We start from the raw sequence: 57,671 nt of genomic DNA, 5'->3' as shown, positions 1-57,671 counted from the left end.
TGCCGTAGGTGCCGGCGGTCAGCACGACCAGGCCCTCGGCGTGGCAGGCCTTGGCGATCGCGGCGGTGGCCTCGGTGTTCGGCTCCTTGCCGCCCGGCTTCACCAGCTCGACGGCGATCATCGCGCCGCGGCCGCGGACCTCGCCGATGATGTCGAACTTCTCCTGCATGGCGCGCAGGCGGCCCAGCATGATCTCGCCGATCCGCTGCGCCTTGCCGACGAGGTCCTGCTCCTTCATGGTCTCGATGGCGCCCAGCGCGGCGGCGCAGGCCACCGGGTTGCCGCCGTAGGTGCCGCCCAGGCCGCCAGTCTGCGCGGCGTCCATGATCTCGGCGCGGCCGGTCAGCGCGGACAGCGGCAGACCGCCGGCGATGCCCTTGGCGGTGGTGATGAGGTCCGGGACGATGCCCTCGTCCTCACAGGCGAACCACTGGCCGGTGCGGCAGAAGCCGGTCTGGATCTCGTCCGCGACGAAGACGATGCCGTTGGCCTTCGCGAACTCCACGATCGCCGGCAGGAAGCCCTTGGCCGGCTCGATGAAGCCGCCCTCGCCCTGCAGCGGCTCGATGATGATCGCGGCGACGTTCTCGGCGCCGATCTGCTTGTTGATGGTGTCGATCGCCTGGGCGGCGGCCTCGGCGGCGCAGTTCTCCGCACCGGTCAGCCAGCGGTAGGGGTAGGCGACCGGAACCCGGTAGACCTCGGGGGCGAACGGACCGAAGCCCTGCTTGTACGGCATGTTCTTCGCCGTCAGCGCCAGGGTGAGGTTGGTGCGGCCGTGGTAGCCGTGGTCGAACACCACGACGGCCTGGCGCTTGGTGTAGGCGCGGGCGATCTTCACCGCGTTCTCGACGGCCTCGGAGCCGGAGTTGAACAGCGCGGTGCGCTTCTCGTGGTCGCCCGGGGTCAGCTCGTTCAGCTGCTCGGCCACGGCCACGTAACCCTCGTACGGGGTCACCATGAAGCAGGTGTGGGTGAAGGCGGCCAGCTGCTCGGTCGTCTTCGCCACCACGGCCTCGGCGCTGTTGCCGACGTTGGTCACGGCGATGCCGGAGCCGAAGTCGATCAGCGAGTTGCCGTCCACGTCCTCCAGCACGCCGCCGTTGGCGCGGGACACGTACACCGGGAGGGTGGTGCCGACGCCGGCCGCCACCGCACCCAGCTTGCGGGCGTGCAGCTCCTGCGACTTCGGACCGGGGATCGCGGTGACCAGGCGGCGCTCCTGCGGGAGCGGCGTTGCGGCGCTCATGGGTTTTCTCCAGACTTCTCGGCTCGGTAGTTCGCAGGCTACGGCGGCGCTCTCCGGGCGGGCATGCGCCACTCGGTAGCAGTGGGCCGTCCGACTTGTCCGGGGCGGCCAGCGCGGTCGGCGCCACGACCGCCGGGCCGCGCTCCACTACATTGAGCGCGGGCGTGTCGCCGGGGCGGCGGCATGGGTATGGGCGGCACCGACGGCGGTCGGGCCGGCGGGCGAGGGAGCGGGGCCGTACATGGGACTGGACGGGGCACGGAGCCACAGCGAGCGGACCACCGCCAGCCCTCATCCCTCCTACACTCCGCCCACCCCGATGCCACACCCGCGCCCCCCGGCCCGCGCGTCCTTCGACCTCGCCGCCTGGGTCGCCGCCCCGCGGCCGGAGGCCGCCCCGGGCGTCTTCCGCCAGGGCTACCGGCAGATCGACCCCGACCGCGCCGAGGCGGCGAAGGTTCCCACCTGGCCCCTGCTTGTGCGCGCAGGACTGAACGCGGTGGTGGGGTGGTTCGCCTTTGTCTACGGCACACAGCTGGCTCTGCATCTGATCGTCCTGACGGTGTGGGTGGATCATCCCTCCACCACCGCCGTCACCGTTGTCGGGTTGTCGGTCAACGCCGTCGTGCTCGCCGTGGTCATCAAGGTCTTCGGCCGGATGGGGCGGTGGGTGGAGGTGTGGCGGCGGTATGCGGTGCCGCTGTTGTCGCGGACGGTGACGGAGGAGGAGCCGGCGGCCGCGGAGGAGCAGGCGGAGGTGGCGCGGCAGCGGGATCCGTGGGCGGTGCTGCGGCAGGGCGGGGCGGCGGTCGCGGCCGGGCGGCTGGACGCCGAGGCGGTCGGGGACGTCGACTACGTGCGGATCCAGCGGGCGTGGGAGTCGGCCCAGGCGGACCGGGCCTTCCTGCCGGCCTTCGTCGAGCAGGTGTCGCTGCGCGGCGCGGCCGCGTTCGCGCACCCCTCGGAGGTACGCGAGCTGCCGGGGCGTGCGGAGCGGCACGACCTGCTGCTGGCCCAGGTGCGGCTCGGTACCGCGCAGGACGTCCCGAAGAACCCGCTGACCCACCGGTCGGCGGGCTTCGCGCTGGACCCGGCGGTGCTGGGCACCTCGCTGCTGGCGGTGGGCCCGGCCGGGACGGGGAAGACGGCGCGGCTGGCCCGACCGGTGGCGGAGGCGCTGTGCCTCCAGGCGCTGGCGGGGACGGCGTGCGCGGTGGTGATCGGGTCGTCGGAGGCGGACCTGGGGCCGGACGACTGGTACGACGTGGTGATCGCCCCGGGCCACGCCGGGTCCCGCTACGGGCTGGACCTGTACGGCGCGGCGCAGGACCCGGACGAGGCGGCGGCCCGGCTGGCGGAGGCGCTGCTGCCGGACGAGCTGACGGCGCGCGCCGAGACGGCGCGGACGACGTTGCAGCAGATGGTGGGCCCGTTCCACGCCGCGTTCGGCCGCTACCCGGGCGTGCGCGAGCTGCGGGCGCTGCTGGCCGGGGAACCGGAGGCGCTGGAGTCGCTGGTGAAGGGGCTGCGGGCGGCGGGGCGGCTGGGTTCGTACGAGCGGGACCTGGAGCACCGGGAGCGCCAGGGCGGCCGGGCGGACGATCCGGGGGCGCTGCTGGCGGACCGGCTGGCGCTGCTGGACCGGCCGGCGTTCGAGGGCGTGTTCGCAACCGACGGCACGGGCCGTCCGCCGTTCGCGATGCGGGTGCTGGACCATCCGCTGCGGGTGCGGGTGAAGCTTCCGGAGCGCAGCCACCCGGAGGCGGCACGGATGCTGTCGCGGCTGCTGGTGGGCCAGTTCGTGCAGGCCGCGGGGGCCCGGGGGGACCGGTCGCTGTTCGCGGGGCTGGTGGTGGACGACGCCTCGGCGGCCCTGGACGCCGGGATCGTGCGCGGGTTGCAGCGGCTGCGCGGGGCGAACGCCGGGGTGGTGCTGCTGCTGCGGACGCTGGTCGACCTGCCGGAGGCGCTGCGGGCGCCGTTGTTCGGGGCGGTGGGATGCCGGGCGGCGTTCCCGGGCATCGCGCCGTGGGACGGCCGGCTGTTCTCCGAGGCCTGGGGCACCCACCTGGTGCGGGAGACCGCGGTGACGCTGGCCCCGGACACCTCGGGCGGGATCGTGCGGCGGGCCGGGCGGCTGGGGCGCAAGGCGCTGTCGGGGACGACCGCGCAGACCGAGTCGGTGACCACGCGGGAGGTGGAACGGCTGCGCTGGTCCCCGTCGGACCTGGCGCACGCGCTGCCGGCCGGGCACGCGGTGCTGTCGTTGACGGCGGTGTCGGGGGAGCAGGTGCCGCCGCTGCTGGTCGACCTCAGGGATTAGGGAGAGGGAGCCCGCCTTCGAGGTGGATTCGGCAGTGCTGGTTGTCCGAGGCGTCCATAATGAGAAGTGGGATTCCCCTCAGGACCCCCAGCCCTCTCTCGCCCGGCCGCAACGGCGCGGTCGGGTCGTTCCCTCGAAGGTGCCATGCCCCCCACACTTGCCTCCGTCGTCCGCAACACCTCGCTCCATCTGACGGTCCTCGCCGGTGCGGACCACTTGGAGCGGCCGGTTCGCTGGGTGCACACCAGTGAGCTGGACGACCCGACGCCGTTCCTGGAGGGTGGCGAGCTGCTGCTCACCACCGGGATCAAGCTGGGCCGGACCGCCGCCCGGTTGCAGGCGTACGTGCACCGGCTGGCCGATGCGGGGGTGGTCGGGCTCGGGCTGGGGGTGGGCCTGTCGCACACCGAGGTGCCGCAGCCGCTGGTGGACGCGGCGGCGCAGCGGGGGCTGCCCCTGCTGCGGGTGCCGGAGCCGACGCCGTTCATCGCGATCAGCAAGGTGGTGTCGGCGGCGCTGGCCGCCGAGCAGTACGAGGCGGTGACGACCAGCTTCGAGGCGCAGGAGGAGCTGACCCGGGCCGCGCTGGGCAAGGACGGCACGACGGCGGTGGTGCGGCGGCTGGCGGCCCGGCTGGGCGGCTGGGCGGCGCTGTACGACGGGTCGGGCGCGCTGTCGGTGGTGGCGCCGGACTGGGCGGCGCGCCGGGCCGGGCGGCTGGCGGCGGAGGTGGACCGGCTGCGGCGGAGGCCGGCGCCGTCGAGTGCCGCGCTGCAGGGCCGTGCGCCGGGGATAGACACGGCGGACGAGGACTACGTGGTGGTCCAGTCGCTGGGGGCGGACCGGCGGGCCCGGGGCTTCCTGGCGGTGGGCACCGAGGACCGGATCACGCCGACCGAGCGGTATGTGCTGAACGCGGCGGTGGCGCTGCTGACGCTGACCCTGGAGCGGTCGCGGGAGCTGCGGCAGGCCGAGGAGAAGATGGGCGCGGCCCTGCTGCGGATGGTGCTGGCCGGTGAGGTGGCGACCGCGCGGCAGGTGGCGGCGGGTCTGTTCGGGGGCCTGCCGGAGGGGACCGTGCGGGTGTTGGTGGCCGGGGCGGCCCAGGGCGCGGACGCCGGGGAGGCGCTGGGCGAGCTGGGCGACCGGGCCGAGCAGGCCGGCTCCCGGGTGGGCGAGAAGCTGCTGGTGGCGCGGGAGGACGGCGCGCACGGGGCGCGGCTGATGGTGCTGGCGCTGGACAACGGCGCGGTGCACCGGGCCTGCCTGGGCGCGGTGGAGGAGCACGAGGGCCTGTCGCTGGGCGTGTCGGCGCCGGCCGCGCTGGAGGACGCCGGGACGGCGCACGCGCAGGCCGAGCGGGCGCTGGCGGTGGCGCTGCGGGGCGGACGGCGGTCGGTGGACCACGAGGAGGTCGGCGCGGGCTCGCTGCTGCCGCTGCTCGGCGAGGACGCCGTGACGGCGTTCGCGGAGGGCCTGCTGCGGCCGCTGCGGGAGCACGACCGGACGGCGCGCGGTGATCTGGTGGCCTCGCTGCGGGCGTGGCTGTCGCGGCACGGGCAGTGGGACGCGGCGGCGGCCGACCTCGGGGTGCACCGGCACACCCTGCGGTACCGGATGCGGCGGGTGGAGGAGTTGCTGGGGCGGTCGCTGGACGACACGGACGTCCGGATGGAGCTCTGGCTGGCGCTGCGGTCCGGCGAGGAGTAGCGAGGAGTAGGAGGAGCGGGCAGGACGAGTGGCAGCGCTGGACGCGGTGGAGTGACCGCGGGGGCGAACGCTACTCGGTGTCCAATCCGGTCGGCGCGCCGCCCGCCCTACCCTCGGTTCTGGCTCCACGTCCGTGGGGCGTGAGGACGACGAGGAGAGGGCCGGTACCACGGTGACCACCACGTACGATTTCTGGCTGGCCGGCCGCCGGGCGAGCGGCGACGCCGACTTCGAGGTGCACAACAGCTGGGACGGCCGCCTGGTCGGCAAGGTGAGCATCCCCACCGAGGCGCAGGTCGAGGAGGCCCTGGAGGCCGCCGTCGCCGCGCTGCCGGTGTTCGCCGCGACCCCCGCGCACGTGCGCACCGCCGCCCTGGACCACGTGGCCCGGCGGCTGACCGAGCGCACCGAGGAGATCGCCCAGCTGATCACCGCCGAGAACGGCAAGCCGATCAAGTGGGCCCGCGGTGAGGTCGGCCGCGCCGTCTCGGTGTTCCGCTGGGCGGCCGAGGAGGCCCGCCGGACCAACGGCGAGACCATGCGGCTGGACACCGACCCGGGCGGCACGGGCCGCTTCGCGGTGGTGCGGCGCTTCCCGCGCGGCGTGGTGCTGGGCATCGCCCCCTTCAACTTCCCGCTGAACCTGGTCGCCCACAAGATCGCCCCGGCGATCGCGGTCGGCGCGCCGATCATCCTCAAGCCGGCCCCGGCCACCCCGCTGTCGGCGATGGTGCTGGGCGAGATCCTGGCCGAGACCGACCTGCCGGCCGGCTCGTGGAGCGTCCTGCCGGTGCCGAACGACCGGATGCCGGCCCTGGTGCAGGACCCGCGTCTGCCGGTGATCTCCTTCACCGGTTCGGACAAGGTCGGCTACCAGATCATGGACTCGGTGCCGCGCAAGCACACCACCCTGGAGCTGGGCGGCAACGCGGCGGCCGTGGTGCTCGCCGACTGGTCCTCCGAGGCGGACCTGGACTGGGCGGCCTCCCGGATCGCGATGTTCGCCAACTACCAGGGCGGCCAGTCCTGCATCTCGGTGCAGCGGGTGATCGCCGACGCGTCGGTGTACGACGCGCTGGTGGAGAAGGTCGTCGCCAAGGTGCGGGCCCAGGTCACCGGTGACCCGAACGACGACGCGACGGACGTCGGCCCGCTGGTCGACGAGAACGCCGCCAAGCGGGTCGAGTCCTGGGTGGACGACGCGGTCGCCAAGGGCGCCAAGCTGCTCACCGGCGGCACCCGCGAGGGCGCGACCTACGCCCCGACCGTGCTGGCCGAGCTTCCGGCCGACGCGATCCTGGCCACCTCCGAGGTGTTCGGCCCGGTCCTGTCGCTGCACAAGGTGGACGGCGTGGACGAGGCCTTCGCGGCGGTCAACGACTCGCTGTTCGGCCTTCAGGCCGGCGTGTTCACCCACGATCTGCAGACCGCCTTCCGCGCCCACCGGGAGTTGGAGGTCGGCGGTGTGATCATCGGCGACGCGCCGTCCTACCGCGCCGACCAGATGCCGTACGGCGGCGTCAAGGACTCCGGCGTCGGCCGTGAGGGCGTCCGCTACGCGATGGACGACTACACCGTGGAGAAGGTCCTGGTCCTCACCGGTCTCGACCTCTGAGGGTGACCTGAACGAGGGCCCGGCCGCCGTGCGCGGCCGGGCCCTCGCGCGTGCGCGGCGTCAGGTGCGGCCGGCGGCGGCCGCGACGGCCTCGGCCACGGTGGCGTCGCCGGCCACCAGTTCCAGGGTCTGTCCGGCGGTGCCGGGCTCGTGCAGCAGGGCGGCGAGCACGGCGGCGACGTCCTGCCGGTCGACGGACCCGCGCGGCACGTCCGGGGCGAGCCGGACCAGGCCGGTGCCCGGGCCGTCGGTGAGGTGGCCGGGGCGCAGCACCGTCCAGTCCAGCGCGGTGCGGGCCCGGACGGCGTCGTCGGCGGCGCCCTTGGCCCGCAGATAGGTCTCGAAGGCCTCGTCGGCGGGGTGGCGGGCCCGGGCGTCGGCGCCCATGGAGGAGACGATCAGGTAGCGGCGGACGCCGGCCAGTTCGGCGGCGTCGGCGAGCAGCACGGCGGCGTCCCGGTCGACGGTGAGCTTGCGGGCGGCGCCGCTGCCCGGTCCGGCGCCCGCCGCGAACACCACGGCGTCGGCGCCGTCGAGCAGCCGGGCGAGTTCGGGCGGGGCGGTGGCCTCCAGGTCGAGCAGCAGCGGTTCGGCCCCGGCGGCGACGAGGTCGTCGGCCTGTTCGGGGCGGCGGACGATCCCGGCGGGGCGGTCGCCGCGGTCGGCGAGCAGCCGTTCCAGGCGGAGGGCGATCCGCCCGTGGCCGCCGGCGATGACGGTGCGCATGGCTCCGACGGTAGCCCGGGAGCCCGCCCGGCGCTCCGGGAGTGGTCCCGTGGTGCCGGGCGGGGAGCCGGGCAGGACACAATGGGCAGCATGACTTCGCTCGCCCACCCGCAGCTGCGGTTCACCCCCGAGGTGAACAACCCCTCCGGCCCCCGGGAGCTGGTGATCCTCGGTTCCACCGGTTCGATCGGCACCCAGGCCATCGACGTGGTCCTGCGCAACCCGGACCGGTTCCGGGTGGTGGCCCTGTCGGCGGCCGGCGGCCGGGTGGAGCTGCTCGCCGAGCAGGCGCTGCGGCTGGGTGTGCACACCGTCGCGGTGGCCGACCCGGCGGCCGAGCCGGCGCTGCGCGAGGCGCTGGCGGCGAAGGCGGACGGCCGTGCGCTGCCGGCCGTGCTGGACGGTCCGGACGCGGCGACCGAGCTGGCGGCGATGGAGTGCCACTCGGTGCTGAACGGCATCACCGGCTCGATCGGCCTACGTCCGACGCTGGCGGCGCTGCGGGCCGGGCGGGTGCTGGTGCTGGCCAACAAGGAGTCGCTGATCGTCGGCGGTCCGCTGGTGAAGGCGGTCGCGAGGCCGGGGCAGATCGTGCCGGTGGACTCCGAGCACGCCGCGCTGTTCCAGGCGCTGGCGGGCGGCACCCGGGCCGAGGTCCGCAAGCTGGTGGTGACCGCGAGCGGCGGCCCGTTCCGCAACCGCGGCCGCACCGAGCTGGCGGGCGTCACCCCGTCGGACGCGCTGGCGCACCCGACCTGGGCGATGGGCCCGGTCGTCACGATCAACTCGGCCACCCTGGTGAACAAGGGCCTTGAGGTGATCGAGGCGCACCTGCTGTACGACGTGCCGTTCGACCGGATCGAGGTCGTGGTCCATCCGCAGTCGGTCGTCCACTCGATGGTGGAGTTCACGGACGGTTCCACGCTGGCGCAGGCGAGCCCGCCGGACATGCGGATGCCGATCGCGCTGGGCCTGGGCTGGCCGGACCGGGTACCGGACGCGGCCCCGGGCTGCGACTGGACCAAGGCCGCGACCTGGGAGTTCTTCCCGCTGGACAACGACGCCTTCCCGGCGGTCGAGCTGGCCCGTGAGGTCGGCACGCTGGGCGGCACCGCCCCGGCGGTGTTCAACGCGGCCAATGAGGAGTGTGTGGAGGCCTTCCTGAACGGCCGCCTCGCCTTCACCGGGATCGTGGACACTGTGGCGAAGGTCGTGGCCGAGCACGGCAGCCCCGTGGCGGGAACTTCGCTCACGGTGGAGGACGTCCTGCACGCGGAGGACTGGGCGCGCGCCCGGGCCCGCGAGCTGGCCGCGGGCTGATCCGGGTCCGCCCGGACGGCACCGCCGGACGACCGGTACGACGACAGGATGAGCGGAGCGGCATGACGGAGGAGCAGCGGTGGCAACGGTGATGACGGTGGTCGGCATCCTGGTCTTCGTACTGGGACTGCTCTTCTCGATCGCCTGGCACGAACTCGGCCACCTCTCCACGGCCAAGCTGTTCGGCATCCGGGTGCCGCAGTACATGGTCGGCTTCGGCCCGACGATCTGGTCGCGGAGGAAGGGCGAGACCGAGTACGGCCTCAAGGCCGTCCCGCTGGGCGGGTACATCCGGATGATCGGGATGTTCCCGCCCGGCGCCGACGGGCGGATCACCCAGCGCTCCACCTCGCCCTGGCGGACCATGATCGAGGACGCCCGGGAGGCCTCCTACGAGGAGGTCAAGGAGGGCGACGAGACCCGGCTCTTCTACACGCGCAAGCCGTGGAAGCGCGTGATCGTCATGTTCGCCGGGCCGTTCATGAACCTGATCCTCTCCTTCGGGCTCTTCCTGACCGTGATGATGGGCTTCGGCGTCCCGATGTCGGTGCCGACCATCGGCACCGTCTCGGAGTGCGTGGTCAAGGCCGGCCAGCCGACCGACAAGTGCCCGGCGGACGCGCCGGTGGCACCCGCCTTCCAGGCCGGGCTGAAGCCGGGCGACAAGGTGGTCTCCTTCGACGGCGACCGGATCACCAGCTACGAGCAGCTCCAGGGCGACATCCGCAAGTCGGCCGGCAAGCGGGTCGAGGTGGTGGTCGAGCGCGGCGGGCAGCAGCTCACCCTCACCCCGGAGATCGCCGTCAACGACGTGCAGAAGTACGACGCCGACGGCGTGCCGGTCAAGGGCGAGACGGTGCGGGCCGGCTTCCTCGGCTTCACCCCGGCCAGCGGTGTGGTCCGGCTCGGCTTCGGAGAGTCCCTCGACCGGATGTACGACATGGCGGAGAGCGGCGTGAAGTCGCTCGCCGCGCTGCCCGGCAAGATCCCCGGCCTCTGGCACTCGGTGGTCGACGGCACCCCGCGTGAGGCCGACTCGCCGATCGGCATGGTCGGCGCCGCCCGGGTCAGCGGCGAGGTGTTCGCGCTGGACATCCCGGGCAGCCAGCGGGTCGCCTACTTCGTCAACCTGCTCGCCGGGATCAACCTGTCGCTGTTCCTGTTCAACATGCTGCCGCTGCTGCCGCTGGACGGCGGCCACATCGCGGGCGCGACCTGGGAAGCGGTGCGCCGCCGCTTCGCCCTGCTGTTCCGCCGGCCCGACCCCGGCCCGTTCGACGTGGCCCGGCTGATGCCGCTCGCCTACGTGGTGGCCAGCGTGTTCATCGGCTTCACCCTGCTGGTGCTCGTGGCCGACCTGGTGAACCCCGTCAAGATCAGTTAGTCCGGTGGGCCGGTGCGTGCGCGGGCGCCCGTTCCCGTGCCGTACCGTTGGAGCCCGGGCGCGCGATCGTCGGCGCGCCCGGGCCCGGCCGTCCCAGCGGCCGGACCGACCACACCTCAACCCCGGGGAACCCTGCGCACATGACCGCGATCTCGCTCGGTATTCCGTCTCTGCCGCTCAAGCCGCTCGCCAAGCGCCGGGTCTCCCGTCAGATCATGGTCGGCAACGTGCCGGTCGGCGGTGACGCCCCCGTCTCGGTGCAGTCCATGACCACCACGGTGACCTCGGACATCAACGCCACGCTGCAGCAGATCGCGGAGCTCACCGCGTCCGGCTGCCAGATCGTGCGGGTCGCGGTTCCCTCCCAGGACGACGCGGACGCGCTGCCGATCATCGCGAAGAAGTCGCAGATCCCGGTGATCGCCGACATCCACTTCCAGCCGAAGTACGTCTTCGCGGCCATCGACGCCGGCTGCGCCGCGGTCCGCGTCAACCCGGGCAACATCAAGGCCTTCGACGACAAGGTCGGCGAGATCGCCAAGGCCGCCAAGGACGCCGGCGTGCCGATCCGGATCGGCGTCAACGCCGGCTCGCTCGACAAGCGCCTGCTGGAGAAGTACGGCCGGGCCACCCCCGAGGCGCTGGTCGAGTCCGCGCTCTGGGAGTGCTCGCTCTTCGAGGAGCACGACTTCCGCGACATCAAGATCTCGGTCAAGCACAACGACCCGGTCGTGATGATCAACGCCTACCGCCAGCTCGCCGCCGCCTGCGACTACCCGCTGCACCTCGGCGTCACCGAGGCCGGCCCCGCCTTCCAGGGCACCATCAAGTCCGCGGTCGCCTTCGGCGCACTGCTCGCCGAGGGCATCGGCGACACCATCCGGGTCTCCCTCTCCGCCCCGCCGGCAGAGGAGATCAAGGTCGGCAACCAGATCCTGGAGTCGCTCGGCCTGCGCCAGCGCGGCCTGGAGATCGTCTCCTGCCCGTCCTGCGGCCGCGCCCAGGTCGACGTCTACAAGCTCGCCGAGGAGGTCACGGCCGGCCTGGAGGGCATGAACGTGCCGCTGCGCGTCGCCGTCATGGGCTGCGTCGTCAACGGCCCGGGCGAGGCCCGCGAGGCCGACCTCGGTGTCGCCTCCGGCAACGGCAAGGGCCAGATCTTCGTCAAGGGCGAGGTCATCAAGACCGTCCCCGAGTCCAAGATCGTGGAGACCCTGATCGAGGAGGCCTTCAAGATCGCCGAGCAGATGGAGGCCGAGGGCGCCGAGTCCGGCGCGCCGACCGTCACCGCCGGCGAGTGACCCGTCCCGGTGTCGGGTAGGTCCACGCAGTTCTTCCGGAAGCGGGGCCGTCCGTGCGCGGACGGCCCCGCGGCCGTATCCGGGTGGGGCCAGGGAGTAGGGTGCGGCCAGAGTCGTCTCAGTAAGGTGCTGTCTCGATGCTCGATCGAGGTGTGATGCTCCCCAGCTCGTTCCAGGCCGCCCGCGCCCTGGCGACCACCCGCGTGCTGGAACCCCCGGACCTCGCCGACGCCCTCGCCGTCCTCCACCGCGACCCGGTCGCCAACGCCTTCGTCGCCACCCGGGTGGAGGCCGTCGGCCTCGATCCCTGGCGGCTCGGCGGCGAGATGTGGGGCTGGTACGACGAGAACGGCGAACTCGACGCGCTCTGCTACGCGGGGGCCAACCTGGTGCTGGTCGACGCCGGACCGCAGGCCGTCCAGGCCTTCGCCGAGCGTGCCCGGCGGCAGGGGCGCCGTTGCTCCTCCATCGTCGGGCCGGCCGGGCCGACGGCGGCGCTGTGGGCGCTGCTGGAGCGCAGTTGGGGGCCGGCCCGGGAGGTCCGGGCGCACCAGCCGCTGCTGTCGACGAGCGTGCCGTCCGCCGAGATCGCGCCGGATCCGCTGGTGCGGAGGGTGCGGCGCAATGAGATCGACACCCTGATGCCGGCCTGTGTGGCGATGTTCACCGAGGAGGTCGGGGTCTCGCCGCTGGCCGGCGACGGGGGGCTGCTCTACCAGGCCCGGGTCGCCGAACTCGTCTCCACGGGGCGTTCGTTCGCCCGGTTCGGGGAGGACGGGGAGGTCGTCTTCAAGGCGGAGATCGGGGCCGTCACGGCGGGGGCCTGCCAGATCCAGGGGGTCTGGGTGGCGCCCGGGCACCGGGGGCAGGGGCTCTCCGAGACCGGGATGGCGGCGGTGCTGGACGTCGCGCTGCGGGAGGTGGCGCCGGTGGTCTCGCTCTACGTCAACGACTACAACCTGCGGGCCCGGGCCGCGTACCGGCGGGTGGGGTTCCGGGAGGTCGGGGCGTTCATGAGCGTGCTGTTCTGAGGGGCGGGGGCGGGGACATGGAGCGGCAGGGCGTGCAGGGCGGGGTGAGTGGGGTGGTGATCGAGGCCATTGACCTGGCGGCGTGGGCTCCGCAGGCGCTCGATGTGCAGGCGGTGGCGTTCGGGCTGACGCCGGAGGAGGTCATGGTCCGGCTGCACATCGTCGGGCGGCACGCGCAGCAGCCCGGGGTGATCGCGTTCGGGGCGTTCGGCGGGGGGCGGCTGGTCGGGTTCGGGTACGGGATGCCCAACCGTCGTGAGCACTGGTGGAGCACGGTGATCGAGCCGTATCTGGTCGCCCGGGGGCACGGGGACTGGCTGGACGACGTCTTCGCCGTCACCGAGCTGCACGTGCTGCCGGAGTTCCAGGGGCGGGGGGTCGGCTCGGCGCTGATCCGCACGCTGACCGGGCGGTCCGGGATGGACCGCAGCATCCTCTCGGCGATCGACGCCGAGACGCCGGCCCGGCGGCTCTACCGGGCGCTGGGGTACCGGGACCTCGCGCGGGCCGTGCACTTTCCGAACACGGAGCGGCGCTACGCGGTGATGGGGGCGCCGTTGCCGTTGCGGGGGGCGGGCGGGGGCGGTCCGGCTCAGAGCGCGCCGGCGAACTCGAGGTAGAGCTCGGCCTCGGGGCGGCGGCCTGCGGCGAGGGCGGTCAGGGCGAGGTCGACGGCGCGGACCAGGGTCCAGCCGCGGAGGCGGTCGCGGTCGACGTCCAGGGCCTCGGCGAGCTGGTGCAGGCGCCGGCGGACGGCGGCGGGGAGGCCGGGGGAGCCGACCAGGGTGTCGGCGCGGTCCAGGGCGAGGCGGGCCAGGTCGTAGGCGCGTTCGCCGGCCAGCGGGCGGGGGGCGATGGCCAGCCAGGGGGACCGGTCGGCGGCGAGGACGTTGCCGTGGTGGAAGTCGCCGTGCAGGAGGAACCGCTCGGTGGCGGTGGTGGTGAGGGTGGTGGCGGTCTCCCTCGCCTCGGTGAGGAGGGGGACGGCTTCGTCGGGGAAGGCGGGGGTGGGCGTCTCGGCGGGGAGTGGCGGGGTGGTGGGGAGTGGTGGGGTGGGGGCGGTCTGGGGGAGGGGGAGCCAGAGGCGGTGCAGGAGGCTGGTGGCTTCCAGCGTGGCCTTGGGGTCGGCGAGGGAGCGCAGCGGGATCTCGCCGTGGAGGCGCTCCAGGAGGAGGACGTCGGTGGTGGGGGTCCGGTGGGCGTCGAGGAGGAGGACGGCGCCGCGGCCGGCCCAGGTGGTGAGGGCGTCGGGCTCGTGGGCGGTCTCAGGGGTGCGGAGGGAGACCTTGAGGGTGGCGGGGGTGAGGTCGTCGTCGCGGTGGACGTAGGCGACGAGGCTCCGGGAGCCGCCGGGGTCCAGGACGCGGTCCAGGACGAGGCCGAGGCGGGTCAGCTGGGCGGCGACGAGGGCGGGCAGCTCGGCCAGCCAGGTGGGTGCTTCGGCGGGGTGGGTGGCGGTGATGCTCCGGGTGAGCCAGTCGGGGACGGGGATCTGTCCTGGTGTTGCTGCCGACATGGTGGCCTTTCGGTGGCGGGGCCCCTGGGGTGGTACGGGTTCATTGTCGGTTATGGGAGGGATGGGGTGGGGTGGCGACGCGGGGTGTCGGTGTGCAGCGCGGCTCCCGGGAGGGTGGGTGCGGGGTCGGCTCCGGGGGTGGCCGCTCCGGGGGCTGGATGATTTTCCGACTGCCGACACGGTGGGGCGGGGTGCCCGCCGTTGGCAGTCCGAAAATCACCCGCAACGCCCCCTTCCGCGGCCACCCCCTACGCCGCCCCCTCCCGCAGCGCATCCCTCTCGCCTGGTGGGGGGTGGGGGAGGGGAGTGGTGGGGGTGGGTGGGTTGGTGCGGGTTGCGGGTGAGTTTTGCGGGCGCGCGGGTTTGGCCCGGTGCGCCTGCTACGGGGTGGGGGTGGGTGTGGGGGTGTTGGGGAAGCCGGGGAAGGGGGTGGGGGTGGCGCCCCAGTGGTGGGCGCGGAGGGCGGATTCGCGGAGGGCGTCGGCGGCGAGGGGGCGTTGGGGGGCGGGGACGGCGGCCACCAGGTCGGCGTAGACGGTGGTGAGGCGGGTTTCCAGGTGGGCGGCGAGGCGGGTGGCGGTGGGGGCGTCGGTGACCGGGAAGGGGAGCTGGTAGCCGGGGGCCGCGGCGGTGGGGGTGGCGCCGGCGGCGGTGATGAGGCGTTGCCAGGCGTCGCGGCGGGACTGGTGGGCGGCCAGGGCGGTGCGGGCGTCGGTGCGCTGCTGGTCGTCGGGGAGCCGGGCGCCGACCACGCCGTAGCCGTAGATGGCGGCGTGTTCGGCGCTGAGGGCGTCCTGGAAGGGGGTGGCGGGCTCGCCGGTGGCGGGGGTGGAGGTGGTGCTGGGCGCGGCGGCCGGGGCGGGGTCGCCGAGGGCGACGGCGTGCAGGACGCCGGCCGCGGAGACGGAGGCCAGCAGGCGGGCCAGCTGGGGGGAGGCGGCGCCGAGGTCGGCGAGGCGGGACTGGGCGGTCTGGCGTTCGAGGGTGGCCAGGGCGGCGAGGGTGGTGGGCGCCGTGCCGGCGGGTGGGGTGGGGGTGGTGGGGGGCGTCGTGGTGGTGGGCTGGAGGGCGGCGCGGTGCTGGGCGACCTCGGTGCGCAGGGCCTGGAGCTGGGGGGCCTGGGGGAGGAGGGCGTCATAGCCGGCGAGGAGGAGGTCGGTGGCGGCGACGGCGCGCAGGCGGACCGGCTCGTCGGGTTCGGGGCGGCGGGGGTCGCGGGCCGGGGTGCCGGGGGCGTCGCCGGGCCCGCTGGTGCAGGCGGTGAGGGTTGTGCCGGTGGTGAGGAGCAGCCCGAGGGTCAGGATGGTCCGTCGGCTGGGCGGCTGCATGGGTGTCACTCCGGGGCGTGTACGGGAGGACGGCCTGCCCGCCTGCCCTCGTTGGCGTGAATGATTACAGAATCCTTACGTCCGTGGGCACGGATCGGGTTCGCGGTGACGGCGCGCGGAGGGTGTGAGCTTGCTCGCACCGGGTGAGGCGGGCTCGGGGCCGGAATCGGTGGTTGGGGGTTTCACCGGCTAGGCTTTGGGCCGAGCTGCCGCGACCCGGCCGCGCGCCGCAACGGCGCCGGGGGTGCGGTGCGACCTTCCGACAACAGCAGACGCGGCCGAGGAGTCCACCCGGATGAGCACCACCAACACCGACCGGCTGCGCGCGTTGCTGGAGCCGCTGGCCGCGCAGGCGGGCCTGGACCTGGAGGACGTCAAGGTCACCCAGGCGGGCAGCCGCCGCCAGGTGCAGATCGACGTGGACGCCGACGGCGGTGTGGACCTGGACACCATCGCCGAGTTCAGCCGGGTGGTCGGCGAGGCCCTGGACGAGTCGGACGTGATGGGTTCCGGGGCGTACGTCCTGGAGGTCGGCTCGCCGGGCGCTGAGCGTCCGCTGAGCGTGCCGCGGCACTGGGCGCGGGCCGAGGGCCGGCTGGCCAGGATCCACCTGGTCGACGGCGGGGAGATCGTCGCGCGGGTGCTGGAGGCGGACGAGGACGGCGCGCTGGTCGAGGTGCAGCCGGTGAAGGGCCGCGGCCGGCCCAAGGAGCGCCGGCTGGAGTACGGCGAGGTCGCCCGTGCGCGGGTCCAGGTGGAGTTCAACCGCAAGGACGACGAGCTGCTGCTCGACGAGAACGTGACGAAAGACGAGGAGGCGTAGCCGTGGACATCGACATGAGTGCCCTGCGCACGCTGGTCAGCGAGAAGAACATCCCCTTCGGCCTCGTGGTCGAGTCGATCGAGTCGGCCCTCCTCACCGCGTACCACCGCACCGAGGGCTCGCGCCGTCGCGCCCGGGTCGAGCTGGACCGCAAGAGCGGCCATGTGACGGTCTGGGCGACCGAGGACGCGTCGGAGCTGGAGGAGGGCGTCGAGCCGAAGGAGTTCGACGACACCCCGAGCGGCTTCGGCCGGATCGCCTCCAGCATCGGCATGCAGGTGATGATGCAGCGTCTGCGTGACGCCGCGGACGACCAGACCTTCGGCGAGTACGCGGGCAAGGAGGGCGACATCGTCACCGGTGTCGTCCAGCAGGGCAACGACCCGAAGAACGTGCTGGTCGACATCGGCAAGCTGGAGGCCATCCTCCCGCCGCAGGAGCAGGTCCCGGGTGAGGACTACCGGCACGGCACCCGGCTGAAGTGCTACGTCGTGGCCGTTCGCCGGGGTGTGCGCGGGGCGTCGGTGACGCTGTCGCGCACCCACCCGAACCTGGTGAAGAAGCTGTTCGCGCTGGAGGTCCCGGAGATCGCGGACGGCAGCGTGGAGATCGCGGCGATCGCCCGTGAGGCCGGCCACCGGACCAAGATCGCGGTCTGGTCGCGCCGCCAGGGGCTGAACGCCAAGGGCGCCTGCATCGGTCCGATGGGCTCCCGGGTGCGCGCGGTGATGGGCGAGCTGCACGGCGAGAAGATCGACATCGTCGACTGGTCGGAGGACCCGCGCGAGATGGTCGCCGCCGCGCTGTCCCCCGCACGGGTGACCAGTGTGGAGATCGTCGACGCCGCCCAGCGCTCCGCGCGGGTGATCGTGCCGGACTACCAGCTGTCGCTGGCGATCGGCAAGGAGGGGCAGAACGCCCGCCTGGCCGCGCGTCTCACCGGCTGGCGGATCGACATCCGGCCGGACACCGAGGGTGCCGAGCAGGAATCCGCGGACCAGTAGTCGTTGTTGTCCGAGTGTCCCCGCCGTGCCCTCCGGGGCCGGCGGGGCGGCGCCATGTCCCTTCGGAGGGGTAGACTTGCCTTCGTCTGGCCGGACGCATGTCCGAGCACGCCCGGAACGCACCTGCGTGGGCTGCCGCAAGCGCGCGGCCAAGCACCAGCTGTTGCGTGTCACGGCGGTCGAGGGCGTCTGCGTCCCTGATCCCCGTGGCGCACTGCCTGGCCGGGGCGCTCACCTGCACCCCGATCCGGCCTGCCTCGACCTCGCGGTCCGCCGAAGGGCGTTCCCCCGGGCCTTCCGGCTCCAGGGCGCGCTCGACACCGGGCGGCTCCGCGAGTACATCGAGGAGCGGGTGAGCGTCAGCTCCCCGTGACGGCCCGCCGCTCGCGCGGCGGAGCACCACCGCAACAAGCACGGCGCACGGGCAGCCGTACGCCGTGCCACCAGTCAGGTACCTCGCGATGTGGAAGTAGGTCGAGATTGCGATGAGCACTCGATGAGTACGCGATGAGTACGCGATGGGTACGCCCATGAAGTAGCGACAGTCCGGCGGACGAGACCCCCGGACTCATAGACAGGAGTGAAGTGGCTAAGGTCCGGGTTTACGAACTCGCCAAGGAGCTCGGTTTGGAGAGCAAGGCCGTCATGGCCAAGCTCACCGAGCTGGGTGAGTTCGTCCGTTCGGCGTCCTCGACGATCGAGGCGCCGGTCGTACGCAAGTTGACTGACGCGCTTGGTGTGGCCCCCACCGGTGGTGGTTCCGCTGCCAAGCCGGGCCCGCGGAAGCCCGCGGCGCCCCAGCCCGCGGCCGGTTCGGCCGCGGGTGCACCCAAGCCGGGTGCCCCGACCCCGGGTCCGCGTCCCGCGGCCCCCGGTCCCCGTCCGACCCCGGCCGCCGCCGCCCCGGCGCCGGCCCCCGCCGCCGCCGCGCCCAAGGCGTCCGGCCCGACGCCGGGCCCGCGCCCGGCTCCGCGCCCCGCGGCGCCGGCCGCCCCTGCGGCCGAGTTCTCCTCGCCGGCCCCCGTGACCGGTGAGACCCAGGCCCCGCGCCCGGCCGCCCAGGCTTCGCGTCCGGCCGGCCCCGCCGCCGGCGGCGCCCGTCCGGGCCCGCGTCCGGCCGGTCCGCGTCCGGGCAACAACCCGTTCACCTCGGGCAGTGCCACCGGCATGGCCCGCCCCGGCGACCGCCGTCCCGGCGCGCCGGGTGCGCGTCCGGGTGCTCCGGCCGGCCAGGGCGGCGACCGTCCCCGTCCGGGTGGCGACCGTCCGCGTCCGGGTGGCCAGGGTGCCCCCGGTGCCGGTGCTCCCCGTCCGGGTGGCGACCGTCCGCGTCCGGGTGGCCAGGGTGCCCCCGGTGCCGGTGCCCCCCGTCCGGGTGGCGCCCCGCGTCCCGGTGGCGCGCCGCGTCCGGCCGCTCCGGGTGCCCCGGGTGCCGGTGCTCCGCGCCCCGACGGCATGCCGCGTCCGGCCGGCCCGCGTCCGACCCCGTCGGGCATGCCGCGTCCGAACCCGGGCATGATGCCGCAGCGTCCGGCCGGTCCGGGCCCGCGTCCCGGCCCGGGTGGCCGTGGTCCGGGTGGCCCCGGCGGCCGTCCGGGTGCTCCCGGCGGTGCCCGTCCCGGCTTCCAGGGCCGTCCGGCCGGTCCGGGCTCGCGTCCGGCCGGTGGCGGCGGCTTCGGCGGTCCGCGTCCGGGTGGCGGTGCCCCCGGTGGTGGCGGCGGCTTCGGCCCCCGTCCCGGTGGCTTCGGCGGCCGTCCCGGTGGCCCGGGTGCCCGTGGTGGCACGCAGGGTGCCTTCGGCCGTGGCCCCGGTGGCCGTCCGGCCCGTGGTCGCAAGTCGAAGCGGGCGAAGCGCCAGGAGTACGAGGCCATGCAGGCCCCGTCCGTCGGCGGTGTGATGCTGCCTCGCGGCAACGGCCAGACCGTTCGCCTGTCGAGCGGCGCCTCGCTGATGGACTTCGCGGAGAAGATCAACGCCAACCCGGCCGCGCTCGTCTCCGTCATGTTCAACCTCGGTGAGATGGTCACCGCGACGCAGTCGGTCTCCGACGCGACGCTGCAGCTGCTGGCCGACGAGATGGGCTTCCAGCTCGAGATCGTCAGCCGGGACGACGAGGACCGCGAGCTGCTGGAGTCGTTCGACATCGACTTCGGCGCCGACGAGGGCGACGAGGACCAGCTGGCCCCGCGCCCGCCGGTCGTCACCGTCATGGGTCACGTCGACCACGGTAAGACCCGACTGCTGGACGCGATCCGCAAGTCCAACGTGGTGGCCGGCGAGGCCGGTGGCATCACCCAGCACATCGGCGCCTACCAGGTGGCCACCACGGTGAACGGCGAAGAGCGCCCGATCACCTTCCTCGACACCCCGGGTCACGAGGCGTTCTCCGCCATGCGTGCCCGTGGTGCCAAGTCCACCGACATCGCGATCCTGGTGGTCGCGGCCAACGACGGTGTCATGCCGCAGACGGTCGAGGCGCTCAACCACGCCAAGGCCGCGGGTGTGCCGATCGTGGTCGCCGTCAACAAGATCGACGTCGAGGGCGCCGACCCGACCAAGGTCCGCGGCCAGCTGACCGAGTTCGGCCTGGTGGCCGAGGAGTACGGCGGCGACACCATGTTCGTCGACATCTCCGCGCGCCAGGGCCTGAACATCGACCAGCTGCTGGAGGCCGTGGTCCTGACCGCGGACGCCTCGCTCGACCTGCGGGCCAACCCCGAGCAGGACGCGCAGGGTATCGCCATCGAGGCCCACCTCGACAAGGGCCGCGGTGCCATGGCGACCGTCCTCGTGCAGCGCGGTACCCTCCGCGTCGGCGACTCGATCGTGGTCGGCGACGCCTACGGCCGCGTCCGCGCGATGCTGGACGAGAACGGCAACAGCCTCGCCGAGGCCGGCCCGTCCCGCCCGGTGCTGCTGCTCGGTCTGACCTCGGTGCCCCGCGCCGGCGACAGCTTCATCGTCGTCGACGAGGACCGCACCGCCCGCCAGATCGCCGAGAAGCGCTCGGCCCGCGACCGCAACGCCGCCTTCGCGCAGCGCCGGGTCCGGGTGTCCCTGGAGGACCTGGACAAGGCCATCGCCGCCGGCTCCATCGAGCAGCTCAACCTCATCATCAAGGGTGACGTCTCCGGTTCGGTGGAAGCCCTCGAGGACGCCCTCGTCAAGCTGGACGTGGGCGAGGAGGTCGAGCTCCGGGTCCTGCACCGCGGTGTGGGTGCCATCACCGAGTCCGACGTGGACCTGGCGATGGGCTCGGACGCCATCATCATCGGCTTCAACGTGCGCGCCGAAGGCCGTGCGCGCGCCGCGGCCGACAAGGAAGGCGTGGACGTCCGGTACTACTCGGTCATCTACCAGGCGATCGAGGAGATCGAGAACGCCCTCAAGGGCATGCTCAAGCCGGAGTACGAGGAGGTGCGCCTCGGCGCCGCGGAGATCCGCGAGGTCTTCCGCTCCTCCAAGTTCGGCAACATCGCCGGTGTCCTGGTCCGCGACGGCATCATCCGCCGCAACGCCAAGGCCCGCCTGCTGCGCGACGGCAAGGTCGTGGCGGAGAGCCTCAACATCGAGGGTCTGCGCCGCTTCAAGGACGACGCGACCGAGGTCCGCGAGGGCTTCGAGGCCGGTGTGACCCTGGGCTCGTTCAACGACATCAAGGTCGAGGACATCATCGAGACCTACGAGATGCGCGAGAAGCCGCGCGCGTAAGCGGGTGGCTGCCGGGGCCGGTCGACGGATGGAATTTCCGTCGACCGGCCCCGGTCCTGCTGTGTAGGGTCCGGGGAGCGGTCCGGTTCAGGGCCGCTCCCCGAGGCCTTCAGGTCGGCTAGACCTGTCACACATGTTCGTGGGAACACTCACCTTCGACCTGCTGCTGGGCGACGTCCGGTCGCTCAAGGAGAAACGGTCGATCGTGCGGCCCATCGTGGCCGAACTGCAGCGCAAGTACAGCGTGTGCGCTGCCGAAACCGGGAACCAGGACCTGCACCGCAGGGCCGAGATCGGCCTGGCGGTGGTGTCCGGCGAGGCCGGGTACATCACCGAGGTCCTGGACAGCTGTGAGCGGTTGGTCGCCGGCCGCCCCGAGGTGCAGTTGCTCTCCGCCAGGAGGCGCTACCACAACGACGACGACGAATGAGGACTGTGGAGCCGGTCGGCGCGAGTCGCCGTTCTCACACAGATCAGGACCGAGAGCGCCCACAAGGCTGGGCGCGGGCCGGTACTTTGGGGCAGGGGCCCCGACGGGCGCGCAGCACGCCCGGGTACCCGGCCCACTGCACGAGGAGGCAACGTGACCGACACCGCAAGGGCGCGCAAGCTCGCCGACCGCATCCAGGTGGTCGTCGCCCAGACCCTGGAGCGCCGGATCAAGGACCCGCGACTCGGGTTCGTGACCATCACCGACGCACGGGTGACCGGGGACCTGCGCGAGGCCACCGTCTTCTACACCGTCTTCGGCGACGACACCGAGCGTGAGGCCACGGCCGCCGCGCTGGAGAGCGCCAAGGGCGTGCTCCGCTCCGAGGTCGGCAAGCAGACCGGGGTGCGCTTCACCCCGACGCTGACCTTCGTCGCGGACGCGCTGCCCGAGAACGCCCGGAACATCGACGACCTGCTCGACCGGGCCCGGGCCATCGACGCCGCGGTGCGCACCACCGCCGCGGGCGCGACCTACGCCGGCGACGCGGACCCGTACAAGGTCCCGGCGTCCGAGCGTGACGACGAGGACGAGTAGTCATGGCGGGTGAGCCGGCGGCGGCCGGTTCCGCGGCCGGTACCGGTTCGACCACGGGGGCGTCCTCCACCGACACGGTGGAGGACGCCCTCGCGGTGCTTCCGGGACCGCGCTCCGAGGAGAGCGGGTCCGAGCTGGTCTGGCAGCAGGTGGTCGCGGAGATCGGGCGGGCCCGGTCGGTCGACCTGATCTGCCACATCTGCCCGGACGGCGACGCGCTCGGTTCCGCGCTGGCGGCCGCGCTGGCCCTGCGCGGGCTGGGCAAGGAGGTCCGGGTCTCCTTCGGGGACGACCCGCAGATCGTCCCCGAGTCGCTGGCCTTCCTGCCCGGCCAGGAGCTGATCGTGCCGGCCGCGGCCGTGCCCGACACCCCCGAACTGGTGCTCTGCTTCGACGTCGCGGCGGAGAGCCGGCTCGGCCTGCTGCACGACAAGGCCTTCGCCGCGCCGGTGCTGGCCGTCCTCGACCACCACGCCTCCAACCCCGGCTTCGGCACCCACCAGCTGATCGACCCGGGCGCCCCGGCGACCGCCGTCCTGGTGGACGAACTGCTGCGTCGGCTCGGTGTGGAGCTGGACCAGGACCTGGCCACCTGCCTCTACACCGGGGTCGCCACCGACACCGGCTCGTTCAAGTACCGGGCCACCACCCCGGCGACGCACGAGCTGGCCGCGCGGCTGCTGGCCACCGGCATCCGGCAGGACCTCATCTCCCGGCAGCTGTGGGACACCTCCTCCTTCGGCTACCTCAAGGTGCTGGCCGGGGCGCTCGACCGGGCCGTCTACGAGCCGGAGGCGGCGGACGGGCTGGGCCTGGTGTGGACCTGGGTGCCGTACCAGGACCTGGTGCTGTTCAGCGTGACCGTCGAGGAGATCGAGGGCCTGATCGACATCCTGCGCCGCCCCGCCGAGGCCGAGGTGGCGCTGGTGCTCAAGCAGGACCCGGACGGCACGCTGCGCGGCTCCTCGCGCTCCAAGGGCGCGGTGGACGTCGCGGCGGCCTGCGCCGAGCTGGGCGGCGGCGGGCACGTCTACGCGGCCGGCTTCTCGGCCCGGGAGGACGTCGACGTGGTGGTGGAGCGTTTCCGGGCCGCGCTGCGGGTTCGGTAGCTTTGCGGTGCGGTTGATGTGTGTAGGGCTTTGACAGAGAGAACTTGATGAAGCGCAAAGGCACCGGTCCGGACGGCCTGGTCATCGTCGACAAGCCGGAGGGCATCACCTCGCACGGGGTGGTCGCCAAGCTGCGGTGGCTGGCCGGGACACGGAAGGTCGGCCACGCCGGCACCCTCGATCCGATGGCCACCGGTGTGCTGGTGATCGGGGTCGAGCGGGCCACCCGGCTGCTCGGCCATCTGATGCTCACCGCCAAGACGTACGAGGCGACCGTCCGGCTCGGCCAGACCACCGTCACCGACGACCGGGAGGGCGAGGTCACCGCGTCGACCCCGGCCGACGCGGTGAGCCGGGAGGCGATCGACGCCGGGATCGCCGCGCTCACCGGCGAGATCATGCAGGTGCCGTCCAAGGTCAGCGCGATCAAGATCGACGGCAAGCGGTCGTACGCGCGGGTGCGCGAGGGCGAGGACTTCGAGCTCGCCGCCCGGCCGACCACCATCCACGCGTTCACCGTGCACGGGCAGCGCGCGGCGGTGGCCGAGGACGGCACGCCGGTGATCGACCTCGACGTCACCGTGGAGTGCTCCTCCGGCACCTACATCCGGGCGCTCGCCCGGGACCTCGGCGCCGGGCTCGGCGTCGGCGGCCATCTGACGGCGCTGCGGCGCACCAGGGTCGGGCCGTACGGGGTGGAGTCGGCGCGCACCCTGGACCAGCTGGAGGCGGCGGTCACCAGCGGCTCCGCCGCGGGGTTGGAGGTGCTGCCGATCGCCGATGCCGCGGCGGCCGCCTTCCCGCGCTGGGACCTCGACGCCGACCAGGCGAAGCAGCTCTCGCACGGCGCCCGGCTGAAGGCGCCCGGGATGGGCGTGGACGGGCCGATCGCGGTGTTCGGGCCGGACGGCACCTTCCTGGCCCTGGTGGAGGAGAAGGGCGGCCAGGCCCGGCCGGTCGCCGTCTTCGTCGGCTGACCGGAGCGCACGCGACCGGGGGACCGGGGGATTCACCCGCGCGGGGGAGCGCGCGAGGTGAACGGCGGTCGTGACCGGCGCGGGCGCGGTCGGTCCGCGTTCGCGCCGGGCAGGCTCCCCGGCGGCGAGCAGGTCGCCGCGACGAGTCCACTCCCGGGCCGGCCGGCCCTGCGGGGAGGGCTGCGGGCATGCCGGGACTGCGGGGCTTCAGGGCCCTTTCGGGGGAGGCCGACGCCGGGACGGGCGAGGCCGGGGCGGGCGACGCGGGCCGTTCACTGCTGCGGATCCGCGACCGGGACGGACGGCTGCGCGGGCTCGGCTTCGTCGTCGACCGGCAGGGCACCGTCCTCACCGCCCATGAGGCCGTCGCGGACCTCGACGGGATCGTCCTGCACCTCTCCGACGGGCGGAGCCGGGCGGTGGGCCCGGAGCACGTCAGGCCGCTGCCCGGGCGCGGGCTCGCCCTGCTGTGCGCCGACCCGGCCGACGGGCCGCCCGGCCCGCCGCTGCCGCTGGCCGCTCCACCGGAGGCTGGGGACGGCGAGGGGCTGCTGGTTCCCGTCCCGGTGCGGGGCGAGGGGCGCGCGGACGGGCGGACGGTGCTGCTGCGGTGCGGGCCCGCCGCGATCACCGGGGCGGTGTACCCGCAGGCAGGCCACTTCCATCCGATCGGCGGCGTGCTGCTGCTCGACGTCCCCTCCGCGGCGGACGCGGCGGCCGTACCCGCCGGGGCGCCGGTGCTGGACGCCGCCAGCGGCGCGGTGGTCGCCGTGGTCGCGCCCGGGTTGCGCACCCCCGGGCGGCCGGGGCCGCCGACCGCCGTCCCGGTGCTGGTCGCCGGGGCGATCGAGCCGGCGCTCGCCGAGGTGCTGGCGCGCAACGCGACCGACGTTCCCGGGTACGGGCGCGCGCTCAATCCCGCCGGGGTGCTGAGGCTCACCGCCGCCCAGGTCGCGGCGGCGGGCGCGGGTCCGGGCCGGGTGGCGGCCCTGGCGGCCGACCGGGTGGACCGCCCCGACGGCCTGGCGGAGTGGGCCGAGCTGTTGACGACCGGGAGCGCGGCCGGGGACGGGGGCGCGCCGATTGGGCTGCACTCCGGGCCTTCGGGGGTGTTCGGGGGCGCGGAGCCCGGCTGTCACGCCGGGGTGGTGGCGCTGGTGGGGGCGGCCGGGTCGGGGCGGAGCACCGAGGCGGCGGCCGTGGCCGCGCGGCGCGGGGGCGGGCGGTTCCCGCAGCCCACGGTGTGGCTGCGCGGCGCCGATCTGACGGCCGGGGACCTCTCGCTCGCGGGGGCGGTGGAGCGGGCACTCGCGTCGGCGGCGGCCGGGCTGGAGGTGCCGCCACCGGGGGCGGCTGCGGTGGCGGCGCTCTGCGCGGCGGCCGGGCGGCCACTGCTGGTGGTGCTGGACGGTCCTGAGGAGTCGCCGGTACCGCTCGGCGCGGACTGGCTGCTGGCCTCGGCCGGGTGGCTGGCGGTGAACGGTGCGCGGCTGCTGACCACCTGCGGGGAGGAGGCCTGGGCGGGGCTGGCGCCGGGTGCGGCGGCGGGCGACCTCCTGCTGCCGGTCGGCGGCACGGGTCGGCGGGCGGGGACGGTACGGGTGGTGGTCCGGCGGCTCGGGCCGCTGCCCGACGGGGCGGCGGAGCGGGTGCGGCGCCGGTACGGACTCCCGCCGGGGTGGCCGGCGCCGGCGGACGCCCGGCACCCGCTGGCGGTGCGGCTGGCGGGGGAGCTGTGGGCGGAGGGGCTGCGCGGGGAGCCGGTGCGGCGCGGCGAGCTGTTCGCCGCCCACCTCGACCTGTGCTGCCTGCGGGTGGCCCGGCGGCTCGCCGAGGACGGCCGCTCCCGGCGGCCCGGGGCCCACCGGCGGGGCGCCGCCCGGCCGGCCGGGGAGGGCACCGGGCGGGTGCGGCGGACGGCGGCGGCGGTGGCCGGCCGGGTGCACGAGGCGGCGCGGCGGATGCTCGGCGCCGGGGAGGGCGGCCTGGGCCGGGCCGCGTTCGAGGAGCTGTTCCCGGCAGCCGGCGGGTGGGCGGCGGCCGTCCTGGCGGAGGGGCTGTTCGTCCCGGCCGGGTCCGGCCACCGCTTCGCGCACGGGGAGTTCGCGGACTGGCTGCAGGGACTGCACCTGGACCTGGACGCGGCGCTGCGGCTGCTGCTCGGCGAGGCCGCGGACACCCCCTCCCCGCCCGCGGACGGGACGGCCGGTCTCCGGACGCCCGGCGCGTGCGCGACCGTGCCGCGCCACCGGATCGGCCCGGTGGCCGCCGCGCTCCGGCGGATCGGCGAGACCTGGGGCGCGCCGGCCCTCGATCCGTGGCTGCACCGGCTCTGGCGGGCCGTGGACCTGCGCCCGCCGGGCAGCGAACCCGGCTGGTGGGCCGCCGCCCTGCTCACCGAGGGCCTGGCCGCCAGCCCCGGCATCGGCGAACACCGGGCGCTGCTGGAGCAGTTGGCCGAGCGGATCGTCGAACGGGCCGCCGCCGCGGGCGGGTTCGAGCGGCTTCCGGCGCCGGGGCTGGGCGGATTCGGTCCGGCGTTCTGGGCCGCCCTGGGGCTGCCTCCAAAGCGCGAACTGGACCTGCTCCGGCGGCTGGTGGCCGCCGACGGGCCGGAGCGGCCGTTCCTCACCGCGACGGCCGGGCGGCTGCGCGCCGATCCGGCGGGCGTGGTGCCGCTGCTCTGCGCCTGGTTCGGTGATCCGCGCGGCCTGCCCGGCCGCCAAGGGGTCACCGTCGCCGACCTCGCGCACGACCTGCTGTTCGCCCACCGGGCGCTGGCCCTGGACGAGTTGACCGAGGCGCTGGCCGGGGCCGCGCACCCCCGGGCGGACGCGCTGCTGGCCGTGCTGGCCGTCGAGGAGCCGTCGGCGCTCTGCCGCGCGGTGGACCGCTGGAGCCACGACGCCCGGCCCGAGCGGCACGTCGCCGCCGCGGTGCACGCGCTGCGCACCGCCCCGTACGCCCGCGGCGCCGGGCCCGAGCTGCTGAGGTTCACCGCGCTGGCGCTGCTGGCCAGGGAGGACGAGCCGGCCCTGCACGGCGCCGCGCTCGCGCTGCTGCTGCGGGACGAGCGGAGCCGGGCCGGGCACCTGGCGGCGGCGCTGGCCGCGTACCGGCGCGGCGAGGACCGCTTCCTGACCGTGCGGGCACTGGCCCCGGCGCTGGAGAGCGACCCGGAGCCGGTCCTCGCGGCGCTGGCCGACCGGCTGGGCGTCCCGGCCGGCCCGGCTCCGTCCACCTCGGAGCGGACCGCGGCGCCGGTGGCCGGGACGCTGCGGGTGCTGGCCGACGCCCGGGCGCCGCTGGCCACCCGGCGCGGCGCCGAACTGGCGGCCCGGCTGCTGCGGGACCGGCCGGCCCTGGCCGGGCCGGTCGCCGTCGACTACCTGGGCCGCCGGCTGGCGCACGGCACGGTCGCGGGGGCGCCGGCCCGGCTGGAGCTGCGGCTGCTGCTGAGCAGCGCGCTGGCGGCCCGCGCGGTGGCCGTCCGCCGGCCGTTCGCCGAGGTGCTGTCCCGGCCGGTGCCCGACCCGGTGGCGGACGCCCTGCGCTGCGAGCTGCTGGACACCCTGCTGGCCACCGAGGGGGACCCGGAGGTGCTGGCCGCCGCCGTCGCCGGGCTGGCCGAGCACTGCGCGGCGGAGCGCCCGGCCCGGGCCCGCGCGGTGCTGGTCCGGGCGGCCGCCGGGCTGCCGGACGCGGACGCGCTGCTGGTGCGCTGCGCCGGCCGCTCGGCGGCGTTCGCCGCGCTGCTGGCGCGCTGGCCGCGGGACGAGCGCCCGGCCCGCCCGGTCGGGCCGCGGCTGGACCGGCTGCGTGCCCTGGTGGCGGCCGGCCGGGACCCGCAGTACGCGGCGGCGGAGGCCGAGCGCGCGGGCGCTCCCGGGAGGCCGTGGACGCCCGCCGCCGGGCCCCGGCACCCGGTGGTGCGCCCAACCTGCCTTCCGGTGCCGAACTCGGGACAGGCGCATGGCACGCTATAGGGGTTCGGGTTTTGAGCGTTTGAGCGTACGGACGGTACGCGCCGTAGGGAACAAGGAGCGGTCAGGTGCAGCGCTGGCGTGGCCTGGAGGAGATCCCCGATGACTGGGGACGCAGCGTCGTCACCATCGGCTCGTTCGACGGGGTGCACCGCGGACACCAGCTGATCATCAACCGGGTGGTCGAGCGCGCCCGTGAGCGGGGCGTCCGCTCGGTGGTGGTCACGTTCGACCCGCACCCGAGCGAGGTGGTCCGCCCGGGCAGCCACCCGCCGCTGCTCGCCCCGCAGCCGCGCCGGGCGGAGCTCATCGAGGAACTGGGCGTGGACGCGGTGCTGGTGCTCCCGTTCACCACCGAGTTCTCCAAGGAGTCGCCGGAGGAGTTCTTCCGGCAGGTGCTGGTGGACGCGCTGCACGCCTGCCTGGTCGTCGAGGGGCCGAACTTCCGCTTCGGCCACCGGGCGGCGGGCGACGTCGCGCTGCTGGCCGAGCTGGGCCGGGCCGCGGACTGCGGCGTCGAGGTGGTCGACCTCCAGGTGCGCGGCTCGGTGGGGGACGGCGAGCCGTTCTCCTCGACGCTGACCCGCCGCCTGGTCGGGTCCGGCGACGTGGCCGGGGCGGCGGAGGTGCTGGGCCGCCCGCACCGGGTGGAGGGCGTGGTGGTGCGCGGCGCGCAGCGCGGCCGCGAACTGGGTTACCCGACCGCCAACGTGGAGACCGTGCCGCACAGCGCGATCCCGGCCGACGGCGTGTACGCGGGCTGGTTGACGGCCGAGGGCGAGCGGATGCCGGCCGCGATCTCGGTGGGCACCAACCCGACCTTCGACGGCACCGCGCGCACCGTCGAGGCGTACGCCATCGACCGGGTCGGCCTGGACCTCTACGGGCTGCACGTGGCGGTGGAGTTCCTGGTCTACCTGCGCGGGATGGAGAAGTTCGACTCCATCGAGGCGCTGCTGGACCGGATGGCCGACGACGTGAAGCGCGCCCGCGAGCTGACCGAGACCGGCTGACCCGGCACCGCCGCGGACGCACGAGGGCCCGTCGACCGGGAAGGTCGGCGGGCCCTCGGCGTCGGCTCCTGCGGGCGGCTCGCTCCGGCCGCCGCCCGCTACTGCTGCTGCGGCGGGGCGGGCGGCGGGTAGCCGTAGCCGGGCGGCGGCTGGTGGCCCTCCTCGGGCGGCTGGGCGTAGCCGTACCCGGGGGCCGGCGGGGCGGGCGGCTGCTGCCACTCCGGGGCCGGCGCCGGGGCCGGGGCGGCGGGCTGGGCGCCCTGCTGCGGGGGGTAGCCGTACCCGGGCGGGGGCGGCGGGGTCTGCCCGGGCTGCTGGGCCCAGGGCGCGCCCGGCGCGGGCTGGGCGCCGGGCTGGCCGGGCTGCTGCGGGTAGCCGTACGGGTACGGCTGGCCGTACGGCGGCTGGGGCTGCGGACCGGTCTGCGGCTGTCCGTAGTTCGGCGCCGGGGGCTGCGGCTGGGCCGCCTGCTGGTGGGGCTGCTGCCAGCTCGCCTGCTGGGCGGCGGCCTGCTGGGCCCGGACGATGTCCTCGCCGACCAGGGTGGCCAGGTCGAAGTAGGCCTCGCGGACCTTGGGCCGCATCATGTCGAGGTTGACCTCGGCGCCGGCCGCCAGGCTCTCGTCGAACGGCACCACGACCACGCCCCGGCAGCGGGTCTGGAAGTGCGCGACGATGTCCTCGACCTTGATCATCTTGGCCGTCTCGCGGACCCCGGAGACCACCGTGATGGACCGCTGCACCAGGTCGGCGTAGCCGTGCGCGGAGAGCCAGTCCAGGGTGGTGGAGGCGGACGAGGCGCCGTCCACGCTGGGTGTGGAGACGATGATCAGCTGGTCGGCGAGGTCCAGCACCCCGCGCATCGCGCTGTAGAGCAGGCCGGTGCCGGAGTCGGTCAGGATGATCGGGTACTGGCGGCCCAGCACCTCGATGACCTGGCGGTAGTCCGAGTCGTTGAAGGTGGTCGACACGGCCGGGTCGACGTCGTTCGCCAGGATCTCCAGGCCCGAGTGCAGGTCCTGCGAGGTGAACTGACGGATGTCCATGTAGCTGCGCAGGTGCGGGATGGCCGTCACCAGGTCGCGGATGGTGGCGCCGGTCTGCCGCTTGACCCGGCGGCCGAGGGTGCCGGCGTCCGGGTTGGCGTCGATCGCGATCACCTTGTCCTGGCGCTCGCTGGCCAGCGTCGCGCCGAGGGCGGTGGTGGTCGTGGTCTTGCCGACGCCGCCCTTGAGGCTGATCACCGCGATCCGGTAGCAGCTGAGCACCGGGGTGCGGATGATCTCCAGCTTGCGGGCCTTCTCGGCGGCGGCCGCCTTGCCGCCGAACTGGAAGCGCGGCTGCTGGCGCTGCTGCTTCGGCTGGCTGCGCAGCAGCCGGTCCGAGGACAGCTCGACGGCGGCGGTGTAGCCGAGCGGCGCGCCGTGCGCGGTCTGCTGCGGGGCGCCGGCCTGCTGGAAGGCGGCGGGCGCGGCCGGCTGCTGGCCGCCCCACTGCGGGGCGCCGGGCTGCGGCTGCGCGGGCTGCTGGTAGGCGCCGGGCTGCGGCCAGCCGCCCGCGCGCGGGTCGGCGGCGGGCGGCGCGGCCTGACCGGGCTGGGGCTGGCCGGGCTGCGGCTGGCCGGGCTGGGCCTGCGGTGCCTGCTGGGCGGCGGCCCAGGCGGCCGGGTCCTGCGGGTAGGGCTGCGGCTGGCCCGGCGTCCCCGGATACGGCTGCGGCTGGGCGGGGCCCGGGTACGGCTGGGGCGCCGACGGGTCGGCCGGCGGCCAGCTGTAGCCCGCGGCCGGTCCGGGCGCGGGGGCAGGGGCAGGGGCAGGGGCGGGGATCGGAGCGGGCGCCGGGACGGGTTCCGGTGCCGGGACGGCGTGCGCGGCCGGGCCGGCCGGCGGTACGACGGAGGCCTCGGCCGGGGCGTGCGGAGCCGCCCCGGGGACACCGGGACCGGGCACGGGCGCGGGAGCGGGCGCCGGGGCGGGCACGGGCGCGGCGGCCTCCATCGGCTGCGGCTGGACCGGCGGCTGAGGCTGAGGCTGCGGCTGCGCCACCGGGACGGGTGCCTGGGCCTGCTCGGCAACGGCCGGCGGCACCACGGTCGGCGCGGGTACGGGCGCAGGCGCGGGCGCGGGTGCAGGCGCGGGAACGGGCGCCGCCACCGCTTCCGGGGCAGGAGCCGGGACCGGCGCCGGCGTGGCCGCCGGAGCGGACGCCCCGCCCGGAGGCGGCGTCACCTGCGCACCCGGCGCGGCCTCTCCCGCCGCCGGCGCCGGAGCAGCCGCGGCGTCCGTCTGCACGTACCAGGACGGGGGAGTGTAGTCGGGCGCGTCGGACCAGTCGTCGTCGTCCTCCGCCGCGTTGTCGCCGACGTAGACGCCGTCCCGATCGCTGCTCACCTAGGCTCCCTCGTGTTCGCCGCCGCACGTTCGCGGTGCCGTTGCCGTCTCACAGCCTAGGCCGTGGGCCACCCCCGGCTGAAGGCGGTGCCGCAACTCCGGACGGGCCGAGGACGGGCCGCGCACGGCCCGCGACCGGGCCGCCGCGGGTCAGTCGAGGCGGCGCGGACCGCCCAGGACCTGCTGTTCCGCCTGCCCGGCCACGATCCGCACGTACTGACGGTTCATCCGGGTCGTCCACAGCGTCAGGTCGTCCGACAGCGACGGCAGCGCGGCCACCTCGCCCGCTCCGAGCGAGAGCACCCGGCCGATCAGTTCGGCCTCCTCCGGCATCACCCGCTGCACCCCGACCAGGTCGGCGGAGTTGAGCACCCGGACGGCGTTCGGCCCCAGGTGCGGCACCAGCGTCAGCACGGTCTGCCAGGGCGCGGCGGAGAGCCGGCTGCGCGGCGGGCGGGCGCCGAGGTCGCGCACCACGAGCACCGGTGAGCCGACCGAGGCGCCCTGCGGTCCGAGCCGGCCGGGCTGGTGGACCGTCACGCACGGCTGCCCGCCGCCCGCGGCCTGCGCCATCGGGCCCCACAGATGGGCGCGGGCGGTCTCGACGGCGATCCGCGCGCCGGTGGCGGCCGCCCGCAGCGCGATGACCTGCGCCGTCCAGAGGCCGCCGACCAATACCAGCTCGTGCGCGCTGGGCCGGAACAGGCCGAGCACGGCGGGGCGCGACTGGTGCACGTCCTCGCCGATCAGCACGCCGTCGTCGCCGACCGGGAAGGACAGCGCGTCCAGCTCGGCGAGGGTCAGCACGTGCTTCTCCCGGCGCGGCCCGCGCAGCCCGAAGCCGGGCAGCAGCCGGGGCCGGGTCCGCGGCTGCGGCTCCGCGCCGCTCTGCGGGGCGGCGGGGTGGGTCTGGTACGCCATCAGGAAGCACCTCCCAGGGGCAGCGTGGCGAGGACGCCGGGGGCCTGCTCCAGGTCGAGCCGGGCCAGGCCGAGCCCGGTGCTCTGCGCCCGTGCCTCGACCTGGCGGCCGAGCGCGACGGCCTCGCTCTCGCTGCGCCCGGTCACCCGGACGTGCCCGCTGAGCGCCACCGAGCCGCCGGTGCCGTGACCGGCCGTCAGGCTGAAGGTGCTGGCCAGCGCGGGCGCGCCGGTGACCAGGTTGACCAGGTCGGGGACGGCGATCCGGCCGGGGGCGCCGCCGGGGCGGCCGAGCTGCGGCCAGCGGGAGATCCAGTAGGTGCTGTGCCAGCGGTCGTCGACCCGCCAGAACCGGTTGGTCTCCTGGGTGCGCCGCCCGCTGCCGCTGCCGCCACCGCTGCCCTGACGGCCCGCCGTGGCCAGCGGGTTGACGCAGCTGGAGATGGCGAGGGCGGCGATCAGCTCGCGCTCGTCGAGCACGGTGACGTTGAATCCGGCGCTGTTCAGCCGGCCGGCCAGCTGGTCGGTGACCCGCTGGAGCGCCTTGCGGGCGCCCGGCTCTCCGCCGCCGCGGGCGCGCACCGCGGTGGCCGCCCGTTCCGGGTCGAGCTTGAGCGCGACCCAGGTGAGCCGCAGCGCGGGGGTGGCGGTGCCGTCCGCGAGTTCCCGGTAGGCGCGGGCGGCCAGCGACTGCTCGGGCAGGTGCGGCGCGGGCGCCGGCTGGGTGTGCTGGACGAGCTGGACCGACTCCAGGGTGATGTCGTCGACCCGCAGCGCGGAGCAGAGCACGTCCAGCGGCAGCGGCCGGGCGGTGCGGGCCGGGCGCAGCGGCAGGTCCTTGGCCTGGACGAGCAGGACGGCGCTGAGGAAGGTGCCGTCGCCGACCATGCCGGTCTCCCGGCGCACCGGCCGGCCGCCGAAGTCGGCCTCGGTGGCGTGGGTGCAGGTGCGCAGGGCGGGTTCGAGCTCCAGGGCGGGGGCGAGCGCCGGGTCGGTGCCGGGCGGCGGGAGGTGCGTCCGGGCGCGCTTGCGGCGGGCCTTGAGCGCGGCGCGCACTCGCAGCGCCTCGGGGATGGTGCGTCCGCGCAGCGGCACGACCGCGAGCACCAGCAACACGAGGGAGACGGCGCCGAAGCCGGCGGCGACCGGCCGGCTGATCGTCCAGCCGACCGCGACCAGCGCCGCGGCGACCTCGATCAGCACCAGCTGCTGGAGCCTCAGCCGCCCGCCGAGCAGCCCGGGCCGGGGGTGGACGCGGACCGGGACGGGGCCGTCGGCTCCGCCGGAGCGGGCCCGGCGCGCGGCGCGGTCCCGGTCGGGGGCGCGGTCCGGGGCGGGGGAGCCGCCGGTGTCGGTCCGGCCGCGTCGTGCGGAGCGGCGTGAACCACTGCCCCGTGCCGTGCTCCGGCGCCCTGGAGCGGTCTGGCTTGGCATCCCCCGAGTGCCCCTCTCTGGTTCGGTTGTCGCGGCCCGGCTGGCCGGTGCGTGAACCGTACCCGTACCGTACTCACCGTCTGCTGCCGCATCGTAGAGGGTTCGAGCACGTTCTCGCCCGGGGGGTGCGGGACACGGGGCAGGACGGTCCGACAGGGGAGACGACGAGGATGGCATCGCGCCGCGACGAGCTGAACGCCTACACCTTCGCCCGCAAGCGCACGGTCGCGGCGTTCCTGCTGCCCGGGGGCGGGGGGAGCGACGAGGACGCGCCGCGGCCGGTCAAGGCGGTGCTTCCGAGCGTCATAGTGGGCGCGCTGGTGGTCGGCGGCTTCGGCCTCTGGGGGGTGTTCAAGCCGAGCGCCCCGGTGGGCTGGGACGACGGCAAGTTCATCGTCCAGGGAAAGCAGAGCACCACCCGGTACGTGGTGCTGACCGACCCGGACGGGAGGACCAAGCGGCTGCACCAGGTGCTGAACATGGCCTCGGCGCGGCTGGTGCTGCCGGTGGACTCCAAGGTCGTGGTGGTCGACGACGGCGTGCTGGACCGCTACCCCAACCACGGTCCGACGATCGGCATCCCGTACGCGCCGGACAAGCTGCCGAGCAAGGCGAACGCGAGCCGGCCGATGAAGTGGTCGGTCTGCGACCGCCCGGGCGACGAGCAGGGGAGCACCGTCGACCAGGCGGTGTTCGTGGCGGGCGGCGCGGACGCCGAGGCGCTCGGCGCGAAGGACCGGAAGCTGGACGTCGGCCAGGCGCTGCTGGTGCAGCAGGCGGACGACCCGCAGGTCGCCGCCGGGGGCCAGGCCGCGGGCCAGGGGAAGCTGAGGGTGTTCCTGGTGGACGACAAGGGCCGCCGGCACGCGATCGGTGCCCCGGAGGCCTCGGACGCCACCCGCACCCAGCTGATGGGCGCGATCTTCGGGCCGACCGCCACTCCGCAGAAGGTGAAGAAGGACTGGCTGGAGACCCTGGCGCCGGGCAGCGACATCGTCTTCCCGAGGATCGAGGGGCTGGTCCCGGACACCAAGGTCGCCAACTCCTCGGTGCCGCTGCAGAACCCGGAGGACCGCAAGATCGGCCGGCTGGTCAAGTTCGGCGACAAGCACTACGTGGTGGGCAAGGACCGGCTGCTGCTGATCACCCCGTTCCAGGCGGAACTCATCCGGCAGAACCCGCAGTTGCAGCCGCTGTACAACCAGGACGCCAACCGGACCCCGCGGGTCGACGACCTGACCCCGGCCGAGCACGCCATCGTCAACAGCAATGCACCGCTGATGGCCGAGGGCGCCGCCGACTGGCCGGTCGGCACGGGCGCGCCGGCCAACAACTGGAAGGCGCCGAAGGACGCCCGCCCGGTGGTCTGCAGCACCTTCGAGGGGGTGGCGGAGGACGGCCGGACGCCCCGGCGCAGCGTCTGGGCCGGTCCCGACTACCCGGTGCGCTACAGCAACGGCGCGGCCACCGCGCATGTGACGCCGGGTCACGGCCTGTTCTACCGGGCGCTGGACAACGCCGCGGAGGGTTCCGGCAGCGACTTCCTGATCACCGAGACCGGGCTGCGCTACGCGGTTCCGGCCAGCAGCGAGGGCGGCAAGGGCGGCCAGACCACCGCGCCGGCCCAGCCGGGGCAGCCGGCCGGCCAGGGCGCGACGCCGAAGACCCCCTCCGCACAGCCCGCGACGCCGTCCGGTCCGCCGCAGCCCGAGGAGGCCGGCGGAAACCAGGCCCGGCTGGGCTACCAGGGCCTTCAGCCGGCGTTGGTGCCGCAGCAGTGGTCGAACCTGGTGCCGGCCGGTCCGGCGCTCAACGCGAAGAGCGCGGCGCAGCAGCAGAACGCCTGACCCGCGCTCGAACGCGTGAGGGGCCTCGGTCCGCGCGGCGCAAAGGAATTGGCCTCGATGTCAGGGCTTGGTAACTGTCCGTCGCCCGGTGTTGGGTGAGCTGCGTGTGCCGACTACAGTGCTGCAGGACATCACACCGGTGATGCCCGGGGGCCGGAAACGGACCCCGGCCACGAGGTCTGTCTCATGGGGGACGGTAGAGCATGGGTCAGTTCAAGACGACCGCTCAGGAGATGCTGGCGTTCGCCAAGCACATGGACGAGGTCATCAACAAGATCAACACCGAGATCAACGGCCTCAACAACCTGGTGGGTTCGATCACCGGTGGTTGGCAGGGCCAGGCCGCGCAGGCGTACACCAACCTCCAGGGTCAGTTCAACACGGACGCCCAGGAGCTGAACAAGTCGCTGCGCGCCATCAAGGACGCGATCGAGCTCACGACCCAGAAGTACTCGCAGGCCGACGCCGACCAGCAGGCGATCTTCGGATCCGCCGCCGCCGGCGTCTGATCCTCGGCTCCGTCCGTTCACCCCGCGACGCGCACCCCGGGTGACGGGGTGCCTCGCAGCCTCGACTAGGAGACATCGTGGCCGACCACATTCTGGTCAACTTCGAGACCATCAAGAACGCCAGCTCGGAGGTCCGTCGGACCGCGCAGACCATCCAGCAGCAGCTGGAGGAGCTGAAGTCCGGCGTCACCAAGATCGCCGCGAGCTGGGAGGGCGCCGCCCAGCAGGGTTACCAGGGCCACCAGGCCAAGTGGGACCAGCGCGCCGCCCACCTGCAGCAGGTGCTGGAGCAGATCGCCAAGTCGCTGGACAGCGCGGCCGAGAGCTACCGCAGCACCGAGAACCGCAACGCCACCCTCTGGACCGGCTGACGGCTCACCGCCGGACCCGGCGCGCCGAAGGGCGGGTGCCCCCTCGCGGGTGCCCGCCTTTGGCGCGCGAGCGTGCAACCAGGTGACGACATGAGGGGTGGCAGGGTGCCGGTGGTCAGGTACCGGACGGCGGCCGCGGCGGCCGCGCTCGCGCTGCTCGGCGGGCCGTTGACGGTGCCGGCGGCGGCGGACGGGCCGGGCATCTCGGCCGCGGGGGACTGCGGCCGCAACGCCCAGAACGTGCAGGCCGTGCCGTGGTCGCTCCAGCGGATGGTGCTGGACGAGCTCTGGCAGGGCGGTGCGGTCACCGGCGCCGGGGTGCTGGTCGCGGTCATCGACACCGGGGTGGACGACCAGAACCCGCAGCTCGCCGGCAAGGTCCTCGACGGCGGTTCGCTGCTGAAGGACAAGGAGGGCAAGCCGGTCGAGGGCGGCGGCAAGGACGACCGGGTCGGCCACGGCACCAAGGTGGCGGGCATCATCGCGGCCTCCCGCAGCGAGCAGACCGGCTTCGTCGGGATCGCCCCGGGGGCCGTCATCCTGTCGATCCGCCAGAACGACGCCGAGGGCAACGGCGATGTGCACTCGCTGGTCGCGGCCGTCAACTCGGCCGTGCAGCAGGGCGCCAAGGTCATCAACATCTCGCAGGACGTGCGCGGCGCGGGCGACACCCGGTTCGTCGGCTACGAGGAGCTGAAGGCCGCGATCGACAACGCCGAGAAGCGGGGCGTGGTGGTGGTCGCCTCCTCCGGCAACGACGGCAAGAAGGGCGACACCTACCCGGCGGCGTTCCCCACGGTGCTCGCCGTCGGCGCCTCCGACCGCAACAACGAGCGCACCTACTTCTCCCAGTACGGCGACTTCGTGGACGTCGCGGCCCCCGGGGTCGACATGCTCTCCACCGTCCCGCGCGGCGGGCAGTGCGTGGACAACGGCACCAGCTTCGCCGCCCCGTACGTGGCCGGTCTCGCGGCGCTGCTGGTCGGCGGGCACCCGGACTGGAAGCCCGGCCAGGTGCGGGCCTGGATCGAGCAGACCGCGCAGCGCACCGACCACAAGGCGAACGAGTACATCGGCTGGGGCGTGGTCGACCCGGTGAAGGCGGTGACCACCGCGCCCGCCGCACCGGCCGAGCGCCCGGTGGAGGACCCGCCGGTCCAACTGGCCTCCGCCCCGATCGTGCCGCGCCCGCTCGGCCTCGGCGAGACCCAGGCCGACCGCGACGGCCGCACCGCGACCTATGTGCTGGGCATCGGCGCCCTGCTGGTCGCGCTGCTGATCGGCGGCGGCGTGGTGCTGCGCGACCACCGCCGCCGGCCCCGGTAGGCGCCCTGCGGCGGGAGCCGGGAGGAACCTCCGGCCGGCTGTAACATCCGCTCCCGCTCACCGCATCGAAGAAGTGTCGACAGCGGTGAGCGGGAGGGTCGTGGGGGATGGGGCGGAACAGGGCCGGACGCGAGACGAAGGACACGGAGTTCCTGGAACTCGTGTCGGGGCACACCGGACGGCTCTACCGTTCGGCCTGCCTGCTCACCGGCGGGGACACCCACCGGGCCGAGGACCTCGTCCAGGAGGCGCTCGGCCGGATGTACGTGCTGTGGCGCCGCAAGGCCTGGACCGGCGGGCGGCACCGGATCGACAACCCCGCCGCCTACGCGCACACCGTGATGGTGCGCGTCTTCCTGGCCCAGAAGCGCCGCCGCTCCAGCGACGAGCGGCCCACCGACCGGCTGCCCGATGCCATGGGCCGGGAGCAGGACGGGGCGCTGCGGCTCACCCTGCTCGACGCGCTCGCCGGACTGTCCGTCCAGGACCGGGCCGTGCTGGTGCTGCGCTACTGGGAGGACCGCAGCGTCGAGGAGACCGCCGAGGCGCTGCGGCTCTCCTCGGGCGCGGTCCGCACCCGGACCTCCCGGGCGCTGGCGCGGCTGCGCGCGCGGCTCGGGGACTCGCTGGCCGAGCTCGCCGCCCGCTGACGGTACGACCCGACCGCCTCCACGGGGCCGCCACCGGCCCCGTTCCGTGACCGAAGGAATCGGTGATCACGCATGTCCGCACCCGACAGCTTCGAGGATGACCTGCTCCACGCCATGACCCGGGCCGGCGACGGCTTCCGCCCCCAGGGGCCGGAGGGGCTGGCGGCCGGCGGGCTGGCCCGCGGCCGCCGCCGCTGGCGCCGCCGGTCGGCCGCCGCCGTGGTGGGTGGCGCGGCCGCGCTGGCCCTGGTGGGCACCGGCGCCGTCTACCTCACCGACCGCTCCCCGGCCGCGTCCGGGGTGGCGCCGGCGGGCGGCGGGGCCGCCACCGCGAGCTCCGCCTCGCTCACGCCCGGGTCCTCGCCGACCGCCTCCCCCACCCCCGCCGCCTCCCCCGGTGTTCCGGCGGTCAGCGGCGACGAGGTGCTCGCCGCGTTCCGGGCGCTGCTGCCCCAGGGACAGGTCAGCGGGGCCGACGGCGGCGGCACCGGCGGCGGCATGGGGGAGATGGCCGGCGCCCGGCTGGTCCTCGACGACGGCAAGGGCAAGGCCTGGATCACCATCTCGTTCGCCAGGACCGCCGAGGACGACCCGAGGCGGGCGGACAGCGACTGCCCCGACCGCAAGATCATCCGCTACGACGCCTGCACCTCGACGCCGCTGCCGGACGGCGGCGCGCTGACCCTCTTCCAGGGCTACGAGTACCCGGACGGCCGGGCCGACACCAAGTGGTGGTCCGCCCGGCTGACCGGCAAGGACGGCCGGCTGATCGAGCTGAGCGAGTGGAACTCGGAGGCGCAGAAGGGCAAGCCGGTCTCCCGGCCCACCCCGCCGCTGACCCCCGAGCAGCTCACGGCGGTCGTCACCGATAAGTCCTGGGACCGGGTGATCGCCGCCCTGCCGGAGCCGGCCCCGCCGACGCCGAGCGGCCGGAGCACGCCGTACACCGGGCAGGAGATCCTGGAGACCGCCGGGAAACTGCTCCCGGCGGGTCTCAAGCCGACCGAGGCCGACGGCAGCGAGGGCTACGCCAACTTCGTGGTGAACGACGGCAAGGGCAGGTCGATGGTGGAGCTCAACGTCGAAGACTGGAGCCGGAACCCCGACGCCGGCGGGCTGCACGCGGGCGGTGAGACGCTCCCCGACGGCACCAAGGTCGTCGTCCGCAAGGTGCCGGGCAACCCGGCGAGGTGGGTGGTCGACGCCCTGCGCCCGGACGGCATGCGGGTGGCGGTCGGCGCCTACAACAGCGGCGGCCCGAACGACGCGACGTCCCGTACCGCTCCGGCGCTCACCGTCGACCAGATGAAGATGATCGCGACCAGCCCGCGGTGGAAGCTCAAGAAGTAGCCCGCGGACGCGGCAGTGCCCCGGGCCAGGGGGAGCCCGGGGCACTGCCGTGTGGGGGAGGGGTGGGGTTCTCGGGGAGGGGGATCAGCCCTGCTGGTCCTCGGGGAGGCTGATCACCCAGTGGGTGGCCTGGCGGGGGCGCAGGTAGAGCAGCCAGTAGAGGGTGGCGACGGCGGTGATGCCGCCGGTCCACAGCAGCGGCACGGTGTCCAGCTGGGTGATGACGTAGCCGAGCACCACGATCAGCACCACCGGCACGGCCGGCCACAGCGGCATCCGCCAGGCGGCGGCGTGCTTGTGCTGCTTGCGGCGGGAGAGCAGCGCGGCGATCGCGACCAGCAGGTACATCCCGGTGACGGCGACGCCGGTGATCTCGCTGAGCAGTTCGCCCTCGACGTAGCAGAGCGCGGCGCCCGGCAGGCCGACGGCCAGGGTGGCGATCCACGGGGAGCCGAACCGGCCGAGGGTGCCGAAGGCCTTGTTGACCGGGCCGGGCCAGGCCTTGTCGCGGGCCGAGGCGAACAGCACCCGGGAGTTCTGGATGACCATGACGATGCCGGCGTTGATGATGGCCAGCGCGACACAGAGGCTGATGAAGGTGCCGACCGCGGAGTTGCTCCAGGCGGTGACCATGCCGGAGATGTCGCCGGAGCTCAGCGTCGCCAGGTCGGGGGCGCCCATGGTGATGGCGGCGACCGGGACGAGCAGGATCGCGGCGGAGATGCCCAGCGTCCACAGCACGGTGCGCGAGACGTTGCGGCGCGGGTTCTCCAGCTCCTCGGAGAGGTAGACGGCGGTGGAGAAGCCCTGGGTGATGAAGAGCGCGATGCCGAGGGCGCCGATGATCGCGCCGATGCTCACCGTGGTGGTGACGCCGTCCTCGCCGGTGACCACGCCGTGCAGCATGCTGGGTGCGTTGCCGTTGGCGTGGGCGAAGCCGAGCACCGAGACCACGCCGGCCGCGATGACCTCCAGCACCAGGAAGATGCCGGTGATCCAGGCGTTGGCACGCAGGTCCAGCAGGCCGGCCAGGGTGGCGGCGAGCATCACCGCGGCGCCGGCCAGCGGCTTGTCGACGTGCAGCACGGGCGCGAGGTAGTCGGCGGTGCCGAGGGCGATGACCGAGGGGACGATCATCACCACGATCAGCGAGAGCACGAACACCAGCCAGCCGGCCAGCCGTCCGGCCAGGGTGCCGACCATCGCGTACTCACCGCCGGCGCTGGGGATCAGGGTGCCGAGCTCGGAGTAACAGAACGCGACGGCGATGCAGAGGATCGAGCCGATCGCGATGGCCAGCGCGGTGGCGCTGCCGATGCTGGAGAACAGCTCGGGGACGATCACGAAGAGCGTGGAGGCCGGCGTGACGCAGGACAGCGTCAGCAGAGTGCCGCCGACGACACCGATCGAGCGCTTGAGCGTCTTCTGGGCGTCGGGCGCGCCTGCGACGGCCGCGGCGGGGGCCGCGGTGGCGGGCGGGCGAAGCGTGTCGGTCATGAGGCATCCGATCGGCTCTGTGCTGGTCCTGGAGAGGGAGCGGTATCGCCTCCGCTGGCTGACTGGCTCGGTTTCTGGTCCTGTCGCTCCCGGGCCGTCATGGAACCTTGGCCGGAATGATCGAGTCAATCGCCGAAGGGCTTCGGAATCCGTTGCCGCGCAGCGCATAAACATGCGATCCGATGATCACTAATCGTCATCACTATGCATGCCCGGCTTGTTACTTTCGCTACATGGCGCTTGAATCCAAGGTGAACGCGGTGTTGCATGCGCCCATTCAAAGGTGCCGCCCGGATGCGGGGGCAGGTCGGCCGGACGCCCCCACGCCGCCCGCCAACCCCCGGGCCGGGTACGGGAACCGCAGCCCTCCGCCGGAAAGATCTAGGTAACGTTTCGGCACCCGGGACGGCGGAAGGGGCCGGATCCCAGGACCCGACCCCTTCGAACACGCTCCGTGACGACCAGCGCCGGCCCGGACGGGGCCGGCGGCTACGGGGCCGGCAGCCAGCCCGTCTGCACCATCTGCCCGCTGGTCACCCGGCGCGAGACGAACACGCCCCGGCCCGGCGGCAGCGCCTGCGGCTTGACGTTGCCCAGCAGCGGGCCCTCGTCCCGGTTGCCGGAGAGCAGCACGCCCTGGCCGCCCAGCTCGCGCATCCGCTGCATGAACGGCTCGTACAGCGAGCGCCCGGCGCCGCCCGCGCTGCGCGCGACGATCACCCGCAGGCCGATGTCCCGCGCGAACGGCAGGAACTCCGCGAGCGCCGCCAGCGGGTTGCCCGAGGAGGTCGCCACCAGTTCGTAGTCGTCGACCACCACGAACATGTCCTTGCCGCTGTACCAGCTGCGGTTGCGCAGCTGCTCGGCGGTCACGTCCGGCCCGGGCAGCCGGCGCGCGCAGGCCCCGCGCAGCATCTCGACCACGCTCGACATGGCCGGCTGCGCGGCCGCGTACTCCACCAGGTACTCCGGCGGGACGACGCCGAGCAGCGCGCGCCGGTAGTCGCCGACCACGATGCCGGCCTGGTCCGGGGTGTAGCGCTCGGTGATCTGCTTGACCAGCATCCGCAGCAGTGCGGACTTCCCGGACTCGGTGTCGCCGAACACGATGAACAGTGGGTCGGTCTCGAAGTTGACGAAGGCCGGCGCCAGCTCCGCCTCGTCCACGCCGAACGCGACGCCCCGCTCCGGGTGCTCGAAGCCCTTCGGCAGCGAGTGCCCGTCCAGCACCGCCGGCAGCATCCGCACCTGCGGCGCGCGCGGGCCCGTCCACGCCCCGGCGACCGCCGAGACCAGCCCGGCCACGCCGTCCTGGAGGTCCTCCGCCGAACCGGAGCCGTCCAGCCGGGGCAGACCGGTGAGGAAGTGCAGCCGGTCCGGGGTGACACCGCGCCCCGGGACGGCCGGCACGTTCTGCGCCACCCGGCGGTCCACCTCGGACTCCATGGAGTCGCCGAGCTTCAGCTCGGTCCGGTTCTGCAGCAGGTCCTTGAGCGCCGGGCGGACCTCCGCGTACCGGGCCGCGGTGACGATCAGGTGGACGCCGTAGCCCAGGCCCCGCTGGGCGATGTCGCCGATCACCGGCTCCAGCGCCTCGAACTCCTGCTTGAAGGTGTTCCAGCCGTCGATCACCAGGAAGACGTCGCCGAACCGCTCGTCCGGCAGCGCGCCGGAGGCCCGGCGGGCCCGGTAGGTGGCGATCGAGTCGATCCCGGTGGCGCGGAACAGCTCCTCGCGCCGGTTCAGCACGCCGTGCACCTCGGAGACCATCCGGCGCACCTTCTCGGCGTCCAGCCGCCCGGCCACCCCGCCGACCTGCGGCAGGCCCTGGAGCGACTGGAAGCCGCCGCCGCCGAAGTCCAGCAGGTAGAACTGCACCTCCAGCGGGGTGTGGGTGAGCGCGAAGGAGACCACCGTGGTGCGGATCACCGTCGACTTGCCGGAGAGCGGACCGCCCACCACCAGGCCGTGGCCGGCCGCCCCCGAGTAGTCGTGGTCGAGGATGTCGCGCTTCTGGTCGCGCGGCTTGTCGACGATGCCGACCGGCACCCGCAGCCGGCCCAGCGCCCCGTACTGCGGTGCGGTCAGCCCGCGCTCGACGGTCGCCTGGAGCGGCGGAAGCAGCTGGTCCACGCTCGGCGGGGCGTCCAGCGGCGGCAGCCACACCTGGTGCGCGGCCGGGCCCTGGCCCGCCATCCGCTGCACGAACACGTCCAGCACGGTGTCCGCCAGGGCGTCGTCCGGCTCCTCGGCGATCGGCTCGACCTCCTGCACCAGCGGCTCGGTCACCGGCACCTCGGCCGCGGTGAACCGCACCGGCCGCGCGGTCACCAGCCGGCCGCCGGTCGACCGCTGCTGCCCCGGCGCCCGGTACGGGCCCGAGACGTACGCCGCCTTGAACCGCTCCATCACGTCGGTGCCGAACTTCAGGTAGCCGACGCCCGGCACCGGCGGCAGGTGGTACGCGTCCGGGACGCCGATCGCCGCCCGCGACTCGGCCGCCGAGAAGGTGCGCAGACCGATCCGGTAGGAGAGATAGGTGTCCAGGCCGCGCAGCTTGCCCTCCTCCAGGCGCTGCGAGGCCAGCAGCAGGTGCACCCCGAGGGACCGGCCGATCCGGCCGATCTGGATGAACATGTCGATGAAGTCGGGCTTGGCGGTGAGGAGTTCGGAGAACTCGTCGATGATCAGCACCAGCGACGGCAGCGGGTCCAGCGCCGCGCCGGCCGCCCGGGCCCGCTCGTACTCGTGGATGTTCGCGTAGTTGCCGGCCCGGTGCAGCAGCTCCTGGCGCCGGTTGAGCTCGCCCTCGACGGCGTCCCGCATGCGGTCGACCAGGGTGAGCTGCCCCTCCAGGTTGGTGATCACCGCGGAGGTGTGCGGCATGTCCGCCATTCCCGCGAAGGTCGCGCCGCCCTTGAAGTCGGCGAGCACGAAGTTCAGCGTCTCCGAGGAGTGCGTCATCGCCAGCCCCAGCACCAGGGTGCGCAGCAGCTCGGACTTGCCGGAGCCGGTCGCGCCGACGCACAGGCCGTGCGGGCCCATGCCCTCCAGCGCGGCCTCCTTGATGTCCAGGTACACGTGCTCGCCGCCGGCCCCGACGCCGATCGGCACCCGCAGCCGCTCGTGCTGCGCCCGCTGCCGCCAGCTGCGCGCCACGTCGAAGGAGCCGGGGTCGCCGGAGTTCATCAGATCGGTGAAGTCCAGGTTGGACAGCAGCGGTTCGTCGTCGCCGCCGGCCGAGGCCCGGTACGGCGCCAGCTGCCGCGCCAGCGCCTCGGACTGCCAGGCGCTGAGGGTGTCCGGGGCGCCGGAGTAGGTGGCGCCGGAGGCCGAGCGCAGCACCAGCTCGTCCGGCGAGACCGTGACGATCAGATGCCCGGTCGGCTCGTCCAGGTCACCGGGGACCACCTCGACGATGGTCACCCCGTGCACGCCCTCCGCGCCGGCCAGCAGCGAGTCGTGCGGCACCGAGGCGCCGTCCATCACGACGACGATGTGCGGCTGGTCGGGCGCCGGCGAGGCGTCCCGGACGAACCGCTGACGGCCGGCCAGTTCGTCCTGGATCAGCAGCTCCAGCTCACCGAGGCCGGAGGCGATCAGCCGGCGCGAACCGGCGCCGTCGCTCTCCTTGCGGTGCTGGTTGTGCGGGAGCCACTTGGTCCACTCCCACTCGTCCACCGCGCCGGGCGCGGCCGCCACCGTGATCAGCAGGTCGTCCGGCGAGTGCAGGGTGGTCAGCTGGGCGATCATCGCCCGGACGTTGCCGTAGACGGTGTCCGGGTCCCCGCAGACCGTGATGTGGTAGAAGGCGCGCAGCGAGATAGCCAACGGCAGTTCCTGCAAGGTGCCGTGGGCCTTCAGGAAGGTCTGCATCGCGGCCGCCGACAGCGGCTCCAGCTCGTCCATCGGCGCGGTCTGCGGCGCGACCAGCGGGGTGGACAGCTGCACCGGCCCGCGGCCGACCCGGATCTGCGCGAAGTCGCCGTCCCCGGAGCGCCGTTCCCACAGCCGGCGGCCGTCCGCGACGATCGACCAGAGCTGGTCGGGCTCGGGGTTCAGGAACAGCTGCGCGCCGCGCTGGCGCTCGGCGGTGCGGCGAACCTGGCGGCGCATCTGCTGGAGGTACTTGAGGTAGTCGCGCCGCTCGTCCGCGGTGGCCGAGGAGCCGCCCTTGCGGGCCCGGACGATCTGCGCGAGCGCCATGCCGACCGTCGAGACGATCATCAGACCGCCCATGATCTTCATCGGGGCCTGGGCGCCCGGGGCGAAGAAGAACACCGCCGATCCGCCCATGCCGAGCATCGGAAGGATGCTCATCACCCAGTCCTCGCCGCCCGACCGGGGCAGCTCGGGCGGGGCGACCAGCTCCACCGGCTCGTCCGGCACCGCGGGCGGATAGGCCCGGGGCGGCCGCTTGACGGTGATCACGCCCATGCGCGCCCCACCCTCCGACCACGAACGCTTCGCTCGATCACCACGGCATCAGCCCTCACGCCACTGGATACGTACGGGTGAGGGCGCCCCGTGTGACGCCGCCCCCGCTCCGCCGACCGCAGGCACCGGGGGACGTGCGCGCCGCCCCCGCCGCCTTGCGCAGGGGCCGATCCTACTGGGATCCCGGCCGTCCGGCCCCGCCCGCCCTCCACGGGGCCGGACACGAACCGAGCGGGTAGGGTAACGCCGCGCCAACTCGTGGCCCCGCCGGGCCGGTTCCGCCCGGCCCGGGCCGGCGCGACAGCCAGACCGACCAGCCGCCGGTACCGCGGCACCGTCATCGAGGGGGAGCGCCCAGTGCGTCGAGCGAACGAGGTGCGGGCATGACGACGCCCGCCACCACCGGCTTCTGCCGGGTCACCGTCGTCGCCCCGGACAGCCGGATCGACGTCGCCCTGCCCGAGGACGTGCCGCTCGCGGACGTCTACCCCGAGGTGCTGCGGCTCTCCGGCCAGACCCAGCCCGACGGGGTGCCCACCGGGTTCCACCTGGTCCGCCGCGACGGCACCGTGCTCGACGGGGGCCGCTCGCTCGCCGCCCAGCAGGTGCGCGACGGCGACCTGCTCAGCCTGCGCCCGTTCGCCGAGTCGCTGCCGCCCGCCGTCTACGACGACGTCGCCGACGCGATCGCCACCGCCGGTGAGAGCGACCGCCGGTTCTGGAGCCCCGAGCTGATGCGCGCCTTCGGCCTCATCGGCACCGGCGTGCTGCTCACCCTGCTCGGCTTCGCCCTCTGGTTCGCCGACCTGCGCCACGACATGCACGGCCTGCCCGGCGTGCTCTCCGGCGTCGTCGCCGTCGTGCTCACCGCCTTCGCCGGCGTCCGCGCCCGGGTCTACCGGGACGCCTGGGCCGGACTCGCGCTCGGCCTCGGCGCCCTGCCGCACGCCCTGATCGCCGGCAGCGGCGTGCTCGCCCCCACCGGCGGCCCGCTGGACGGCCCCGGCCGGCTGCAGTTCCTCACCGGCTGCGTCGCCGTCCTGGTGGTCGCCGTCCTGCTGGTCGGCCTGCTGCCCGAGAAGGACTCGCTGTTCGTCGCCGCCGCCTTCCTGGCCGCGGCCGGCGCGCTCGCCACCTTCGCCGCCGTCCTGCTGCCCGGCACCCCGGCCAACCACATCGCCGCCGTCACCGGCGTCGCCGCCGTCGCCGCGATCGGCTTCCTGCCCGGCCTGTCCGCCCGCTTCGCCCGGCTGCCCGTCGGCTACAGCGCCCCCGGCCAGACCCGCGCCCGCGGCCGCGACCACGACGAGGAGGCCGCCCGCGCCGAACTCGTCCAGTACGAGCGGATCGCCCACCAGGCCCGCCGCGGCCACGAGGTGCTGGTCGGCCTGGTCGGCGGCTGCGCCGCGGTGATCGTCGGCGCCTGCGCGGTGCTCGGCTTCACCGACGAGACCCTCCCCGAGCTGCTCGCCCTGCTCCTCGGCCTCGCCACCATGCTCCGCGCCCGGCTGTTCCGCTACAGCGCGCAGGTCTTCAGCCTCACCATCGCCGGCCTGCTCGGACTGTCGCTGCTGATCGTCGGCCTCTCCCTGCACACCCCGCAGTTCGTGCTCCGGGCCGGCATCGGCTCCACCGGCGCCGACCTGCGCACCGTCTGGCTGACCGCCTCGATCGCCTTCGGCGCCGCGGTGCTCACCGCGATCGCCCTGGTGGTGCCCCGCCTGGGCGTCTCCCCGTTCTGGGGGCGCGTCCTGGACCTGGTCGACAGCCTCACCCTGATGTCGCTGGTCCCGCTGGTGCTGGCCGTGCTCGACGTCTACCGGCTGGTCCGCGGCGCCACCGGCTGACCGCCCGCCGGGGCCGCCGGACAACCGTGCCGGGGGCACTGGTACGCTTGGCCTTCGAGCGCAGCCGTGTGTCCGCCCCCGGGTGGGGCGAGGACCGGCGGCCGCGCCCGTCACGACACCGAGTTCTCCCAGAGTCCTGTGCCGTAGACCAGGACCGCTCGGTATCACCTCGTAAGGAGTTGCAGTGGCTCTCGCCTCTGACGTCAAGAAGCAGATCATCGCCGAGTTCGGCCAGAAGGAGGGCGACACCGGCTCCCCCGAGGTCCAGGTGGCCATGCTCTCCCGCCGCATCTCGGACCTGACCGAGCACCTCAAGTCGCACAAGCACGACCACCACTCGCGCCGCGGCCTGCTGATCCTGGTCGGCCAGCGCCGCCGCCTGCTGCAGTACCTGGCCAAGAAGGACATCGAGCGCTTCCGTACGCTCGTCGACCGCCTGGGCATCCGTCGCGGTGCCGCCGGCGGCGCCCGCTGAGAACGCCGCTCGGGGCGGCTCCCCACACCGGGGAGCCGCCCCTCGCGCGTATGTCGCGGCGGTACGGCCGGGGCGTCCACCGGGGCGCCCGAACGCGACGACCGGGCATAACAACTCGCGCGCACCTCCCCAGGTGGCCGAGGATTGCACCGTAGGGTTGTGGGCATGCCGGGTGATGGCGCCGCAAGCGCGCCACTCAGGCAGCAGAACCCAACCCCCCGCGGGACGAAGGCTTCAAACGGAAGCCGCCCGCATCCGAGAGAGCGTCCAGACGCGGACCGCCCCGTCCGGACCCGGCCGGCCGAGAGGCGCCGGTCCTCGGTAGTGGCCGCCGGAGGCCCCGCCCATCGAAGCGGGGCGCACCGGAGGCTTCGATCGAAGACCGGCCCGACCGTCCAGGGTCAACACGCAGGCGATGCGCGGGGACGCTCTCCCGGAGACGTACGAAAGAGGAGATCTTCCAGGTGGAAGAGAACGTGTTCTACGCCGAGGCCGTGATCGACAACGGTTCCTTCGGCACCCGCACCATCCGCTTCGAGACCGGCCGCCTGGCCCGTCAGGCCGCCGGCTCCGCCGTCGCCTACCTGGACGACGACACCATGGTGCTGTCGGCCACCAGCGCGTCCAAGCAGCCGAAGGAGCACTTCGACTTCTTCCCGCTGACCGTGGACGTCGAGGAGCGGATGTACGCCGCCGGCCGCATCCCCGGCTCGTTCTTCCGTCGCGAGGGCCGGCCCTCCGAGGACGCGATCCTCACCTGCCGCCTGATCGACCGCCCGCTGCGCCCGTCCTTCGTCAAGGGCCTGCGCAACGAGGTCCAGGTCGTCGTCACCGTGATGGCGCTGAACCCGGACCACCTGTACGACGTGGTGGCCATCAACGCCGCCTCCGCCTCCACGCAGCTGGCCGGCCTGCCGTTCTCCGGCCCGATCGGCGGCGTGCGCGTCGCGCTGATCAACGGCCAGTGGGTCGCCTTCCCGACCCACAGCGAGCTGGAGTCGGCCGTCTTCGACATGGTCGTGGCCGGCCGCGTCCTGCCGGACGGCGACGTCGCGATCATGATGGTCGAGGCCGAGGCCACCGACAAGACCATCAAGCTGGTCGAGGGCGGCGCCGACGCGCCGACCGAGGAGATCGTCGCGGCCGGCCTGGAGGCCGCCAAGCCGTTCATCAAGGTGCTGTGCGCCGCGCAGGCGCAGCTGGCCGCCCAGGCCGCCAAGCCGACCGGCGAGTTCCCGGTCTTCCTGGACTACCAGGACGACGTGCTCGCCGCGCTGAGCGCCGCCGTCAAGGACGAGCTGGCCCAGGCCCTCACCATCCCGGGCAAGCAGGAGCGCAACAACGAGCTGGACCGCGTCAAGGCGCTGGCCGCCGAGAAGCTGCTGCCCGAGTTCGAGGGCCGCGAGAAGGAGATCAGCGCCGCCTACAACGCGCTGACCAAGAAGGTCGTCCGCGAGCGCGTCATCAAGGACAAGGTCCGCATCGACGGCCGCGGCGTCACCGACATCCGCACCCTGGCCGCCGAGGTCGAGGCCATCCCGCGGGTGCACGGCTCGGCCCTGTTCGAGCGCGGCGAGACCCAGATCCTGGGTGTCACCACGCTGAACATGCTCCGCATGGAGCAGCAGCTGGACACGCTCTCCCCGGAGACCCGCCGCCGCTACATGCACAACTACAACTTCCCGCCGTACTCGGTCGGCGAGACCGGCCGCGTCGGTTCGCCGAAGCGCCGCGAGATCGGCCACGGCGCGCTGGCCGAGCGGGCCATCCTCCCGGTCCTGCCGACCCGCGAGGAGTTCCCCTACGCCATCCGCCAGGTCTCCGAGGCGCTCAGCTCCAACGGCTCCACCTCGATGGGCTCGGTCTGCGCCTCCACCATGTCGCTGCTGAACGCCGGTGTGCCGCTGAAGGCCGCCGTCGCCGGCATCGCCATGGGCCTGATCTCCCAGGAGATCGACGGTGAGACCCACTTCGTGACCCTCACCGACATCCTCGGCGCCGAGGACGCGTACGGCGACATGGACTTCAAGGTCGCCGGTACCCGCAACTTCATCACCGCCCTGCAGCTGGACACCAAGCTCAACGGCATCCCGGCGTCGGTGCTCGCCGCCGCGCTGAAGCAGGCCCGCGACGCCCGTCTGCACATCCTCGACGTGATGAACGAGGCCATCGACTCCCCGGACGAGATGTCCCCGAACGCGCCGCGCATCATCACCATCAAGATCCCGGTGGACAAGATCGGCGAGGTCATCGGCCCCAAGGGCAAGATGATCAACCAGATCCAGGAGGACACCGGCGCCGAGATCACGATCGAGGACGACGGCACCATCTACATCGGTGCCGCCGACGGCCCGGCCGCCGAGGCCGCCCGCACCACGATCAACCAGATCGCCAACCCGACCATGCCGGAGGTCGGCGAGCGCTACCTGGGCACCGTGGTCAAGACCACGACCTTCGGTGCCTTCGTCTCGCTCATGCCGGGCAAGGACGGTCTGCTGCACATCTCGCAGATCCGCAAGCTCGCCGGCGGCAAGCGCGTGGAGAACGTCGAGGACGTCCTCGGCGTCGGCGCCAAGGTGCAGGTCGAGATCGCCGAGATCGACCCGCGCGGCAAGCTCTCGCTGATCCCGGTCATCGAGGGCGAGGAGAACGCCGAGGCCGCTTCCGAGTGAAGCGCGGCTAGCTGAACCCCGCGGCCCGCACGCCCCCAGCGGCGTGCGGGCCGCACCCTGTTGTCCCCACCCACGCCCATGCGGCGGACCGCTTTTTCTACGGAGGTACCCCCGTGGCCCAGGCCTCGGCGGCGACGCAGCGCCCCGGCACGACCCGGACCCTGCTCAAGGGCGTGGACGGCGCCGGAACCGTGCGCCGCACCGTCCTCCCCGGCGGCCTGCGCGTCGTCACCGAGACCCTGCCGACGGTGCGCTCCGCGACCTTCGGCATCTGGGTCGGCGTCGGCTCGCGGGACGAGACCCCGCAGCTCAACGGTGCTACCCACTACCTGGAGCACCTGCTCTTCAAGGGCACCGAGCGGCGCAGCGCGCTGGACATCTCGGCCGCCCTGGACGCGGTCGGCGGTGAGATGAACGCTTTCACCGCCAAGGAGAACACCTGCTACTACGCGCGGGTGCTCGACACCGACCTGCCGCTGGCCATCGACGTGGTCTGCGACATGCTCACCGGCTCGCTGATCCGCCCCGAGGACGTCGAGGCCGAGCGCGGCGTCATCCTGGAGGAGATGGCGATGGCCGAGGACGACCCGGGTGACGTCGTCCACGACCTCTTCGCCAAGGTGATCTTCGGCAGCGGCCCGCTCGGCCGGCCGATCCTCGGCACCCAGGAGACCATCCACTCGCTCACCCGCGACCAGATCGCCGGCTTCTTCCACCGCCGCTACAAGCCCGAGCACCTGGTGGTCGCCGCGGCGGGCAACCTGGACCACCGCAAGGTCGTCCGGCAGGTCGAGAAGGCCTTCGCGCCGCTGCTCGCCAAGTCCGAGGCCGTCCCCGCCGAGGCCCGGCGAGGTGTCAAGGCGCTGCGGACGGCGGGCAGGGTCGAGGTGCTCAACCGGTCCACCGAGCAGGCCCACCTGGTGCTGGGCGTGCCCGGCGTGCCCCGGCACGACGAGCGCCGCTGGGCGATGGGCGTGCTCAACGCGGCCCTCGGCGGCGGCATGAGCTCGCGGCTCTTCCAGGAGGTCCGGGAGAAGCGCGGCCTGGCGTACTCGGTGTACTCCTACTCCTCCTCGTACGCGGACAGCGGTCTGTTCGGCATCTACGCCGGCTGCCAGCCCAAGCGGGTCGAGGAGGTGCTGCGGATCTGCCGCGAGGAGCTCGCCAAGGTGGTCGCCGAGGGCATCACCGAGGAGGAGCTGCGGCGCGCCATCGGCCAGATCTCCGGCTCCACCGTGCTCGGCATGGAGGACACCGGCTCGCTGATGAACCGCATCGGCAAGGCCGAGCTGAGCTACGGCCACCACCTGTCGGTCGACGACATGCTGGCGAAGATAGCGGCGGTGACCCTGGACGACGTCCACGAGGTCGCCCGTGATGTGCTGGGGGCCTACCGGCCGTCGCTGGCGCTGATCGGTCCGGTCAACGACAAGCGGGCCGCGAAGCTCGCCGACCTGCTGGTGTGAGAGGACTTTCGCTATGACGCTGCGTGTCGCCGTGATCGGCGCCAAGGGACGGATCGGCTCGGAGGCGGTCAAGGCCGTGGAGGCCGCGCCGGACATGGAGCTGGTCGCCGCCCTGGGCCGCGGGTCCCGGCTGGAGGAGCTGACCGAGGCGGGCGCCCAGGTCGCCGTCGAGCTGACCCACCCCGACTCGGTGATGGGCAACCTCGACCACTGCCTGCACCACGGCATCCACGTGGTCACCGGCACCACCGGCTGGACCGAGGAGCGGCTGGCCACCGTGCGCGGCTGGCTCGACGAGGCCCCGGAGCTCGGCCTGCTGATCGCGCCGAACTTCTCCATCGGCGCGATCCTGGGCATGAAGTTCTCGCAGATCGCCGCCAGGTACTTCGAGTCGGTCGAGGTCGTCGAGCTGCACCACGACGGCAAGGCGGACGCCCCCAGCGGCACCGCCACCCGCACCGCCCAGCTGATCGCCGTCGCCCGCGCCGAGGCCGGCCGCCCGGTGCAGCAGGACCCGACCACCCACAGCCTGCCCGGCGCCCGCGGCGCCGACGTCGACGGGGTGCCGGTGCACGCGGTGCGGCTGCGCGGCCTGCTCGCCCACCAGCAGGTGATGTTCGGCGACACCGGCGAGACCCTCACCATCCGGCACGACTCGCTGCACCACAGCAGCTTCATGCCGGGCATCCTGCTCGGCGCGCGCAAGGTCGTGGAGACGCCCGGGCTCACCCTGGGCCTTGAGCACTTCCTGGACCTGTGAGCCCGGCATGACCTCCCGTACCGGCTTCTTCCTCCTCTCCGGCGTGCTGGCGCTGGTCGCGCTGCTCTGCGTCGGCGAGGGCGTCCAGCTCATCGCCACCGGCAAGCCGCTCGGCATCGGCATGGGCCTGTGCGCCTTCGTCATCCCGGTCATCGGCCTCTGGTTCCTGCGCCAGACGGTCCGCTTCGGCCGGGACAGCGAGCGGCTCGCCCGTGAGCTGGAGGCCGAGGGCGGCCTGCCGGTCGACGAGCTGAAGCGCACCGAGGGCGGGCGGATCGACCGGGCGTCGGCCGACGCGGTGTTCGCCCGCCGCAAGGCCGAGGCCGAGGCCGCCCCCGGCGACTGGCGGGCCTTCTTCCGCCTGGCCGTCGCGTACGCCGACGCCGGCGACGTACCGCGCGCCCGCAAGACCATGCAGCACGCGATCCGGCTGCACCGCACCACCGGCACCACCGGCACCACCATCACCAAGCCTGCGAGGAGTAGCGCGTGAGCGACGACACGACGGCCCCCCGGTTCCGCAGCGACGTCACCGTGGACCTGGTCCGCAGCGCCGCGACGGACTCGGACGTCATCTGGGCGGCCAGGGTCTCGACGGCGGGGGAGCAGTCCCTGGAGGCGCTCCAGCAGGACCCGGAGAAGTCCGCGGGCCTGATCAACTTCCTGATGCGGGACCGGCACGGCACGCCGTTCGAGCACAACTCGATGACCTTCTTCATCAGCGCGCCGATCTTCGTCTTCCGCGAGTTCCACCGCCACCGCAGCGGCTGGTCCTACAACGAGGAGTCCGGCCGCTACCGCGAGCTGGAGCCGGTCTTCTACGTGCCGGGCGAGGAGCGCAGGCTCGTCCAGCAGGGCCGCCCGGGCCGCTACGAGTTCGTCGAGGGCACCCCCGAGCAGCACAAGACCGTGACGGCCTCGATGGAGGCCGCCTACCGCGAGGCGTACGAGCGCTACCAGGAGATGCTGGCGGCCGGCGTGGCCCGCGAGGTCGCCCGCGCGGTGCTGCCGGTCGGGCTGTTCTCGTCGATGTACGCGACCTGCAACGCCCGCTCGCTGATGCACTTCCTGTCGCTGCGCACCAAGCGGGAGAACTCGGCGGTGCCGTCGTTCCCGCAGCGCGAGATCGAGATGGTCGCGGAGCGGATGGAGGAGCAGTGGGCCCGGCTCATGCCGCTCACCCATGCGGCCTTCGAGAAGCACGGCCGGGTCGCCCCCTGACCTGCGGCGACGGGCATCCGGGGAGGGTGTCTGGCATGTCTGGATTGCGGCATATCTGACCGCTCCCTACGCTCGTGAACACGGATTCCGGTGCTGCTTGAACCCCCGAGCACGCAGCACCGGAATCCCATGTCCCCGCTGCTTGAACCGCCTCCGCCGGAGCGGAGCGCGGCTGGTCCGTACCCGGTTCGCCACCGGTTCGCGGCCGGTCGACCACCGGCCCTCCAACACGGCCGTCCGAACCGTGGACCGGCCTGGGTGCCGCCCCACCGCCTACGAGTAGTTTTGGACGCATGGCTCCGACCTCCACCCCCCAGACGCCCTTCGGGCGGGTTCTGACCGCGATGGTGACACCGTTCACCGCCGACGGCGGCCTCGACCTCGACGGCGCCCAGCGCCTCGCCGCGCACCTCGTCGACTCCGGCAACGACGGCCTCGTCGTCAACGGCACCACCGGGGAGTCCCCGACCACCAGCGACGCAGAGAAGGCCCAGCTCGTGCGCGCCGTGGTGGAGGCGGTCGGGGACCGGGCCCACGTGGTGGCCGGTGTCGGCACCAACGACACGCACCACAGCGTCCAGCTGGCCCGCCAGGCCGAGGCGGCCGGAGCGCACGGCCTGCTGGTGGTCACGCCGTACTACAGCAAGCCCCCGCAGGAGGGCCTGTACCGGCACACCGTGGAGATCGCCGACTCCACCGGGCTGCCGGTCATGCTGTACGACATCCCCGGCCGCAGCGGCGTCGCGCTGAGCCACGAGACGCTGGTCCGGCTCGGCGAGCACCCGCGGATCGTCGCCAACAAGGACGCCAAGGGCGACCTCGGCGCCGCGGCCTGGGCGATCGCCCGCTCGGACCTCGCCTGGTACTCCGGCGACGACATCCTCAACCTGCCGTTGCTGTCGGTCGGAGCCGTCGGTGTCGTCAGCGTGGTCGGCCATGTGGTCGCCGGCGAGCTGCGGGCCATGGTCGAGGCCTACCTGGCCGGCGATGTGGCCAAGGCCACGGCCGTGCACCAGCGCCTGCTGCCGGTCTTCACCGGTATCTTCCGCACCCAGGGCGTCATCCTCGCCAAGGCCGCGCTGGACCTCCAGGGCCTGCCCGCCGGCCCGCTGCGGCTGCCCCTGGTCGGCGCGACCTCCGAGGAGATCGCGCAACTGAAGAAGGATCTCGCCGACGGCGGGGTAGACCTCTAACAGACACAGACGTGCGCGCCCCGGCTCGCCGGACCCTCACGGGTCCGCCGCTGGACCGGACCGAAGGCGCGAGAGCACAGACCCGGTAGGAAAACGACACTGAGAACGCACGCCATATGTCTCGCGGGGGAGGACCCCGGACATATGGCGTGCGTCGTGAGGAGAGTCTTTTGAGCCACCCGCATCCCGAACTCGGCGCGCCGCCGGCCCTCAAGGCGGGCGCCCTGCGCATCACCCCGCTCGGCGGTCTCGGCGAGATCGGCCGCAACATGACGGTCTTCGAATACGGGGACCGCATTCTCATCGTCGACTGCGGCGTCCTCTTCCCCGAGGACGAGCAGCCCGGCGTCGACCTGATCCTCCCGGACTTCACCTACATCCGGGACCGTCTCGACAAGATCGACGGCATCGTCCTCACGCACGGCCACGAGGACCACATCGGCGCCGTCCCGTTCCTGCTCCGGGAGAACCCGGACATCCCGCTGATCGGGTCGAAGCTCACCCTGGCGCTGATCGAGGCCAAGCTCGCCGAGCACCGCATCCGCCCGTACGTGCTGGAGGTCGCCGAGGGCGACCGCGAGCGGATCGGCCCCTTCGACTGCCAGTTCATCGCGGTCAACCACTCCATCCCGGACGCGCTGGCCGTCGCCGTGCGCACCCCGGCCGGCATGGTCGTCGCCACCGGCGACTTCAAGATGGACCAGCTGCCGCTGGACGGGCGCCTCACCGACCTGCCGACCTTCGCCAAGCTGGCGGAGGAGGGCATGGACCTGCTGCTGGTGGACTCCACCAACGCCGAGGTCCCCGGCTTCATCCCGCACGAGCGGGACATCTCGGCCGCGCTGCGAAACGTTTTCGCGAACGCCGACAAGCGCATCATCGTCGCCTCCTTCGCCAGCCACGTGCACCGCATCCAGCAGGTGCTGGACGCCGCGCACGAGTACAAGCGCAAGGTCGCCTTCGTCGGCCGCTCGATGGTCCGCAACATGGGCATCGCCCGCGACCTCGGGTACCTGAAGGTGCCGGGCAACATGGTCGTGGACGTCAAGCAGTTGGACGACCTGCCGGACAAGGAGGTCGTGCTGATCTGTACCGGCTCGCAGGGCGAGCCGATGGCCGCGCTGTCCCGGATGGCCAACCGCGACCACCAGATCCGCATCGTCGAGGGCGACACCGTCGTCCTGGCGTCCTCGCTCATCCCGGGCAACGAGAACGCGGTCTACCGGGTGATCAACGGCCTGACCCGCTGGGGCGCCAAGGTCGTGCACAAGGGCAACGCCAAGGTGCACGTCTCCGGCCACGCCTCGGCCGGCGAGCTGCTGTACTTCTTCAACATCTGCAAGCCGCGCAACCTCATGCCGGTGCACGGCGAGTGGCGCCACCTGCGGGCGGCGGCCGACCTCGGCGTCGCGACCGGTGTCCCGCGCAACCGGGTGGTCATCGCGGAGGACGGCGTCTGCGTCGACCTGGAGGGCGGCGTCGCCCGCATCGTCGGCAAGGTGCAGGCCGGCTACGTCTACGTCGACGGCTCCTCGGTCGGCGACATCACCGAGGCCTCGCTCAAGGACCGCAAGATCCTCGGCGAGGAGGGCTTCATCTCCTGCTTCGTGGTGGTCGACTCCACCAACGGCAAGATCGTCGGCGGCCCCAGCATCCAGGCCCGCGGCTCCGGCATCGACGACGCCGCGTTCGTCCCGGTCGCGGCCAGGCTCCAGGAGGCGCTCGACCGCTCGGCGAGCGACGGCGTCCTGGAGATCCGCCAGGTCCAGCAGCTCGTCCGCCGGACCATCGGCAAGTGGGTGGCGGACAACTACCGCCGCCGCCCGATGATCCTGCCGGTCGTCGTCGAGGTCTGAGCCTCCCCGGCGTGATTTGACGTGGGGCAGCCCGGTGCGTAATGTTCTCCGGGTTGCCCCACGGGACGGCCCCCAGTCGAAGTTCTCGAACTGAATTCGAGAACGGAGCGGGAAAACGGCCCGAGAAACTCTGATAGAGTTCGGGAGCGCCGAAAGGCCGAAGCAAATCGGACGAAAGAAACTCCGGAAAACGGAGCGGAAAACATCTGATAAGCTGGAAACACGAAAGAACGAAGCGCCCGGAGGGCCGGTGTGAAAGCCGCCTGAAGGAAGCGTCCGTTCCTTGAGAACTCAACAGCG

At 73.8% G+C, this 57,671-nt stretch carries 42 protein-coding genes (1 of these 42 running past the window's edge); 33 read left to right on the top strand and 9 right to left on the bottom strand.

Going from position 1 to position 57,671, the window contains the following annotated elements:
- Positions 1 to 1,249: the 5' portion of a 4-aminobutyrate--2-oxoglutarate transaminase gene (gene gabT, locus ACFZBX_RS33870; protein ID WP_391537633.1), read on the bottom strand. It extends 92 nt beyond the left edge of the window; the window shows 1,249 of its 1,341 coding nt (coding positions 1-1,249); its start codon is at positions 1,247 to 1,249; the stop codon falls past the left edge of the window.
- Between the two features lie 319 nt (positions 1,250 to 1,568).
- Here gabT and ACFZBX_RS33865 point away from each other — a divergent pair, with 319 nt between their 5' ends.
- The 3 genes from ACFZBX_RS33865 (at position 1,569) to ACFZBX_RS33855 (ending at position 6,897) form a co-directional block, all read left to right on the top strand.
- On the top strand, positions 1,569 to 3,572 hold the full coding sequence (locus ACFZBX_RS33865) for an ATP-binding protein (RefSeq protein WP_391537632.1): 2,004 nt from the start codon (positions 1,569 to 1,571) through the stop codon (positions 3,570 to 3,572).
- Between the two features lie 144 nt (positions 3,573 to 3,716).
- Entirely contained in the window at positions 3,717 to 5,282 is a 1,566-nt protein-coding gene (locus ACFZBX_RS33860; RefSeq protein ID WP_391537631.1) for a PucR family transcriptional regulator, read from the top strand.
- A 172-nt stretch (positions 5,283 to 5,454) separates the two neighbouring features.
- Positions 5,455 to 6,897: an aldehyde dehydrogenase family protein gene (locus ACFZBX_RS33855; RefSeq protein WP_391537630.1), complete on the top strand. Its 1,443-nt coding sequence runs from the start codon at positions 5,455 to 5,457 to the stop codon at positions 6,895 to 6,897.
- Positions 6,898 to 6,957: 60 nt separating this feature from the next.
- On the opposite strand, the gene ACFZBX_RS33850 is transcribed toward ACFZBX_RS33855, so the two are convergent.
- Positions 6,958 to 7,623: an NAD(P)H-binding protein gene (locus ACFZBX_RS33850; protein ID WP_391537629.1), complete on the bottom strand. Its 666-nt coding sequence runs from the start codon at positions 7,621 to 7,623 to the stop codon at positions 6,958 to 6,960.
- Positions 7,624 to 7,713: 90 nt separating this feature from the next.
- Between ACFZBX_RS33850 and dxr the strand changes: the two genes are divergently transcribed.
- The 5 genes from dxr to ACFZBX_RS33825 all read left to right on the top strand — a co-directional run bounded on the left by dxr (position 7,714) and on the right by ACFZBX_RS33825 (position 13,279).
- Positions 7,714 to 8,943, top strand: coding sequence for a 1-deoxy-D-xylulose-5-phosphate reductoisomerase (gene dxr, locus ACFZBX_RS33845; protein WP_391537628.1), 1,230 nt, complete (start codon positions 7,714 to 7,716; stop codon positions 8,941 to 8,943).
- 79 nt (positions 8,944 to 9,022) lie between these two features.
- Complete coding sequence (locus ACFZBX_RS33840) at positions 9,023 to 10,327, top strand: M50 family metallopeptidase (protein WP_391537627.1); 1,305 nt, start codon at positions 9,023 to 9,025, stop codon at positions 10,325 to 10,327.
- Positions 10,328 to 10,467: 140 nt separating this feature from the next.
- Positions 10,468 to 11,628: a flavodoxin-dependent (E)-4-hydroxy-3-methylbut-2-enyl-diphosphate synthase gene (gene ispG / locus ACFZBX_RS33835; RefSeq protein WP_355372150.1), complete on the top strand. Its 1,161-nt coding sequence runs from the start codon at positions 10,468 to 10,470 to the stop codon at positions 11,626 to 11,628.
- 155 nt (positions 11,629 to 11,783) lie between these two features.
- Positions 11,784 to 12,659, top strand: a complete 876-nt coding sequence (locus ACFZBX_RS33830; protein ID WP_391537644.1) for a GNAT family N-acetyltransferase — start codon at positions 11,784 to 11,786, stop codon at positions 12,657 to 12,659.
- Between the two features lie 17 nt (positions 12,660 to 12,676).
- Positions 12,677 to 13,279 carry a GNAT family N-acetyltransferase gene (locus ACFZBX_RS33825; protein ID WP_391537626.1) on the top strand — a complete coding sequence of 201 codons (603 nt, stop codon included), beginning with the start codon at positions 12,677 to 12,679 and terminating at the stop codon, positions 13,277 to 13,279.
- On the opposite strand, the gene ACFZBX_RS33820 is transcribed toward ACFZBX_RS33825, so the two are convergent.
- Both ACFZBX_RS33820 and ACFZBX_RS33815 read right to left on the bottom strand, forming a co-directional pair.
- Positions 13,252 to 14,175 carry an aminoglycoside phosphotransferase family protein gene (locus ACFZBX_RS33820; RefSeq protein WP_391537625.1) on the bottom strand — a complete coding sequence of 308 codons (924 nt, stop codon included), beginning with the start codon at positions 14,173 to 14,175 and terminating at the stop codon, positions 13,252 to 13,254. The genes ACFZBX_RS33825 and ACFZBX_RS33820 overlap by 28 nt on opposite strands.
- Positions 14,176 to 14,555: 380 nt before the next feature.
- Positions 14,556 to 15,503 carry a ferritin-like domain-containing protein gene (locus ACFZBX_RS33815; protein ID WP_391537624.1) on the bottom strand — a complete coding sequence of 316 codons (948 nt, stop codon included), beginning with the start codon at positions 15,501 to 15,503 and terminating at the stop codon, positions 14,556 to 14,558.
- 295 nt (positions 15,504 to 15,798) lie between these two features.
- On the opposite strand from ACFZBX_RS33815, the gene rimP reads away from it, so the two are divergent.
- The 10 genes from rimP to ACFZBX_RS33765 all read left to right on the top strand — a co-directional run bounded on the left by rimP (position 15,799) and on the right by ACFZBX_RS33765 (position 29,150).
- The gene (rimP, locus tag ACFZBX_RS33810; RefSeq protein ID WP_391537623.1) at positions 15,799 to 16,326 is read left to right on the top strand and encodes a ribosome maturation factor RimP; all 528 of its coding nucleotides are present in this window, start codon (positions 15,799 to 15,801) and stop codon (positions 16,324 to 16,326) included.
- A 2-nt stretch (positions 16,327 to 16,328) separates the two neighbouring features.
- Complete coding sequence (gene nusA / locus ACFZBX_RS33805; protein WP_391537622.1) at positions 16,329 to 17,330, top strand: transcription termination factor NusA; 1,002 nt, start codon at positions 16,329 to 16,331, stop codon at positions 17,328 to 17,330.
- 127 nt (positions 17,331 to 17,457) lie between these two features.
- Complete coding sequence (locus tag ACFZBX_RS33800; RefSeq protein WP_391537621.1) at positions 17,458 to 17,703, top strand: YlxR family protein; 246 nt, start codon at positions 17,458 to 17,460, stop codon at positions 17,701 to 17,703.
- 212 nt (positions 17,704 to 17,915) lie between these two features.
- Positions 17,916 to 21,041 (top strand): translation initiation factor IF-2, encoded by a 3,126-nt coding sequence (gene infB / locus ACFZBX_RS33795; protein ID WP_391537620.1) that lies wholly within the window; start codon positions 17,916 to 17,918, stop codon positions 21,039 to 21,041.
- Positions 21,042 to 21,174: 133 nt separating this feature from the next.
- Positions 21,175 to 21,471, top strand: coding sequence for a DUF503 domain-containing protein (locus ACFZBX_RS33790; protein ID WP_380763773.1), 297 nt, complete (start codon positions 21,175 to 21,177; stop codon positions 21,469 to 21,471).
- Between the two features lie 153 nt (positions 21,472 to 21,624).
- On the top strand, positions 21,625 to 22,068 hold the full coding sequence (gene rbfA / locus ACFZBX_RS33785; RefSeq protein WP_350571237.1) for a 30S ribosome-binding factor RbfA: 444 nt from the start codon (positions 21,625 to 21,627) through the stop codon (positions 22,066 to 22,068).
- A 2-nt stretch (positions 22,069 to 22,070) separates the two neighbouring features.
- On the top strand, positions 22,071 to 23,177 hold the full coding sequence (locus ACFZBX_RS33780; RefSeq protein WP_391537619.1) for a bifunctional oligoribonuclease/PAP phosphatase NrnA: 1,107 nt from the start codon (positions 22,071 to 22,073) through the stop codon (positions 23,175 to 23,177).
- Between the two features lie 47 nt (positions 23,178 to 23,224).
- Positions 23,225 to 24,154 (top strand): tRNA pseudouridine(55) synthase TruB, encoded by a 930-nt coding sequence (gene truB / locus ACFZBX_RS33775; RefSeq protein WP_391537618.1) that lies wholly within the window; start codon positions 23,225 to 23,227, stop codon positions 24,152 to 24,154.
- A gap of 188 nt (positions 24,155 to 24,342) precedes the next feature.
- Entirely contained in the window at positions 24,343 to 28,140 is a 3,798-nt protein-coding gene (locus ACFZBX_RS33770; protein WP_391537617.1) for a serine protease, read from the top strand.
- A 65-nt stretch (positions 28,141 to 28,205) separates the two neighbouring features.
- A complete protein-coding gene (locus ACFZBX_RS33765; RefSeq protein WP_391537616.1) occupies positions 28,206 to 29,150 on the top strand; it encodes a bifunctional riboflavin kinase/FAD synthetase in 945 nt (314 codons plus the stop codon).
- A gap of 98 nt (positions 29,151 to 29,248) precedes the next feature.
- On the opposite strand, the gene ACFZBX_RS33760 is transcribed toward ACFZBX_RS33765, so the two are convergent.
- The 3 genes from ACFZBX_RS33760 to eccE form a co-directional block, all read right to left on the bottom strand.
- Positions 29,249 to 31,540, bottom strand: coding sequence for a MinD/ParA family protein (locus tag ACFZBX_RS33760; protein WP_391537615.1), 2,292 nt, complete (start codon positions 31,538 to 31,540; stop codon positions 29,249 to 29,251).
- Between the two features lie 150 nt (positions 31,541 to 31,690).
- Positions 31,691 to 32,461 carry a hypothetical protein gene (locus tag ACFZBX_RS33755; RefSeq protein WP_391537614.1) on the bottom strand — a complete coding sequence of 257 codons (771 nt, stop codon included), beginning with the start codon at positions 32,459 to 32,461 and terminating at the stop codon, positions 31,691 to 31,693.
- A complete protein-coding gene (gene eccE, locus ACFZBX_RS33750) occupies positions 32,461 to 33,894 on the bottom strand; it encodes a type VII secretion protein EccE (protein ID WP_391537613.1) in 1,434 nt (477 codons plus the stop codon). Before eccE ends, ACFZBX_RS33755 begins: the two co-directional genes overlap by 1 nt.
- A 170-nt stretch (positions 33,895 to 34,064) precedes the next feature.
- Here eccE and ACFZBX_RS33745 point away from each other — a divergent pair, with 170 nt between their 5' ends.
- The 6 genes from ACFZBX_RS33745 to ACFZBX_RS33720 all read left to right on the top strand — a co-directional run bounded on the left by ACFZBX_RS33745 (position 34,065) and on the right by ACFZBX_RS33720 (position 39,947).
- Complete coding sequence (locus ACFZBX_RS33745) at positions 34,065 to 35,741, top strand: type VII secretion protein EccB (protein WP_391537612.1); 1,677 nt, start codon at positions 34,065 to 34,067, stop codon at positions 35,739 to 35,741.
- 203 nt (positions 35,742 to 35,944) lie between these two features.
- On the top strand, positions 35,945 to 36,250 hold the full coding sequence (locus tag ACFZBX_RS33740; RefSeq protein WP_380758635.1) for a WXG100 family type VII secretion target: 306 nt from the start codon (positions 35,945 to 35,947) through the stop codon (positions 36,248 to 36,250).
- 77 nt (positions 36,251 to 36,327) lie between these two features.
- Positions 36,328 to 36,621 (top strand): WXG100 family type VII secretion target, encoded by a 294-nt coding sequence (locus ACFZBX_RS33735; protein ID WP_391537611.1) that lies wholly within the window; start codon positions 36,328 to 36,330, stop codon positions 36,619 to 36,621.
- A 90-nt stretch (positions 36,622 to 36,711) separates the two neighbouring features.
- Complete coding sequence (gene mycP, locus ACFZBX_RS33730) at positions 36,712 to 37,947, top strand: type VII secretion-associated serine protease mycosin (RefSeq protein ID WP_391537610.1); 1,236 nt, start codon at positions 36,712 to 36,714, stop codon at positions 37,945 to 37,947.
- A gap of 107 nt (positions 37,948 to 38,054) precedes the next feature.
- The gene (locus tag ACFZBX_RS33725; protein ID WP_391537609.1) at positions 38,055 to 38,597 is read left to right on the top strand and encodes a SigE family RNA polymerase sigma factor; all 543 of its coding nucleotides are present in this window, start codon (positions 38,055 to 38,057) and stop codon (positions 38,595 to 38,597) included.
- Between the two features lie 72 nt (positions 38,598 to 38,669).
- Positions 38,670 to 39,947, top strand: coding sequence for a hypothetical protein (locus ACFZBX_RS33720; RefSeq protein WP_391537608.1), 1,278 nt, complete (start codon positions 38,670 to 38,672; stop codon positions 39,945 to 39,947).
- Positions 39,948 to 40,031: 84 nt separating this feature from the next.
- Here the strand turns inward: ACFZBX_RS33720 and ACFZBX_RS33715 are convergent, their stop codons facing one another.
- Both ACFZBX_RS33715 and eccCa read right to left on the bottom strand, forming a co-directional pair.
- Positions 40,032 to 41,444 carry an APC family permease gene (locus ACFZBX_RS33715; RefSeq protein WP_391537607.1) on the bottom strand — a complete coding sequence of 471 codons (1,413 nt, stop codon included), beginning with the start codon at positions 41,442 to 41,444 and terminating at the stop codon, positions 40,032 to 40,034.
- Between the two features lie 489 nt (positions 41,445 to 41,933).
- The gene (gene eccCa, locus ACFZBX_RS33710; RefSeq protein WP_391537606.1) at positions 41,934 to 45,881 is read right to left on the bottom strand and encodes a type VII secretion protein EccCa; all 3,948 of its coding nucleotides are present in this window, start codon (positions 45,879 to 45,881) and stop codon (positions 41,934 to 41,936) included.
- Between the two features lie 383 nt (positions 45,882 to 46,264).
- Between eccCa and eccD the strand changes: the two genes are divergently transcribed.
- The 9 genes from eccD to ACFZBX_RS33665 all read left to right on the top strand — a co-directional run bounded on the left by eccD (position 46,265) and on the right by ACFZBX_RS33665 (position 57,371).
- Complete coding sequence (eccD, locus tag ACFZBX_RS33705) at positions 46,265 to 47,728, top strand: type VII secretion integral membrane protein EccD (RefSeq protein WP_391537605.1); 1,464 nt, start codon at positions 46,265 to 46,267, stop codon at positions 47,726 to 47,728.
- Positions 47,729 to 47,912: 184 nt separating this feature from the next.
- Positions 47,913 to 48,203 (top strand): 30S ribosomal protein S15, encoded by a 291-nt coding sequence (rpsO, locus tag ACFZBX_RS33700; protein WP_209416808.1) that lies wholly within the window; start codon positions 47,913 to 47,915, stop codon positions 48,201 to 48,203.
- Positions 48,204 to 48,667: 464 nt separating this feature from the next.
- Positions 48,668 to 50,875, top strand: a complete 2,208-nt coding sequence (locus ACFZBX_RS33695; protein ID WP_391537604.1) for a polyribonucleotide nucleotidyltransferase — start codon at positions 48,668 to 48,670, stop codon at positions 50,873 to 50,875.
- A gap of 113 nt (positions 50,876 to 50,988) precedes the next feature.
- A complete protein-coding gene (locus ACFZBX_RS33690) occupies positions 50,989 to 52,341 on the top strand; it encodes a M16 family metallopeptidase (protein WP_380758653.1) in 1,353 nt (450 codons plus the stop codon).
- 13 nt (positions 52,342 to 52,354) lie between these two features.
- The gene (gene dapB / locus ACFZBX_RS33685) at positions 52,355 to 53,101 is read left to right on the top strand and encodes a 4-hydroxy-tetrahydrodipicolinate reductase (RefSeq protein WP_391537603.1); all 747 of its coding nucleotides are present in this window, start codon (positions 52,355 to 52,357) and stop codon (positions 53,099 to 53,101) included.
- 7 nt (positions 53,102 to 53,108) lie between these two features.
- The gene (locus tag ACFZBX_RS33680; RefSeq protein WP_391537602.1) at positions 53,109 to 53,594 is read left to right on the top strand and encodes a hypothetical protein; all 486 of its coding nucleotides are present in this window, start codon (positions 53,109 to 53,111) and stop codon (positions 53,592 to 53,594) included.
- Complete coding sequence (gene thyX / locus ACFZBX_RS33675; RefSeq protein ID WP_391537601.1) at positions 53,591 to 54,322, top strand: FAD-dependent thymidylate synthase; 732 nt, start codon at positions 53,591 to 53,593, stop codon at positions 54,320 to 54,322. The genes ACFZBX_RS33680 and thyX overlap by 4 nt, the downstream gene beginning before the upstream one ends.
- Before the next feature lie 293 nt (positions 54,323 to 54,615).
- Positions 54,616 to 55,515: a 4-hydroxy-tetrahydrodipicolinate synthase gene (gene dapA, locus ACFZBX_RS33670; RefSeq protein ID WP_391537600.1), complete on the top strand. Its 900-nt coding sequence runs from the start codon at positions 54,616 to 54,618 to the stop codon at positions 55,513 to 55,515.
- A gap of 170 nt (positions 55,516 to 55,685) precedes the next feature.
- Positions 55,686 to 57,371: a ribonuclease J gene (locus ACFZBX_RS33665; RefSeq protein WP_391537599.1), complete on the top strand. Its 1,686-nt coding sequence runs from the start codon at positions 55,686 to 55,688 to the stop codon at positions 57,369 to 57,371.
- Positions 57,372 to 57,671 lie beyond the last annotated feature (300 nt).

The organism is Kitasatospora sp. NPDC008115 (genome assembly GCF_042957205.1).
Classification (GTDB): domain Bacteria; phylum Actinomycetota; class Actinomycetes; order Streptomycetales; family Streptomycetaceae; genus Kitasatospora.
This window is presented reverse-complemented; position numbering and strand designations above follow the sequence as displayed.

Bases quoted from the DNA above. Each gene is read 5' to 3' on its own strand.
- ACFZBX_RS33850 (WP_391537629.1), bottom strand. From the start codon at position 7,623: ATGCGCACCGTCATCGCCGGCGGCCACGGGCGGATCGCCCTCCGCCTG.
- ACFZBX_RS33865 (WP_391537632.1), top strand. From the start codon at position 1,569: ATGCCACACCCGCGCCCCCCGGCCCGCGCGTCCTTCGACCTCGCCGCC.
- mycP (WP_391537610.1), top strand. From the start codon at position 36,712: ATGAGGGGTGGCAGGGTGCCGGTGGTCAGGTACCGGACGGCGGCCGCG.
- ACFZBX_RS33860 (WP_391537631.1), top strand. From the start codon at position 3,717: ATGCCCCCCACACTTGCCTCCGTCGTCCGCAACACCTCGCTCCATCTG.
- eccCa (WP_391537606.1), bottom strand. From the start codon at position 45,881: ATGGGCGTGATCACCGTCAAGCGGCCGCCCCGGGCCTATCCGCCCGCG.
- ACFZBX_RS33745 (WP_391537612.1), top strand. From the start codon at position 34,065: ATGGCATCGCGCCGCGACGAGCTGAACGCCTACACCTTCGCCCGCAAG.
- ACFZBX_RS33755 (WP_391537614.1), bottom strand. From the start codon at position 32,461: ATGGCGTACCAGACCCACCCCGCCGCCCCGCAGAGCGGCGCGGAGCCG.
- ACFZBX_RS33820 (WP_391537625.1), bottom strand. From the start codon at position 14,175: ATGTCGGCAGCAACACCAGGACAGATCCCCGTCCCCGACTGGCTCACC.
- eccD (WP_391537605.1), top strand. From the start codon at position 46,265: ATGACGACGCCCGCCACCACCGGCTTCTGCCGGGTCACCGTCGTCGCC.
- dapA (WP_391537600.1), top strand. From the start codon at position 54,616: ATGGCTCCGACCTCCACCCCCCAGACGCCCTTCGGGCGGGTTCTGACC.
- ACFZBX_RS33780 (WP_391537619.1), top strand. From the start codon at position 22,071: ATGGCGGGTGAGCCGGCGGCGGCCGGTTCCGCGGCCGGTACCGGTTCG.
- ACFZBX_RS33815 (WP_391537624.1), bottom strand. From the start codon at position 15,503: ATGCAGCCGCCCAGCCGACGGACCATCCTGACCCTCGGGCTGCTCCTC.
- dxr (WP_391537628.1), top strand. From the start codon at position 7,714: ATGACTTCGCTCGCCCACCCGCAGCTGCGGTTCACCCCCGAGGTGAAC.
- ACFZBX_RS33790 (WP_380763773.1), top strand. From the start codon at position 21,175: ATGTTCGTGGGAACACTCACCTTCGACCTGCTGCTGGGCGACGTCCGG.
- ACFZBX_RS33770 (WP_391537617.1), top strand. From the start codon at position 24,343: ATGCCGGGACTGCGGGGCTTCAGGGCCCTTTCGGGGGAGGCCGACGCC.
- rimP (WP_391537623.1), top strand. From the start codon at position 15,799: ATGAGCACCACCAACACCGACCGGCTGCGCGCGTTGCTGGAGCCGCTG.
- ACFZBX_RS33715 (WP_391537607.1), bottom strand. From the start codon at position 41,444: ATGACCGACACGCTTCGCCCGCCCGCCACCGCGGCCCCCGCCGCGGCC.
- eccE (WP_391537613.1), bottom strand. From the start codon at position 33,894: ATGCCAAGCCAGACCGCTCCAGGGCGCCGGAGCACGGCACGGGGCAGT.
- ACFZBX_RS33740 (WP_380758635.1), top strand. From the start codon at position 35,945: ATGGGTCAGTTCAAGACGACCGCTCAGGAGATGCTGGCGTTCGCCAAG.
- ispG (WP_355372150.1), top strand. From the start codon at position 10,468: ATGACCGCGATCTCGCTCGGTATTCCGTCTCTGCCGCTCAAGCCGCTC.
- ACFZBX_RS33680 (WP_391537602.1), top strand. From the start codon at position 53,109: ATGACCTCCCGTACCGGCTTCTTCCTCCTCTCCGGCGTGCTGGCGCTG.
- dapB (WP_391537603.1), top strand. From the start codon at position 52,355: ATGACGCTGCGTGTCGCCGTGATCGGCGCCAAGGGACGGATCGGCTCG.
- truB (WP_391537618.1), top strand. From the start codon at position 23,225: ATGAAGCGCAAAGGCACCGGTCCGGACGGCCTGGTCATCGTCGACAAG.
- ACFZBX_RS33725 (WP_391537609.1), top strand. From the start codon at position 38,055: ATGGGGCGGAACAGGGCCGGACGCGAGACGAAGGACACGGAGTTCCTG.
- ACFZBX_RS33720 (WP_391537608.1), top strand. From the start codon at position 38,670: ATGTCCGCACCCGACAGCTTCGAGGATGACCTGCTCCACGCCATGACC.
- ACFZBX_RS33825 (WP_391537626.1), top strand. From the start codon at position 12,677: ATGGAGCGGCAGGGCGTGCAGGGCGGGGTGAGTGGGGTGGTGATCGAG.
- ACFZBX_RS33830 (WP_391537644.1), top strand. From the start codon at position 11,784: ATGCTCCCCAGCTCGTTCCAGGCCGCCCGCGCCCTGGCGACCACCCGC.